Origin of the sequence: Agromyces sp. H66, from assembly GCF_004959775.1 — a bacterium.
GTDB lineage: Bacteria > Actinomycetota > Actinomycetes > Actinomycetales > Microbacteriaceae > Agromyces.
Map to the genome: position 1 here is coordinate 110,887 of NZ_SJZG01000004.1, position 55,862 is coordinate 166,748.

56 protein-coding genes and 1 riboswitch (2 of these 57 only partly in view) are annotated in these 55,862 nt (G+C 71.2%); of the genes, 32 read left to right on the forward strand and 24 right to left on the reverse strand.

Annotation, left to right across the window (positions count from 1 at the left end):
* The 3 genes in view from EZM51_RS08645 to EZM51_RS08655 are tightly spaced (each overlapping or abutting the next) and all read right to left on the reverse strand, a layout consistent with a single transcriptional unit that may run on beyond the window.
* On the reverse strand, positions 1–1,934 hold the 5' portion of the coding sequence (locus tag EZM51_RS08645) for a hypothetical protein (protein WP_136707861.1). It extends 1,843 nt beyond the left edge of the window; the window shows 1,934 of its 3,777 coding nt (coding positions 1–1,934); its start codon is at positions 1,932–1,934; its stop codon lies beyond the left edge, outside the window.
* Positions 1,931–2,179 carry a helix-turn-helix transcriptional regulator gene (locus EZM51_RS08650; protein ID WP_136707862.1) on the reverse strand — a complete coding sequence of 83 codons (249 nt, stop codon included), beginning with the start codon at positions 2,177–2,179 and terminating at the stop codon, positions 1,931–1,933. Before EZM51_RS08650 ends, EZM51_RS08645 begins: the two co-directional genes overlap by 4 nt.
* Complete coding sequence (locus EZM51_RS08655; protein WP_169053842.1) at positions 2,179–2,655, reverse strand: DUF2975 domain-containing protein; 477 nt, start codon at positions 2,653–2,655, stop codon at positions 2,179–2,181. Before EZM51_RS08655 ends, EZM51_RS08650 begins: the two co-directional genes overlap by 1 nt.
* Positions 2,656–2,814: 159 nt before the next feature.
* Between EZM51_RS08655 and EZM51_RS08660 the strand changes: the two genes are divergently transcribed.
* From EZM51_RS08660 to EZM51_RS08675, 4 genes are all read left to right on the forward strand, one after another.
* Entirely contained in the window at positions 2,815–3,039 is a 225-nt protein-coding gene (locus tag EZM51_RS08660) for a plasmid stabilization protein (RefSeq protein ID WP_136707864.1), read from the forward strand.
* Positions 3,036–3,458 (forward strand): type II toxin-antitoxin system VapC family toxin, encoded by a 423-nt coding sequence (locus EZM51_RS08665; protein WP_136707865.1) that lies wholly within the window; start codon positions 3,036–3,038, stop codon positions 3,456–3,458. Before EZM51_RS08660 ends, EZM51_RS08665 begins: the two co-directional genes overlap by 4 nt.
* A 92-nt stretch (positions 3,459–3,550) precedes the next feature.
* Positions 3,551–4,132, forward strand: a complete 582-nt coding sequence (locus EZM51_RS08670; protein WP_248305546.1) for a sigma-70 family RNA polymerase sigma factor — start codon at positions 3,551–3,553, stop codon at positions 4,130–4,132.
* Positions 4,133–4,208: 76 nt separating this feature from the next.
* Entirely contained in the window at positions 4,209–5,501 is a 1,293-nt protein-coding gene (locus EZM51_RS08675) for a hypothetical protein (RefSeq protein WP_136707866.1), read from the forward strand.
* 14 nt (positions 5,502–5,515) lie between these two features.
* Here the strand turns inward: EZM51_RS08675 and EZM51_RS08680 are convergent, their stop codons facing one another.
* Positions 5,516–6,103, reverse strand: a complete 588-nt coding sequence (locus EZM51_RS08680; protein ID WP_136707867.1) for a 1-acyl-sn-glycerol-3-phosphate acyltransferase — start codon at positions 6,101–6,103, stop codon at positions 5,516–5,518.
* Between the two features lie 81 nt (positions 6,104–6,184).
* Here EZM51_RS08680 and EZM51_RS08685 point away from each other — a divergent pair, with 81 nt between their 5' ends.
* Positions 6,185–7,117 carry a DNA-formamidopyrimidine glycosylase family protein gene (locus EZM51_RS08685; RefSeq protein WP_136707868.1) on the forward strand — a complete coding sequence of 311 codons (933 nt, stop codon included), beginning with the start codon at positions 6,185–6,187 and terminating at the stop codon, positions 7,115–7,117.
* A 29-nt stretch (positions 7,118–7,146) separates the two neighbouring features.
* On the opposite strand, the gene EZM51_RS08690 is transcribed toward EZM51_RS08685, so the two are convergent.
* Together EZM51_RS08690 and EZM51_RS08695 are read right to left on the reverse strand one after the other, a co-directional pair.
* On the reverse strand, positions 7,147–7,530 hold the full coding sequence (locus EZM51_RS08690) for a DUF4180 domain-containing protein (protein ID WP_136707869.1): 384 nt from the start codon (positions 7,528–7,530) through the stop codon (positions 7,147–7,149).
* 82 nt (positions 7,531–7,612) lie between these two features.
* Positions 7,613–8,113, reverse strand: a complete 501-nt coding sequence (locus tag EZM51_RS08695) for a MarR family transcriptional regulator (RefSeq protein WP_136707870.1) — start codon at positions 8,111–8,113, stop codon at positions 7,613–7,615.
* A 31-nt stretch (positions 8,114–8,144) separates the two neighbouring features.
* On the opposite strand from EZM51_RS08695, the gene EZM51_RS08700 reads away from it, so the two are divergent.
* A complete protein-coding gene (locus EZM51_RS08700; RefSeq protein ID WP_211195863.1) occupies positions 8,145–9,119 on the forward strand; it encodes an EamA family transporter in 975 nt (324 codons plus the stop codon).
* Between the two features lie 62 nt (positions 9,120–9,181).
* On the opposite strand, the gene EZM51_RS08705 is transcribed toward EZM51_RS08700, so the two are convergent.
* Positions 9,182–9,727: a GNAT family protein gene (locus EZM51_RS08705; RefSeq protein ID WP_248305547.1), complete on the reverse strand. Its 546-nt coding sequence runs from the start codon at positions 9,725–9,727 to the stop codon at positions 9,182–9,184.
* 58 nt (positions 9,728–9,785) lie between these two features.
* Here EZM51_RS08705 and EZM51_RS08710 point away from each other — a divergent pair, with 58 nt between their 5' ends.
* From EZM51_RS08710 to EZM51_RS08720, 3 genes are all read left to right on the forward strand, one after another.
* Positions 9,786–10,646, forward strand: coding sequence for a DNA-formamidopyrimidine glycosylase family protein (locus EZM51_RS08710; protein ID WP_136707871.1), 861 nt, complete (start codon positions 9,786–9,788; stop codon positions 10,644–10,646).
* Positions 10,647–10,718: 72 nt separating this feature from the next.
* Complete coding sequence (locus EZM51_RS08715) at positions 10,719–11,306, forward strand: GNAT family N-acetyltransferase (protein ID WP_169053843.1); 588 nt, start codon at positions 10,719–10,721, stop codon at positions 11,304–11,306.
* 21 nt (positions 11,307–11,327) lie between these two features.
* Positions 11,328–11,813 (forward strand): nucleoside deaminase, encoded by a 486-nt coding sequence (locus tag EZM51_RS08720; protein WP_136707873.1) that lies wholly within the window; start codon positions 11,328–11,330, stop codon positions 11,811–11,813.
* A 48-nt stretch (positions 11,814–11,861) separates the two neighbouring features.
* Here the strand turns inward: EZM51_RS08720 and EZM51_RS08725 are convergent, their stop codons facing one another.
* Both EZM51_RS08725 and EZM51_RS08730 read right to left on the reverse strand, forming a co-directional pair.
* Positions 11,862–12,380, reverse strand: coding sequence for a hypothetical protein (locus EZM51_RS08725; RefSeq protein WP_136707874.1), 519 nt, complete (start codon positions 12,378–12,380; stop codon positions 11,862–11,864).
* Positions 12,381–12,471: 91 nt separating this feature from the next.
* Positions 12,472–14,430: a chorismate-binding protein gene (locus EZM51_RS08730; RefSeq protein ID WP_136707875.1), complete on the reverse strand. Its 1,959-nt coding sequence runs from the start codon at positions 14,428–14,430 to the stop codon at positions 12,472–12,474.
* A 162-nt stretch (positions 14,431–14,592) separates the two neighbouring features.
* Here EZM51_RS08730 and EZM51_RS08735 point away from each other — a divergent pair, with 162 nt between their 5' ends.
* Positions 14,593–15,474 carry a putative protein N(5)-glutamine methyltransferase gene (locus EZM51_RS08735; protein ID WP_136707876.1) on the forward strand — a complete coding sequence of 294 codons (882 nt, stop codon included), beginning with the start codon at positions 14,593–14,595 and terminating at the stop codon, positions 15,472–15,474.
* Positions 15,475–15,494: 20 nt separating this feature from the next.
* On the opposite strand, the gene EZM51_RS08740 is transcribed toward EZM51_RS08735, so the two are convergent.
* The gene (locus tag EZM51_RS08740) at positions 15,495–16,157 is read right to left on the reverse strand and encodes a phosphoribosyltransferase (RefSeq protein ID WP_136707877.1); all 663 of its coding nucleotides are present in this window, start codon (positions 16,155–16,157) and stop codon (positions 15,495–15,497) included.
* Between the two features lie 53 nt (positions 16,158–16,210).
* Positions 16,211–16,780, reverse strand: coding sequence for a carboxymuconolactone decarboxylase family protein (locus EZM51_RS08745; RefSeq protein WP_136707878.1), 570 nt, complete (start codon positions 16,778–16,780; stop codon positions 16,211–16,213).
* 522 nt (positions 16,781–17,302) lie between these two features.
* Here EZM51_RS08745 and EZM51_RS08750 point away from each other — a divergent pair.
* Positions 17,303–19,012: a VWA domain-containing protein gene (locus EZM51_RS08750; RefSeq protein ID WP_136707879.1), complete on the forward strand. Its 1,710-nt coding sequence runs from the start codon at positions 17,303–17,305 to the stop codon at positions 19,010–19,012.
* 134 nt (positions 19,013–19,146) lie between these two features.
* On the opposite strand, the gene EZM51_RS08755 is transcribed toward EZM51_RS08750, so the two are convergent.
* From EZM51_RS08755 to EZM51_RS08780, 6 genes are all read right to left on the reverse strand, one after another.
* Positions 19,147–20,610, reverse strand: coding sequence for a DHA2 family efflux MFS transporter permease subunit (locus tag EZM51_RS08755; RefSeq protein ID WP_248305568.1), 1,464 nt, complete (start codon positions 20,608–20,610; stop codon positions 19,147–19,149).
* 302 nt (positions 20,611–20,912) lie between these two features.
* Positions 20,913–22,058 (reverse strand): cysteine desulfurase family protein, encoded by a 1,146-nt coding sequence (locus tag EZM51_RS08760; protein ID WP_136707881.1) that lies wholly within the window; start codon positions 22,056–22,058, stop codon positions 20,913–20,915.
* Positions 22,055–22,939 carry a carboxylating nicotinate-nucleotide diphosphorylase gene (gene nadC, locus EZM51_RS08765; protein ID WP_136707882.1) on the reverse strand — a complete coding sequence of 295 codons (885 nt, stop codon included), beginning with the start codon at positions 22,937–22,939 and terminating at the stop codon, positions 22,055–22,057. Before nadC ends, EZM51_RS08760 begins: the two co-directional genes overlap by 4 nt.
* The gene (gene nadB, locus EZM51_RS08770; protein ID WP_136707883.1) at positions 22,939–24,576 is read right to left on the reverse strand and encodes an L-aspartate oxidase; all 1,638 of its coding nucleotides are present in this window, start codon (positions 24,574–24,576) and stop codon (positions 22,939–22,941) included. Before nadB ends, nadC begins: the two co-directional genes overlap by 1 nt.
* Position 24,577: 1 nt before the next feature.
* On the reverse strand, positions 24,578–25,954 hold the full coding sequence (nadA, locus tag EZM51_RS08775) for a quinolinate synthase NadA (protein ID WP_136707884.1): 1,377 nt from the start codon (positions 25,952–25,954) through the stop codon (positions 24,578–24,580).
* Positions 25,951–26,655: an NUDIX domain-containing protein gene (locus tag EZM51_RS08780; protein ID WP_136707885.1), complete on the reverse strand. Its 705-nt coding sequence runs from the start codon at positions 26,653–26,655 to the stop codon at positions 25,951–25,953. Before EZM51_RS08780 ends, nadA begins: the two co-directional genes overlap by 4 nt.
* Positions 26,656–26,945: 290 nt before the next feature.
* A riboswitch (glycine riboswitch) is annotated at positions 26,946–27,052 on the forward strand.
* 146 nt (positions 27,053–27,198) lie between these two features.
* Here EZM51_RS08780 and gcvT point away from each other — a divergent pair.
* From gcvT to EZM51_RS08805, 5 genes are all read left to right on the forward strand, one after another.
* Entirely contained in the window at positions 27,199–28,386 is a 1,188-nt protein-coding gene (gene gcvT / locus EZM51_RS08785; protein ID WP_136707886.1) for a glycine cleavage system aminomethyltransferase GcvT, read from the forward strand.
* Between the two features lie 14 nt (positions 28,387–28,400).
* Entirely contained in the window at positions 28,401–28,772 is a 372-nt protein-coding gene (gene gcvH, locus EZM51_RS08790) for a glycine cleavage system protein GcvH (protein ID WP_136707887.1), read from the forward strand.
* 15 nt (positions 28,773–28,787) lie between these two features.
* Positions 28,788–31,679 (forward strand): aminomethyl-transferring glycine dehydrogenase, encoded by a 2,892-nt coding sequence (gene gcvP, locus EZM51_RS08795; protein ID WP_136707888.1) that lies wholly within the window; start codon positions 28,788–28,790, stop codon positions 31,677–31,679.
* A gap of 119 nt (positions 31,680–31,798) precedes the next feature.
* Positions 31,799–32,305, forward strand: a complete 507-nt coding sequence (locus tag EZM51_RS08800; RefSeq protein WP_136707889.1) for a sigma-70 family RNA polymerase sigma factor — start codon at positions 31,799–31,801, stop codon at positions 32,303–32,305.
* Positions 32,302–33,006, forward strand: coding sequence for a zf-HC2 domain-containing protein (locus EZM51_RS08805; protein ID WP_136707890.1), 705 nt, complete (start codon positions 32,302–32,304; stop codon positions 33,004–33,006). The genes EZM51_RS08800 and EZM51_RS08805 overlap by 4 nt, the downstream gene beginning before the upstream one ends.
* Before the next feature lie 31 nt (positions 33,007–33,037).
* Here EZM51_RS08805 and EZM51_RS08810 read toward each other — a convergent pair whose 3' ends face one another.
* Positions 33,038–33,235: a hypothetical protein gene (locus EZM51_RS08810; RefSeq protein ID WP_136707891.1), complete on the reverse strand. Its 198-nt coding sequence runs from the start codon at positions 33,233–33,235 to the stop codon at positions 33,038–33,040.
* A gap of 141 nt (positions 33,236–33,376) precedes the next feature.
* Between EZM51_RS08810 and EZM51_RS08815 the strand changes: the two genes are divergently transcribed.
* Positions 33,377–33,823 carry a hypothetical protein gene (locus EZM51_RS08815; protein WP_136707892.1) on the forward strand — a complete coding sequence of 149 codons (447 nt, stop codon included), beginning with the start codon at positions 33,377–33,379 and terminating at the stop codon, positions 33,821–33,823.
* Here EZM51_RS08815 and EZM51_RS08820 read toward each other — a convergent pair.
* Complete coding sequence (locus EZM51_RS08820; RefSeq protein WP_136707893.1) at positions 33,769–34,533, reverse strand: CPBP family intramembrane glutamic endopeptidase; 765 nt, start codon at positions 34,531–34,533, stop codon at positions 33,769–33,771. The two genes, EZM51_RS08815 and EZM51_RS08820, sit on opposite strands and share 55 nt — an antisense overlap.
* Before the next feature lie 205 nt (positions 34,534–34,738).
* Here EZM51_RS08820 and EZM51_RS08825 point away from each other — a divergent pair, with 205 nt between their 5' ends.
* From EZM51_RS08825 to EZM51_RS08850, 6 genes are all read left to right on the forward strand, one after another.
* On the forward strand, positions 34,739–36,358 hold the full coding sequence (locus EZM51_RS08825) for an ABC transporter substrate-binding protein (protein WP_136707894.1): 1,620 nt from the start codon (positions 34,739–34,741) through the stop codon (positions 36,356–36,358).
* Positions 36,359–36,544: 186 nt separating this feature from the next.
* A complete protein-coding gene (locus EZM51_RS08830) occupies positions 36,545–37,474 on the forward strand; it encodes an ABC transporter permease (RefSeq protein ID WP_136707895.1) in 930 nt (309 codons plus the stop codon).
* The gene (locus tag EZM51_RS08835; protein WP_136707896.1) at positions 37,464–38,423 is read left to right on the forward strand and encodes an ABC transporter permease; all 960 of its coding nucleotides are present in this window, start codon (positions 37,464–37,466) and stop codon (positions 38,421–38,423) included. The genes EZM51_RS08830 and EZM51_RS08835 overlap by 11 nt, the downstream gene beginning before the upstream one ends.
* Entirely contained in the window at positions 38,420–40,189 is a 1,770-nt protein-coding gene (locus EZM51_RS08840; RefSeq protein ID WP_136707897.1) for an ABC transporter ATP-binding protein, read from the forward strand. The genes EZM51_RS08835 and EZM51_RS08840 overlap by 4 nt, the downstream gene beginning before the upstream one ends.
* Before the next feature lie 229 nt (positions 40,190–40,418).
* A complete protein-coding gene (gene typA / locus EZM51_RS08845) occupies positions 40,419–42,341 on the forward strand; it encodes a translational GTPase TypA (protein ID WP_136707898.1) in 1,923 nt (640 codons plus the stop codon).
* Between the two features lie 440 nt (positions 42,342–42,781).
* Positions 42,782–43,462: a M23 family metallopeptidase gene (locus EZM51_RS08850; RefSeq protein WP_169053844.1), complete on the forward strand. Its 681-nt coding sequence runs from the start codon at positions 42,782–42,784 to the stop codon at positions 43,460–43,462.
* A gap of 8 nt (positions 43,463–43,470) precedes the next feature.
* On the opposite strand, the gene EZM51_RS08855 is transcribed toward EZM51_RS08850, so the two are convergent.
* Positions 43,471–44,280 carry an enoyl-CoA hydratase-related protein gene (locus EZM51_RS08855; protein ID WP_136707900.1) on the reverse strand — a complete coding sequence of 270 codons (810 nt, stop codon included), beginning with the start codon at positions 44,278–44,280 and terminating at the stop codon, positions 43,471–43,473.
* Positions 44,281–44,424: 144 nt separating this feature from the next.
* On the opposite strand from EZM51_RS08855, the gene EZM51_RS08860 reads away from it, so the two are divergent.
* From EZM51_RS08860 to EZM51_RS08880, 5 genes are all read left to right on the forward strand, one after another.
* On the forward strand, positions 44,425–44,883 hold the full coding sequence (locus EZM51_RS08860; protein ID WP_136707901.1) for a hypothetical protein: 459 nt from the start codon (positions 44,425–44,427) through the stop codon (positions 44,881–44,883).
* Complete coding sequence (locus tag EZM51_RS08865) at positions 44,880–45,290, forward strand: hypothetical protein (RefSeq protein ID WP_136707902.1); 411 nt, start codon at positions 44,880–44,882, stop codon at positions 45,288–45,290. The genes EZM51_RS08860 and EZM51_RS08865 overlap by 4 nt, the downstream gene beginning before the upstream one ends.
* Positions 45,291–45,328: 38 nt before the next feature.
* A complete protein-coding gene (gene fdxA, locus EZM51_RS08870; RefSeq protein WP_136707903.1) occupies positions 45,329–45,649 on the forward strand; it encodes a ferredoxin in 321 nt (106 codons plus the stop codon).
* Between the two features lie 2 nt (positions 45,650–45,651).
* Positions 45,652–46,767 (forward strand): succinyldiaminopimelate transaminase, encoded by a 1,116-nt coding sequence (gene dapC / locus EZM51_RS08875; protein WP_136707904.1) that lies wholly within the window; start codon positions 45,652–45,654, stop codon positions 46,765–46,767.
* Between the two features lie 156 nt (positions 46,768–46,923).
* On the forward strand, positions 46,924–48,234 hold the full coding sequence (locus EZM51_RS08880) for a citrate synthase (RefSeq protein ID WP_248305548.1): 1,311 nt from the start codon (positions 46,924–46,926) through the stop codon (positions 48,232–48,234).
* Between the two features lie 53 nt (positions 48,235–48,287).
* Here EZM51_RS08880 and EZM51_RS08885 read toward each other — a convergent pair whose 3' ends face one another.
* The gene (locus EZM51_RS08885; RefSeq protein WP_136707906.1) at positions 48,288–50,900 is read right to left on the reverse strand and encodes a penicillin acylase family protein; all 2,613 of its coding nucleotides are present in this window, start codon (positions 50,898–50,900) and stop codon (positions 48,288–48,290) included.
* Between the two features lie 85 nt (positions 50,901–50,985).
* Positions 50,986–51,960, reverse strand: coding sequence for a 2,3,4,5-tetrahydropyridine-2,6-dicarboxylate N-succinyltransferase (gene dapD, locus EZM51_RS08890; RefSeq protein WP_136707907.1), 975 nt, complete (start codon positions 51,958–51,960; stop codon positions 50,986–50,988).
* A gap of 82 nt (positions 51,961–52,042) precedes the next feature.
* Between dapD and dapE the strand changes: the two genes are divergently transcribed.
* The 3 genes from dapE to EZM51_RS08905 all read left to right on the forward strand — a co-directional run bounded on the left by dapE (position 52,043) and on the right by EZM51_RS08905 (position 54,706).
* Positions 52,043–53,143: a succinyl-diaminopimelate desuccinylase gene (dapE, locus tag EZM51_RS08895; RefSeq protein ID WP_136707908.1), complete on the forward strand. Its 1,101-nt coding sequence runs from the start codon at positions 52,043–52,045 to the stop codon at positions 53,141–53,143.
* 23 nt (positions 53,144–53,166) lie between these two features.
* Positions 53,167–54,390, forward strand: a complete 1,224-nt coding sequence (locus tag EZM51_RS08900; RefSeq protein WP_248305549.1) for a hypothetical protein — start codon at positions 53,167–53,169, stop codon at positions 54,388–54,390.
* A 142-nt stretch (positions 54,391–54,532) separates the two neighbouring features.
* Positions 54,533–54,706 carry a DUF3117 domain-containing protein gene (locus EZM51_RS08905; RefSeq protein ID WP_067875042.1) on the forward strand — a complete coding sequence of 58 codons (174 nt, stop codon included), beginning with the start codon at positions 54,533–54,535 and terminating at the stop codon, positions 54,704–54,706.
* An 8-nt stretch (positions 54,707–54,714) separates the two neighbouring features.
* Here the strand turns inward: EZM51_RS08905 and EZM51_RS08910 are convergent, their stop codons facing one another.
* A complete protein-coding gene (locus tag EZM51_RS08910; RefSeq protein ID WP_136707909.1) occupies positions 54,715–55,347 on the reverse strand; it encodes a class I SAM-dependent methyltransferase in 633 nt (210 codons plus the stop codon).
* A gap of 93 nt (positions 55,348–55,440) precedes the next feature.
* Between EZM51_RS08910 and EZM51_RS08915 the strand changes: the two genes are divergently transcribed.
* Positions 55,441–55,830, forward strand: coding sequence for a sec-independent translocase (locus EZM51_RS08915; protein WP_136707910.1), 390 nt, complete (start codon positions 55,441–55,443; stop codon positions 55,828–55,830).
* A gap of 12 nt (positions 55,831–55,842) precedes the next feature.
* On the opposite strand, the gene EZM51_RS08920 is transcribed toward EZM51_RS08915, so the two are convergent.
* On the reverse strand, positions 55,843–55,862 hold the 3' portion of the coding sequence (locus tag EZM51_RS08920; protein WP_136707911.1) for a succinic semialdehyde dehydrogenase. 1,531 nt of this gene lie beyond the right edge of the window; 20 of the gene's 1,551 nt are visible here — the last part of the coding sequence; its start codon lies beyond the right edge, outside the window; it ends in the stop codon at positions 55,843–55,845.

The following is a 55,862-nucleotide window of genomic DNA, read 5'->3' on the forward strand; positions in this document are numbered from 1 at the left end:
ACGCACCACTGCGCGATGCCCTCGAGCGCGGTGGTGCCGAGCACGGTCGCGACGACGGACAACGCGTACGCGAAGCCTGCGCCCACGTAGAGGAATCGGACGGTCGTCGGCATCGCGCGAGCGATCGCGGCGAGCGCGATGAGCACCGCGATCCCCGCCCACGGCTGCATGCGCGGGTCGCTGCTGGCGAGCATGGCCGCGACGACGACCGCTCCGTGCGCCCCGCCTGCGAAGGAACCCCGCACCAGGCTCGACGCGCGGGCAGCGGGCACCAGCGCGGAGGACGCCGCGGCGACCAGCGCGAGTCCGAGTGCGATCGCGATCTGCGCGGCGAGTGGCAGCCCGGGTGCGCAGGCGACCACGATCCAGGCCAGCATGCCGAGCCACGCGGCCGTGGTGCCGAGCGCGACCGCGGGAGACACCCGGGCCGGCGCCCCCGGCGCGGCGATCGGAGCCGCGGGTGCGGCGGCGTCGGGCACAGCCCGCGCGGACGAACGTCGCGATATCGCCGCGACGGCCGCGAACCCGATGGTGGCGGCAGCGAGGCCGGTTGCGATCGCGACGGCGTCGCCGGTGTCGGCCAGGATGCCTCCGACCGCGCTCGTGACGGCCGTACCGACGATCGTGCGGAGAAGCAGATCGGCCGCGATGAACGCGAGCACCGCCGTGGGCACCGAGGCCGCCGCGAGGGCGCCGCCCGTGAACGCCCGAACGGCGATCCCGGGCAGTCTCGGAGCGACGGCCCACATCGCGGCGAGGCCGGCTGCCGCGGCGCCGGTGCAGACCGCGGTCGCCCAGAACAGGGTCACGACGTCGCCGATTCCGGTGAGCGGCAGCACCGCGATCGCGACGATTCCGGTGGACCCGGCGAGTGCGCTCCAGAATCGTCCCGCAGGGTGGCGGGCCGACAGCGTGCCGAGCACCGCAATCGCCGCGAACACCCCAGCGACCGTGAGCCAGAAACCGGTGCTCGAGCCGGCATCGAGCAGCGGCAGCGGCACGATCGCGGAGAAGACCGCGATGAGCTGGATCGCCGTGAGCGTGCCCTGCTCTGCGACCAGGCGACCATCGAACCGACGCGAGACCCACCGTGCGAACCCGACGAGGGCGGAGGCGGCGCCCGCTGCGCCGAGGTATCCGACGACGGCAGTCGCGACGGTGCCTCCGGCGGCGCCGAGCATCGCGGGCACCGTCGCGAGGGCGACGAGGGACCCCCAGAGCCAGATGCGGACGCGGGCCGCGAGCGCGAGACCCGCCATACCGGTGCCGCCGACGAACGTCGCGACGGCCGCCGTCAGCCATGCGTTCGCAAGACCTGCCGAGGAGTCGATAATGGCGGACACGTCGAGCGCACCGAACACGAGTCCGAGCCCCCCGACGGCCTCGGCGGAGAATGCCAGCCCATGCCGGGAAAGCCACCACGCCCCGGCCAGGAACACGACCGTGATGCCCGCGACGATCGTGCTGCGAACGGCATGATCGGTGAGATCGGGGTTGAAGTACGTGAAGACCACCGCCGCGACCGCCAGCAGTCCAGCGCCCGTGACCGCGAGCACCGACTGCACGGTCGCGTTCGAGCCGGCAGAGCTCGACGCGGGTACGGTCCGCGGTGACGGTTGCGGCGGTCGCGACGACGGGGGTGCACCGGGAGGGGATGTCTCGGGCGCCGGCTTCGCGGGCACGGATGCCTCGTCGAGTGCCGCCGTCGGCACCCGGTCGATCATCTCCTGGCGCCGGCGGATGGCCGACGCGGCCCGCTCGGAAGCGGCCAGCAGCGCCGATCCGAGATCGGCGTCGATGTGCGCGCCGCAGGTCGGGCAGCGTCCATCACGGATGCGGTCGCGTCCGCAGACCGGGCACGCGGTCGCGTCGAGCAGGTACGCGACGGCGGCTTCGCTCCAACCGCGGGAGACCGGAGCTGTCGGGAGCGTCATCGCGTCGCCTCCGTCGTGTCGAGCGCTGCGCCATCCGTTTCGTCGGGCACCCAGCGCAGGATGTCACCGGGCTGGCATTCGAGCACGCGGCAGATCGCGTCGAGCGTGGAGAAGCGGATGGCCTTCGCCCTGCCGTTCTTCAGCACCGAGACGTTCACGGGCGTGATCTCGATCGCCGCCGCGAACTCGGCGACCGACATCCTGCGCTTGGCGAGTTCCACGTCGAGGTCGATGACGATCGGCATCAGACCACCTCGGAGAGGTCCTGCTGGAGCTGTGCCGCGTTCCTCAGCAGTCCGCGCAGCACGATGACGAGGAAGGAGAGCCCCGAGCCGACCACGACGCCGAGCGACCCGAGCAGCATGATCGACGGGTTGCCGACGCCGGCGGACGCGAGGATCGCGAACGCGACGACGATCAGCAGGGTCGCGACGACGATCGAACCGAGGATCACGTCGACCCACCTGAATGCGTCGGTGCTGAAGATGTTCTGCTCGCCGACCATCGACAGCAGTCGCCACACGCAGACGTTGACCACCTGGATGCACAGCAGGAAGAGGTCGGCGATCACGATGCCGGGCACGACGAGGTCGGCGAACTCGGGGTAGGTGCGCGCCATGCCCTGGGCCGTCGGCGGCACGAGGAAGAGCTGGCATGCGAGGATCAGCAGGATCATCGCGGCGAGGAGCGTCTTCAGGATCAGGATGGTCGGCCGTTGCATGCGCGTCCTATCGATAGTCGGTAGACATCTATCGAGAAACGATACACACCTCGCGGTGGACTGCGAAAGTGTCCACGGATGTCCCGGAGGAGTCGTGAGCATCCTCAAACGCCCCTGCTAGCATTGCTAGCATGCATGCTGGCACACACAGGGAGAGCAATGGGCACGATCACGGTGCGGAACCTCGACGACGCCGTGCAGCAGCGCCTTCGTGAGCGCGCCGCCGCGCACGGGCGCTCGATGGAGGCGGAGGTGCGCGAGATCCTGACGAGCGCCGTCGGCCGGGTCGACTTCGTGCGCGATTGGCTGGAGATCGCGGTGGAGTACCGAGGGCTCGAGCTTCCCGAGCCGTCGCGAAGCCTGCCGCGGCGGGTCGACCTGTGATCGTGCTCGACACGAACGTGCTGTCGGAGCCGATGCGCAGCTCACCCGACGCCGGAGTCCTCGAGTGGCTGCGACGGCTCGATGAGCCCACCATGATCACCGCGATCACCGTCGGCGAACTCCTCGACGGAGCATCCAGGCTGGATCCGGGTCGACGTCGAGATGGGCTCATCATGGCGATCGAGCAGGTCATCGAGGCGCACCGCGGCAGCGTGCTCTCGTACGACGATCGCGCGGCCCGCGTGTACGCCCGGTTGCAGGCGAAGCGACGCGCGGCGGGCCGCCCGCTCAGTGTCGAGGATGGCATGATCGCGGCGATCTGCGTCGTCGTCGGTGCCCGCCTCGCGACCCGGAACACCCGTGATTTCGATGGCCTGGGGGTCGAACTGGTCGACCCATGGAGGACCGGCGACGATTGAGGACGGCTCGGCCCTTCGGGGTCGGGCACGTGGCATCCATGAATCCGGTGGAACACCTGCAAGACTCGCCCACGTCGCGACACAAACAGGTCGTGACGACCGCCAGCACCGACGCCGCAGACTTCGACACGACCAAGGAGCCGCCGATGCCCGAGGCCGCCGACGCGGCATCCGATCGCCGCGACGACGACCTCGCGTGGTTCACCATTGTCGTGCGCGAGCACTCGACCGCGCTCGTGCGGTATTTCGCGCGGCGAGGGCCGCGGCAGGACGCCGAGGATCTCGCTGCCGACGTGTTCGCCACCGCGTGGCGACGTCGCGTCGACGTGCCGCGCGAGGCCGTGCTGCCGTGGCTGTACCGCACGGCCGGATTCACCCTCGCCAACCATCGGCGCAAGCTCGTCGACCTGCCCGTCGACGAGGTGCCCGAGCAGGGCGAGCGGCGCGTCGCCGAGGATCCCGAGCTGAGCGCGCTGTTCGACGACGAGCTGCGCGGCGCACTCATGAGCGTCGGCGAACGCGACCGGCGCATCCTGCTCCTGCACGCGTGGGAGGGCCTCGACGGCGAGGCGCTCGCCGAGGCGCTCGGCATCTCGAGGTCGGGTGCGGATGCCGCGCTCTCGCGTGCCCGCAAGCGCCTGCGTGAGGCGTGGGGCGAGCGGATGTCGTTCTGATCCACGCCGACTGCAAGGTTCCGCGCTCGTGGCACACATGCATGGGTGAGACCGGATGTCACGGAGGGTGATCGACATGAACGACGAGCAGCACGACCCAGTTGAGCGCTTGCGTGCCGCCGACCCCGCGGCCGACATCGAGCCACGCGACGGATTCGCCGACGAAGTCGTGGCGCGAGCGGCTGCCGACGCCGTCCGAGGCAGCGGCGGTTCGCCGGTGACCGATCTGGGCACCGAACGCGCCCGTCGGCGCCCCGGCTGGCTGCAGGTCGCGGCGGTCGCCGCCTCGCTCGTGGTCGTCGGTGCGGCCGGCTACGGCATCGGCTCGGCGAACGGGTCGTCGACGAACGTCGCCGACGGCGCGGCGCCGCCCATCTCGCTGCAGAGCGGTGCGGACGCCGGAATCGCCGAGCAGGGCGTGATGCCCGAGCCGGCGACGGGGGACGCGAAGCTGTCGGCACCCGACGGGCGAAGCATGTTCGCGCCCTACGGTGGGGGCCGCAACCACTTCAGCGCGTCGGGTCTCTCGACCTCGGACACCGCGGCGGCGGCCTACGGGTTCGATGCGCGTGCGGCATCCGGTACCGACGCCATCGCGGCGCTCGCCGCGGCGCTCGGCGTCGAAGGGACGCCGCAACTGTCGTTCGGAACATGGACCGTCGGACCGCAGGACGGCACCGGCCCGTCGCTCGGCGTATCGATCGACGGCATGTCGGGATTCTGGTACTCGGATCCGCGGATCAACCCGTGGCAGTGCGCCGATGCCGCGGAGAGCTGCGAGCCGACCGGCACGCCGCCGAGCGAGGATGTCGCGATCGACGCCCTGCGGTCGCTCATCTCGTCGACCGGCCGAGACCCGGGGGCGTACGAGTTCACATCGGAGATGTGGGAGGGATCGCCGACGCGGATGGCGCAGGCATGGCTCGTGGTCGACGGCCAGCGCATCGACCAGGCGTGGACCGCCGAAGTCTCCGACGCCGGGCTGTTCAGCGTCTCAGGCGCGCTCGCAGAGATCGTGCCGCTCGGCGACTACCCGGTCGTGAGCGAGCAGGAGGCGTTCGAGCGGCTCTCCGACCCGCGATTCAGCGCGCAGATGACGACGCTGCCCATCGCGATGCGGGACATGCCCGTCGCGACGGAGGAGTGGACGCCGCCGACCGAGCCGCCCGCCGCACCGACTGCCGGTACCGCAGTCTCGTGGCCGGTGAACGAGGTCGAGATCGTCGACGCGCGACTCGGGCTTGCCAGCCAATGGCAGCCCGACGGCAGTGTGCTGGTCGTGCCGGCGTACGAGTTCACCGACGCCGAGGGCGGCACCTGGTCGGTCATCGCGGTCGCCGAATCGAAGCTCGACTTCGCGACGGAGTAGACCCTGAGTGAGCGTCAGTCGCTCGGCGCGCCGCCGGCGTGCTCGTCGCGCAGGCGAGGCTCGACGCGCCGCTCGGGTCGCAAGCCGGCCTTGTCGGCGTAGAACGCGCGGATGCGGTCCATGTCCGCGGCGACGTCGCCGGTGAGCTCGAACGTCGGGCCGAGGCCCGTGGTCATCGTGGTTCGATCCACGAAACCGAGCGTGACCGGCATGCCCGTCTCGCGGGCGATGCGGTAGAAGCCCGACTTCCAGTACTCGTGCGGCCCTCTCGTGCCGTCGGGCGTCACGACGAGGCCGAACACCTCGCCGGCCTTCACGCGCTCGACGACCTCGCCGACGACGCGGCCCGGGTCGGAGCGATCCACGGGGATGCCGCCGAGCCGACGCATGATGGATTCGCGCCATCCGGCGAACAGGCTCTTCTTGCCGAGCCAGCGCACGTCGATGCCGAGCCGCCAGGCGATGGCGAGCATGATCACGAAGTCCCAGTTCGAGGTGTGCGGCGCGCCGATGATCACCGTCGGGCGGTTGGGCGCCGGCTCGCCGACGAGGCGCCAGCGACTGCACGCCCAGAAGACACGGGACATGAGTCGTCGGAGCATGTCGCCACCGTACGCCACGGTGCTGCATGCAGCATGGGATCGACGGGATCGCGTGTCGGTCGTGTGTGCCATGCTGGCGTCATGCCGGAATCGCCTGAGGTGCAGGCGCTCGCCGACGAACTCGGCGAGCGGCTCCGCGGCCGTGCGATCACCGAGGTCGACGTCGTCGAGTTCCGCACGACCAAGACGCGAGCGCGACCGCCTGCCGGCCTGGTCGGCGAGCAGGTGACGGAGGTCGCGCGCCGGGGCAAGCTCCTCGACGTCGCCGTGGGTGCATCCCAGCACCTCGTCGTGTCCCTCGGCCGGCACGGCTGGGCGCGATGGCGTGACGAGGGTGCCGGAGGCGAGGGCGTCCGAGACGCGGATGCCCCGAGCGACGCGGATGCCGCGGAGCCCGCCGGGCACGAGACATCCGCCGAACCGCCGCCGCCGACGCTCGTGGCGTTCGGCTTCGATGACGGCAGCACCCTCGAACTGACCGACAAGGGGAGTTGGGTGTCGCTCGGCTGCTGGGTGGTCGACGATCCCGCCGAGGTGCCGGCCGTCGCCAAGCTCGGGCCCGATCCCGCCGACCCGGCGTTCTCGAGGGCGGACCTCGATCGGGTCGTCGTCGGCCGCCGCAAGCAGCTGAAGGCGGTGCTGCAAGACCAGGCGTCGCTCGCCGGTATCGGCAACGCGTACTCCGACGAGATCCTGCATGCGGCGCGGCTGTCGCCGGTGGTGCACGCGTCGGCGCTGAGCGACGCCGAGCGCGAACGCCTGTTCGAGGCGACGGTCGGCGTCATCTCCGCGGCGATCGCGGCACGGCATGGCGTTCCGATCGATCGGCTCAAGGAGGCCAAGGTCGCCGCGATGCGCGTGCACGGGCGCGTGGGGGAACCGTGTCCTCGTTGCGGCGACACCATCCGCGACTTCGCGTTCGCGAGCACGACCGCGCAGTACTGCCCGACGTGTCAGACCGGCGGCGAACTCCTTCCGGAGCCATCCGACGGGTCACCGTCGCGCGGCGAGTGAGCCGGAGTCGCGGACGCGGCGAACGAGCCTCAGCGCGCGGTGGCCCGAGCCGCCCGACGGGCGAGCTTGTCCTCGAGTTCGAGCTCGTCGTCGAGGAACCAGACGTGATCGCCCGCGTTCGATTCGCGCACCCAGTCGCGCAGCGCGCCGCTCTTCTCGAGCTGGTCGCCGATGTCGCCGAGCACCGCGAGCTGCAGGCGGTAGTTCACGAGCTTCTGGGTGATCTCGCCGGCGACGCCCGAGCGCAGGTTGAAGAACTTGGGATCGAGGCGCTCGGCGGGGACGGCGAGCAGGGACGCTCGGTGCGACCAGGCGCTGCCGACCAGGTCGGCGGCGTCGTCGGGGGTCGAGATCTGGTCGCCCTCAGTGCTGAGGAAGAGGACGCGGATGCCACTGAGTTCGTCGGTGCGCATGGCTCGACCCTAACGCGGTCTCGGCCCTCGTGACGCCGTTCTTCCACAGCGTGACGCTCGTCTTCGGTCGTGCGACGATCGTTCAGGACTCGTAGTGCGCGAGCCAGGTCGTGAGCAGGCGCTCGAGCGCGGCGGCATCCGACGGCGTGAGTGCCTCGTCGAGGAGGCGACGCTCGTTCGCGAGGTGCGCCGTGAACGCCTCGTCGATCAGCTCGCACCCCCGCGCGGTGAGGGCGATGACCCGGCCGCGTCCGTCGACGTCGCTCTGGCGGCGACTCACGAGCCCGCGGGCCTCGAGGCGGTCGAGGCGCTTGGTCATGGCGCCCGTGGTCACCATCGTGGAGGCGGCGAGTTCGCTCGGCGTGCGCTCGAACGGTTCACCGGCCCGACGCAGCGTCGCGAGCACGTCGAATTCGCCCTCGGCGAGACCGAAGGTGCGGTACACCGCGACGAGGTCGTCGGTGAGGTGGTTCGCGAGGCGGTGCAGGCGGCCGATCACCCTCTGCGGCGCGAGGTCGAGGTCGGGGCGTTCGCGCGACCACTCGGCCATGATGCGGGCGACGCGATCGGTGGGAGCATCCATGACCTTGATACTAGCTTCCAAGGAAGCTAATATGTCTTCTGTGGAAGCTACTTTGCGTTGGAGCCTCGTCGTGGCCATCGCTCCGATCGCGTGGGGCAGCACGTACTTCGTCACGCGCGAGTTCCTGCCGGCCGAGATCCCCCTCTGGGGAGCGGTGCTGCGCGCGCTGCCCGCGGGGCTCCTGCTGCTCGCGATCCGGCGTCAGCGGCCACGCGGCGCCTGGTGGTGGCGGTCGATCGTGCTCGGCGCACTCAACATGGGCGCCTTCTTCGCGCTCGTGTACGTCGCGGCGCAGCTGCTGCCGACGAGCATCGCCTCGACGATCATGGCCACCTCGCCCATCGTCATGATGGCCTTCGCGTGGCTTCTCGTCTCGGAACGGCTCCGCGCGCTGCCGCTCGTCGGCGCGGTCGTCGGACTGGCGGGCGTGGTGCTCATGCTCGTCACGGGCGCGGCATCCGTCGACCCGTGGGGCGTCGTCGCGTCGGTCGCGGCGATGTCGATGTCGTCGCTCGGCTACATCCTCGCGAAGCGGTGGGGCGGCGGTGTCGACGTGCTCTCGCTCACGTCGTGGCAGCTCATCGCGGGCGGCATCATGCTCGTGCCGGCGGCGCTCGCGTGGGAGGGCGTACCGCCCGCGCTCGACGCGCCGGCGCTCGCGGCGTTCGGCTACGTCAGCATCGTGGCGACGGCGCTCGCGTTCGTGGCCTGGTTCAGCGGGCTGCGCCACCTGGATGCCGGCACGGTGGGCCTGATCGGCCTGCTGAACCCCGTGACCGGGGTGCTGCTCGGCGTGTTCGTGGCGGGCGAGGCGCTCTCGGCACAACAGCTCGTCGGGCTTGCGCTCGTCTTCCTCGGCATCGTCATGGGGCAGCCGATCGTCGCGCGCGGCGTCGGGGCATGGCGTTCCCGATCGGATGCCGCGGGGCGGGCCGAACCGGCTCCGTCCGAGCTGACCACGACCGGCGCCACCGCTGCACAGGCGTCGAGCAGGCACGGAGGGTAGGCTCGGCGAGCCCCATCACGCCTCCCGGACGACGGCTCAGGACCCGGTGCGATCGGGTGCCGTCAGTCGTGCAGGATGCGCTGGAACAGCTCGTGGTCCTGCCATCGGCCGGCGATCTTCAGGTAGCTCGGGGCGAAGCCGATGTGCGCGAACCCGTTGCGCTCGAGCACCCGGCGGGAGCCGGCGTTGTGCGTGAGGGTCGCCGCCTGGATGCGGTGGAGCCCGAGTTCGTCGCGTGCGATGCCCACCATGGCGGCGACCGCCGCAGAGGCGAGCCCGTGGCCGGTGCGGGCGGCGTCGACCCAGTAGCCGAGGTTCGCACTCCGGAACGGCCCGCGCACGATGCCCGAGAGGGTGAACCGGCCGACGATCGTGCCGTCGTCGGCGGCGAGCACCGTCGGGAGCGACCCGCCACGGGCGGCGTCCTCGAGTTGCGCCTCGACCTCCGTGGCCTGCCGGGCGGTCGTGAAGAACGCCTCGTCCCGTTCAGGCTCCCACGCGGCGAGGTGTGCGCGATTCCTGGCGTAGGCCTCCGCGAGCGCGCCCGCGTCATCAGGATGGAGCTCGCGCAGCACGACGGCGTCGACGAGGGGGATGGGATCGATCACCTGACCGATCCTAGGATCTCGGGCGGCGGATGTCGGCGGCCGGTGAGACGATGGCAGGGTGCCCGAGCTGCCCGAGGTGGACGCGCTCGTCGGATTCCTCCGCAAGCGCGCCGTCGGGCATGCCGTGGTCGGGGCATCCGTCGCGGCGATCTCGGCGCTGAAGACCTTCGACCCGCCCCTGCAGGAGCTCACCGGTCGCACCATCGACGCGGCATCCCGGCACGGCAAGTTCGTCGACCTCGAGATCGGCGGACTGCACCTCGTGTTCCACCTCGCCCGGGCCGGCTGGCTGCGGTGGTACGACGAGCTGCCGAAGACCGTCATCAAGCCGGGCAAGTCGCCCATCGCGCTCCGGGTGCGGCTCGACGACGGCTCGGGATTCGACCTCACCGAGGCGGGCACCAAGAAGTCGCTCGCCGTCTACGTGGTGCACGACCCCGCCGAGGTGCCCGGCATCGCCCGGCTGGGTCCCGATCCCACGGCGCCCGACTTCACGCTCGACGACTTCGCGGCAATCCTCGCCGGCCGGCGCACGCAGGTGAAGGGCCTCCTGCGCGACCAGTCGGTGTTCGCCGGCGTGGGCAACGCCTACTCCGACGAGATCCTGCACAACGCCCGAATGTCGCCGTACGCGCTCGCCGCGAAGCTGAAGCCCGACGACGTCGAGCGGCTCTACCACGCCCTGCGCGACACCCTCGCCGACGCGATCGACGCGGCGGCGGGCCGGCGGCCCGACGAGCTGAAGGACTCCAAGCGCACGCGCATGCAGGTGCACGGCCGCACGGGTGAGCCGTGCCCGGTCTGCGGCGACACGGTGCGCGAGGTGATCTTCGCCGACTCGACGTTCCAGTACTGCCCGACCTGCCAGACCGGTGGCAAGCCGCTCGCCGACCGGGTGCTGTCGAGACTGCTCAAGTAGCGCCGTCAGGCACGTGCCGGCACGGTCTGGCACCGCGGACGATGTCGGATGCCGCTGCCAGACTGTTCGTCGATGATCGACGAACTCCGCACCGAACGCCTCCTCCTCCGGCCGCTCACCCTCGACCATGTCGACGACTACTTCCGCGTCTGCGGCGACCCGAGAACCTGGGAGCACGTGCCGAGCGGCCGGCATACGAGTCGCGGCGAATCGGCGCGCGCGATCGAGCATTCCATCGCGAGCCGGCGCCGTTACGGGTTCGGCCATTGTGCCGTGGTGCTCCGTCGGCCCGAAGCCGGGCTGGCCGCGGGCTCGTTCCTCGGCTCCGCCGGAGCGGCGATGCTCGGCTTCGACGCGTGGAACCTCGGCTACCGCTTCGCTCCCGAGGCGTGGGGGCGCGGCTTCGCGACCGAGGCGGCCGGCATCGCGCTCGCCGCCGCGCGGTCCGCCAGACCCGAGACGCCGGTCACCGCCCGCGTGCTCGCGAGCAATCCCGGCTCGGTCCGGGTACTCGAACGCCTCGATCTCGAGCTGGTCTGGCGGGGCACCTCGAGCGAGGCGCCCGCCGGCCCCGATGACACCACCCACCTCGAGCGCCTCGTCTTCGCCGACCGTCCCCTCAGCGACGAGACCCTCGACGCGGTCATCGCGCTCGATTGACGGCCGAGGCAGACTCGACTCATGGAGATCACCCGGACCGACCTCGTCCACCTCCGCCGCGCAGTGGAGCTCGCCCGGGAGGCCGCCGATTCGGGCGACAGCCCGTTCGGCTCGGTGCTCGTCGACGCGGCGGGCATCGAACGGTACGCCGCCCGCAACCGGGAGGCGAGCACCGGCGATCCGACGCGGCATCCCGAGTTCGAGATCGCGCACTGGGCGGCGGGCCATCTCACCCCCGCCGAGCGTGCTGCGGCCACCGTCTACACGTCGGGCGAGCACTGCGCGATGTGCGCCGCCGCGCATGCATGGGTCGGGCTCGGGCGCATCGTCTACGTCGCCTCGGCCGAACAGATCGCGTCGTGGCGCGCCGCAGCGGGCATGGCGTCGTCGCCCGTCGCGCCGCTCCCGATCGCCACGGTGGCGCCAGGCCTCCGCGTCGACGGCCCCGTCGCGGACCTGGTCGAGGAGGTGCGCGTGCTCATCGAGCACCACGCCACCCCGGCATGACGAGCGGGCGGCGGAGCAGGTGCCCGCCGCCCGCGTCGTCACGCTCCGTCAGATGCGACGGCCCGTCTCGGTGTCGCGCCGCGACGCGTCGTCGACGCGGCGATCCCGGTCGGCGTCGGCGGCCTCGGTAGTGTACGCCGTGTCGTGTTCCCGATGCGCCGCCTCGCGTTCGTCGCGCACGGTGCCGGCGGCCTCGGCGTCGCGACAGTCGACGTCGGGATCGACCGCATCGGCCTTCTGCAGCCGCTCCTCCGCCTCGCTGCGCAACTTCTCCGCGTCGGACTGGTGGCTCGTGCTCTCACGGGCGAGTCGCTCCGACTCGAGCCGGGCCTGAGCCGCGTCGGCCTCGGCCTGCTTCGCCGCCGCGGCCGCGCGAGCGGCTTCGGCCTCGCGCTCGCGCCGTGCGACATCCGTCTCGTGCGCGCTCTGTCGCAGCTCGGCGGCCTTCTGCCGCTCGGACTCGCGATGCGCCTCGCGACGCTGCCTGCTGGTCAGGAGCCAGACGACGGCGATCGCGATGATGACGACGATGCCGACGATGATCCAGACGATGGTGCTGGTTTCCACGGGAATCCGCCTCCTCGGGTCGGGTCGGCACCAGTGAACTCCGCCCGGACGAATTGCCGCAATGCCTTGCCAAATGCGGGGAGGTGCGGCATCATCCGCGGGCGCTCGCGACCGTCATGTCCCCGAGATTCAGCGTCTCATCAGCCAGAAGGCCGCCGACGAGACGTTCGAGGGTGGCCAGTCCGTCGGGCGAGGTGACCGATTCGAGGTGGCCCTGCACGGAGGCCACGCCCGCACCCCGCAGCGCGTGCACGACGCCGGTCGCAGCATCCGCCGCCACCTCGAGGCCGAGGGCAGGCGTCGTCGACCCGCTCGGCGCGATCGCGGAGAACGTGTTGTAGAAGGCGATGGCCGCGGATCGGCCGAACACCTCCACCTCGAGCTGCACCCCCTGCCGCGGCACGGGCAGCGGCGCGATCGGGAGTCCGGCGAGATCGGCGAGCACCTGGTGGCTGAGGCAGACCGCGAGCAACGGGCGGCCCGAGGCGAGCCGTGCCGTCATGAGCTCGCGGAGCCGCGCGATCCGCGGATCGGCCGCATTCCGCGGGTCGCCGGGGCCAGGACCGAACACCACGAGGTCTTCGGATGCCTCGAGCGGCGCCTCGTGCCACGGCACGACCCGCGCGGCCACACCGAGATGCCGCAGCTGGTGGGCGAGCATCGTCGTGAAGTCGTCGTTCGCGTCGATGACGAGCGCCTCGACTCCACGCGACGGGCGCTCCGCCTGCGGCGTGCGCCAGAAGGGCGCGAGGTGCTCGTTGCGCGAATCGAGCAACGCCCGGATGCGACCGGCGTCGTCGTGGTCGTCGCCGGCGCCGTGGGCCCCGACCCTGTCGTCGCCGGGGGCGGACGGGCGGGCGCCGAGGTGATGGACCGGCGCCGTGGTCCGGCGGGGGAGCGCCCCCAGCGCGGTGAGCACCCCGGCGGCCTTCGCACTCGTCTCGGCGACCTCGCCGACCGGGTCCGAGTGGCGCACGAGCGTCGCGCCCACGGGCACTCGCACCCTCCCGCCCGCTTCGAGGTACGCGGTGCGGATGAGGATCGGCGCGTCGAGGTCGTAGCCCCCGGTTCGGGGCGTGCACCGGGCCAGAACCCCCGCGTAGTACCCCCGCGGCGTGGTCTCATGGCGCGCGATGACCGCGCAGGCGTTGCCGAGCGGCGAGCCGGTCACGGTCGGCGCGAACATGGTGCGACGCAGCACCTCGCGGGGGTCGAGCTCCGACCGACCCTCGAGGTGGTACTCGGTGTGGGTGAGGCGCGACATCCGCTTGAGGAACGGGCCGCGGATGCGCCCGCCGTCGGGGCAGACGGCGCTCATCATCTTGAGCTCCTCGTCGACGACCATCACGAGTTCCTCCCGCTCCTTGACGTCGTGCAGGAAGGCGAGCAGCCGATCGGCCTCGGCACGGTGCTCGTCGTGCTCGTCGTGCTCGTCGTGCCGGAACGTGCCGCTGATCGGGTTCATCGACACCGTCCCCCCGATCGACGACACGTGCCGCTCGGGCGTCGCACCTGCGGCCGCCAGGCCCGGCGTGTGCAGTGCGAACGTCCAGTACGCACCCGACTCGTGTTCGAGCAGCGCCCGCAGCCAGCCGAGCACCGCCGCCGCCGGCGCGGCATCCGTCGTTCCGCTGAATTCGCGGCGGATGACGAAGTTCGCGCCCTCGCCGCGGCCGATCTCCTCGTCGATGACGCGTCGCACGGTCGCCGCGTAGTCGGCATCGCTCACGTCGACGTCGAGATCGCCCACGACCACCGGATGCCGCGGCAACAGGTCGATCGCGTCTGCGAGCGGCACCGACTCGCGCTCGCGCACGATGAGGCAACGGACGGGCGCACCGTCGTCGTGCGCATCGAAGCCGCGCTCGCGCACCTGGCGGAACGGCACGAGGGCGAGCACCTCGGCGCCGTCGAGCGGGATGTCGGCGAGGAGACGCACGTCGACGACGTCGCCGACGAGCACGTCGAGCGTCGGTTCGTGCTCGCGATGGATCACCGCGAAGTGCGGTGCCTCGGTCGCGGCGAGGATCGAACTGAGCAGGCGGGTCATGTCGGCCTCCGGTCGGGCCCTCGGCCGGAGCATCCCGCTGCAACGCGAAACGACCGCCCTCGGGCGGTCGTCGTACGTCGAAACGCGTGGAGTCCGCCTAGGAGGCGGGCCACCAGGTGCGGATCGACGCGGTCATGCGTTGCACTCTAGCATTGGCGGCACATGTCTCCCACAACCACTCCCTCGACTCCGGCGACTCCGTCGACTCCATCCACTTCCTCGACTCCGGCGACACCGCCGAGTTCCGCGGCGCCCGACCCGCGGATCGTCGCACGGCTCCGCGCCGCCGGATGCGTCTTCGCCGAAGACGAGGCCGCGCTGCTCGTCCAAGCCGCCGCGGAGCATCCCGATGACCCGGCCGAACTCGAGCGACTCGTCGCGCGGCGCGTGGCCGGCGAACCGCTCGAGCAGGTGCTCGGCTGGGCGGAGTTCGCGGGCCTGCGCATCCTGCTCGAGCCGGGCGTGTTCGTGCCGCGCCGCCGCACCGAATTCCTCGCCGCGGAGGCCGCCCGGCTCGCCCGCGACGCCGCGAGCGCGGAACACGAACCCGTGGTCGTCGACCTCTGTTGCGGTGCGGGCGCGATCGGCGCCGCGGTCGCGCACTCGGCGGCTCCGACGAGGCTGGTGGCGGCCGATCTCGACCCCGCGGCCGTGCGCGCGGCACGCCGGAACCTCGAGCCGATCGGGGCCACGGTCGTCGAGGGCGACCTCTTCGACCCCCTCCCCGCAGAACTCCGCGGGCGCGTCGACGTGCTCGCCGTCAACGCGCCCTACGTGCCGACCGACGAGATCGGCATGATGCCGCCCGAGGCGCGCGATCACGAGGCGCACATGGCGCTCGACGGCGGCGACGACGGTCTCGACGTGCACCGTCGTGTCGCGGCATCCGCTCGCGAGTGGCTCGCCCCGGGCGGTCACGTCCTCATCGAGACGAGCCGTCGCCAGGCCGAGACGACGGCCGCACTGGTGATCGCGGGCGGACTCGACGCCCGCATCCTGCGCGACGACGAGATCGCGGCGACCGTCGTCGTCGGGCGACGCTGAGCCCAGCCGCGAGCCGGCGCTCAGGTCGGCGAACCGCCGCCGGAATGCGCCTCGGCGAGGATCGCCTGCACCTCGTCATCCGTCGTCTGCGAGAAGTCGAGGTAATGCATGCCGACCGCCATGAATCCCCGCGGCGTCGAGAGGCAGACGACCTCGTCGACCTCGGGCATCGCGGCGATCTCGGCGATGCTGTCGGGTGCGCCGACCGGCGTCGCGAGGATCACGGATGCCGCGCCGAGTTCCCGCGCGACCGTGCAGGCCACGCGCGCCGTCGCCCCGGTTGCCACGCCGTCGTCCACGATGACGGCCGTGCGCCCGGTGAGGTCCACGGTCGGCGCGCCTCCGCGGAACCGCGCGACCCTCGCCTCGAGCTCCGCGCGCTCCCGGCGCTCGACGGCGGCGAGTTGGTCGTCCGAGACGCCGCCGGAGCGCAGCACGTCGTCGTTCAGCACCCGGGCGCCGTGCTCGCCGATGGCCCCCATCGCGACCTCGGGCTGACGCGGCAGTCCGAGCTTGCGCACCACGAGCACGTCGAGCGGCGCGCCGAGCGCGCGCGCGAGTTCCGCGGCGACGGGCACGCCACCGCGTGGCAGTCCGAGCACGACGGGCCGCTCGAGTTCGCGGCCCTCGAACGCCTGGGCCAGCCTCCGCCCCGCATCCCGTCGATCCGAGAAGTAGTCCATGTCGTCCTCCCTCGTGCCTGCGGATGCCGGGCAGGCCGGCGGGGCTTCCGTTCCTAGAGGCCGTCGACGAGCGCGGCGCGGAGCGGCTCGCTGAGCATCGGCGGCGTGTCGACGTCGACGGCGAGGCCCTGCAGTGCACTGGCGAAGTACACGCGGGCCGACGCCGCGATCGTGATGTCGACGATCTCCTGATCGCTGAAGCCGGCGTCGCGCAGTCGCTGCGAGTCCCTCTCGGTCATCGACGAGGCATCCCGGCCGACCTGCTCGGCGAACCGCATCATCTCGACCTCGGCGCCCGAGAGCCCGGCATCGTTGTAGTCGCGGGCGATGCGCTCGAGCTGATCCGCATCGAACAGCCGGAGCGACTTCGCGCCGTGTGCGAGCCGGCAGTGCCGAGACCTCGTGCCTCGCGCCGCGGCCAGCGTCACGAGTTCGTACCGCCGCAGGCCGAGCGGCTTCGCGACCGATCGAATGAGCGCCTCGAACGCCCGGTACGCGGCCGGGTTCATCGCCATCGCCTTGGTGTGGGGCGGCACGTACCCGAGCGTCTCGACATCGTCGGCGTAGAGCGCGGCGACCTCGACGTCGGCCTCGTCTTCGGGGATGGTTCGGATGATCGTCATGCAGCAGGGCCTCGGTCTCGTGATGTCGCGTGCGTCTCATGCTGGCACGTCGAAACGGGTCGCCGCCAGCGCTCCCGGGCGGCTCGAGGCGTCTGCGTCACTTCATTCTTTAGCGGCCGGCTCTCGCATCGTCAACCCCTTTCGTCGTGCCGGACGGCGACCTACCGTGGAAACATCGGACGGCACGACGCATCGGGTCGGGGGGAACAACCGGGCGTCCTGCCGGACGGAGAATTCAAGACGCCTGCGCGACGACTGAGGGGTCGACGCACAGGGCGGGGGAGCGGGTCGGATGACTGGGGGTCATCCGACCCGCATTTTGTGCGCGGGTGCGGGTGAGGCGAGCGAAGTTCGCGTTCACAGACTGGTCGCTTACACTGAGGAAATCCTTCCCCCGGGACGGGGGAACCCGTTCCGACAGGGAATCGGCGAGGCCACGGCGTCGTCGGGCTTGGAGTATCCGTGGGGCGTCATAGCATCAAGGCCCCGGCGAAGAGGCCGGGCCGTGCGCTCATCCTGTCCGTGATCGCCGCACTCGCCGTCGTCGGCGTCGTCGCCACCGGCGTCTTCCTCTGGGTCGGCGGACACCTGAATCCGCTCTTCGCCGCGGCGGAGGCGGGCTGCGTCGAGAACGATCAGCTCGTCGTCGTCGCGGACACCTCGATCGCGCCGGCCCTCACCGAGATCGCGGCGGATTTCGACGCCGCATCCGAGGCGTGCGTCGAGACCATCGTGAAGTCGCAGGATTCCGCCGACACCTCCGCGGTGCTCGCCTCGGGCAGTCTCGTCGCCGACGCCTGGGTGCCCGAGTCGAGCGTCTGGCTCGATCGGACGGTCGCGACCGCGGCGTCGCTCGGCCAGAGCGCGCCTGACACGCAGGTCGGCGAGCCCGTCGCGACGACTCCCGTCGTCTTCGCGGCGCCGGCGACCAGGGCGGCCGAGATCGCGACCGAACCCGTGACGTGGGCGCGCGTGCTGACCGGAACGTTGCCGACGATCCTCCCCAACCCCGAGGCGTCGTCGGCGAGCCTCGCCGGGCTCCTCGCCCTGCGCGGCCACTCCTCACCCGACGATCCTCGGCAGTTCGCCGGGGCGATGATCGAGCTCGGCAAGTCCATCCCCGCATCCACGAGCGCGGCCTTCGGGTCGCTCGCCACCGCACCGCAGCCGAGCGTCGTCGTCACCACCGAGGCGCAGGTGGCCGCGTACAACCTCGATGAACCGGCCGAGACGCTCGTGGCCGCATACCCCGCCGACGGCACCGTCCTCCTCGACTACCCGTTCGTGCGCCTGCCCGCGTCCAACAACGCGGAGGACGACGCCGACGAAGATGCCGCGGGCGCCGCGGATGCCGCGGGCGCCGCGGATGCCGCGAGCGCCGCGGATGCCGCGGGCGACGGCGCCGCCCCGTCGCACGCCGACCTCGTGGACGCCTTCGAGGCGGCCGTCCGCGACGCGACCGATCAGTTCGCGGCAGCGGGATTCCGCGCCTCGGACGGCGCCGGCACGCTCGACGTGCCCGGTCTCGCCGCGGAGGCGCCCCCGGCGGCGGAGGCGAAGCTCGACGCCGCGGCGCAGCTCGAGATCCTTCGGGCGTGGGGCGTGCTGACGCTGCGCTCGCGCATGCTCGCGGTGATCGACGTCTCGGGATCGATGGAGGAGCCTGCCGAGAACGGCCTGCGCCGCATCGACATCTTCCAGCAGGCGGCCGTCGGCGCCATGGAGAAGTTCTCGGGAGAGGTCGAGCTCGGGGTCTGGCTCTTCTCGACCGCGCGCAACGGCGACCTCGACTACGAGGACGTCTCGCCGATCGCGCCGCTCGCCGACCTCGCCCACAAGCAGCAGATCGCCGGCATCATCCAGTCGCTGCCGGGTCGGCTCGGCGGCGCGACGGGACTCTACGACACGACGCTCGCTGCGGTGCAGCGCGTGCGCGAGTCGTACGACCCCGAGAAGGTCAACACGGTCCTCGTCATCACGGACGGCAAGAACGAGGACGAGAACGGCATCGACCTCGACACGCTGCTCGCGGAGCTCGCCAAGATCGACGATCCCACGAAGCCCGTCGCGGTGATCATGATCGGCTTCGGTCCCGACACCGACCTCGCGGCGATGCAGCGCATCGCCCAGGCGACGAAGGGCGCGGCCTACTCCGCCTCGAAACCCGAGGATCTCGGCATCGTGCTGGTCGACGCGTTGTCGCAGCGCACCTGCCGCCCGAACTGCGGCTGACGCGCGCCAGCCCACGGTGGCGTGGCCCGCGCGCTGAGCGGGTGCCCGCGCGCTGAACGGCGAACGGGCCCGGCGCGGTGCCGGGCCCGTTCGATCAGGCGGGGGATGGTGCCGGGCCGAAGCCCGACCGACCGTCACACGGTGTCGACCTCGGCGACCTCGGCCTCGTGCTCCGCGTGCGCACCCGGCATCATGTCGGCGGGCTTGCGCACGAAGAACGCGCCGACGATGGCGAGCAGCGACAGGATCGCGCCCACGAGGAACGCGGCGCGGATGCCGGCCGACGCCGCCACCTCGGCACTGGCGCCGCTCGTCGCCACGTTCGTGGCGCGTGAGGTCATCACGGTGATGAACAGCGCCGTGCCCGCAGCACCGGCGACCTGCTGGATGGTGCCGACGGTCGCCGAACCGTGCGAGTAGAAGCGCGGTTCGATCGAGCCCAGCGCCGACGTGAACAGCGGGGTGAACATGAACGCGAGACCGGTGGACAGCGCGATGTGGGCGGCGAGCAGCATCCAGGGCGACGTCTGCTCGGTCACGAGGGTCAGCGACCACAGCACGCCGCTCACCACGATCGACCCCGGCACGAGCAGCGGGGTCGGACCGAACCGGTCGTAGAGTCGGCCGACGCGCGGGCCGAGCAGACCCATGATCAGACCGCCGGGGAGGAGCAGCAGGCCGGTGAAGACGGGCTCGAGGTGCAGCACGTCCTGCAGGTACACCGGCAACAGGATGATGGTGCCGAAGAGGGCGGCCATCATCACGGTCATGAGTCCGACCGAGATCGCGAAGTTGCGGGTGAGGAACGTGCGCAGGTCGAGCAGGGCCCGATCGCGCCGTTGCAGGAAGAGCTGGCGCACGATGAACGCCGCGACGCCCACCGCCCCGACGGCGAGCGCGATCCACATCTGCGGTGCGGACGCGACATCCGTTCCGCTCACCACGCCGCCGACGAGGCTGAGGCCGTAGACCACGCCGCCGAAGCCGAACGCCGAGAGCACGATGGAGAACACGTCGATCGGCACGACGCGCGTCTCGCTCACGTTCTCGACGCGGCGGTAGCCGATGACGAGCATGACGAGCGCGATGGGCAGCACGAGCCAGAACATGAACCGCCACGACAGGAAGTTCAGGATCAGGCCCGAGATGGTCGGCCCGATGGCGGGCGCGACCGACATCACGATCGAGACGCGGCCCATGATGCGTCCTCGGTCGCTCGGCAGCACGAGCGTCATGAGCGTCGTCATGAGCAGCGGCATCATGATCGCCGTGCCCGTCGCCTGCACCACGCGGGCGAGCAGCAGCACCTCGAAGCCGGGCGCGAGCGCCGCGATCAGCGTTCCCGTCGAGAACAGGCTCATCGCGGTGATGAACATCGGGCGGGTCGCGAACCGCTGCAGCAGGAAGCCGGTGATCGGGATCACCACGGCCATCGTGAGCATGAACGCGGTCGTCAGCCACTGCGCGGCCGACAGGGTGATGTCGAGGTCGTCGACGAGGTGCGGGATGGCCACGCCCATGATCGTCTCGTTCAGGAAGACGACGAACGTGGCGGCGAGGAGCAGCCAGATGACCCGGTTGTTCCGGGCTCCGTGCAGCGCCTCGGCGTCGGAGTGTTCGTGGAAGTCGTCGTCGTGGTCCGGCACGACGACGTCATCGAGTTGGGAAGTGTTGCGTTCGGTCAAGGAGGAGCATCCAATCGAGATCGGCGCAGGAGGCGCCGGAGAAGAGCGTCGAACAATCGAACAAGGGGGACAACCGGGCGCGGACGACGTGCTATTCCCAGATCGGCGGATGAATCGGAACGTATGGAAATGCGTCGTGGCCGGGAGCCGGTGTCGCGGACGAGGCTACGGAGCGGCGATCGGCTCGTCGTCGGCCGGAATGGCGGTGAAAACGGTCATGGTGCGACGATATCCCGCACCACTGACACGGCACGGGCCACGGATGCCGCGGCCTCGTCGATCTCGTCGGCCGTCGTCCCGGCGCCGAGGGTGAACCGCACGGCCGTCTGCGCGATCTCGCCGGAGATCCCGATGGCGGTGAGCACGTGCGACGGCTCGTCGCTGCCCGCCGCGCACGCGGATCCGCTCGAGCAGACGACGCCCTGCCGTTCGAGCTCGAGCAGCACGGCTTCGCCGCTCGTGCCGGGGAAGACGAAGGAGACGGTGCCGGGCAGCCGCCGCACCGGGTCTCCCGTGAGCCGGGCCCAGGGCACGTCGGCGGTGACGCGCGCCACGAGCTCGGCGGCGAGGGCGGCGACGCGAGCCGCGGCATCGGGTCGCTCGGCCTCGGCGAGGCGCAGGGCCGTCGCGAACGCGACCGCACCGGCGACGTTCTCGGTGCCCGATCGGCGGCCGCGCTCCTGGCCGCCGCCGTGCAGCACCGGCTCGAGCGCGATGCGGCCGCGCACGATGAGCGCGCCCGTGCCCTTCGGTGCGCCGACCTTGTGGCCGGCGAGCGACATCGCGTCGGCCCCGAGCGCGTCGAGCGAGAGCGGGAGCCAGCCCGCCGCCTGCACGGCGTCGGTGTGCATCGCTGCACCCGACGCGTGGGCGATCGCCGCGAGCTCGGGGATGGGCTGCACGGTGCCGATCTCGTTGTTGGCGAGCTGCACCGACACGAGCGTCGTGTCGGGACGGATGACCCGGGCGAGCGCCTCCGGGAGCACGAGCCCGTGCTCGTCGACGTCGACGAACGAGACCTCGAATCCGTGCACGCGCGCCAGGTGATCGGCCGACTCGAGCACGGCCTCGTGCTCGATCGGCGAGACCACGACGTGCCGTCCGCGCGGGTTCGCGAGCGCGATCCCCTTGATCGCGAGGTTGTCGGCCTCGGTGCCGCCGCTCGTGAACACCACGTCTCCGGGGCGGCATCCGATGACCGCGGCCACTTCAGCGCGGGCCCCGGCGAGCGCGCGCGCCGCCTCGTCGCCGAGCCCGTGGTGGCTCGACGGGTTGCCGAACGCATTCGTGAGGAACGGCCACATCGCCTCGAGCGCCTCCCGTCGCACGGGAGTCGTCGCGGCGTGGTCGAGGAAGATCACCCGCCGACCTCCGCGTGCGACGTCGGCGCCTCGATCACCACGTCGAGGCCCAGGTCGAGCGCTCGGGCGGAGTGGGTGAGCGCACCGACCGAGATCACGTCGACGCCGGTGGCGGCGATCGCGCCGACCGTCTCGAGCGAGACGCCGCCGGATGCCTCCACCACCGCCCGTCCGGCGATCTGCGAGACCCCCGCCCGCAGGTCGTCGAGGCTGAAGTTGTCGAGCATGATCGTGTCCGCTCCGCCGGCCAGCACGGCGTCGAGCTGGTCGAGCCGGTCGACCTCGACCTCGAGGTGGGCGGTATGCGGCATCCGTTCGCGTGCCTCGCGGAGCGCCGTCGCGAGGTCGCGACCGCCCGCGGTGAGCACGGCGAGGTGGTTGTCCTTCGCCATGATCGCGTCGGAGAGCGATCGGCGGTGGTTGCGGCCGCCGCCGTCGCGCACGGCCTGGCGCTCGAGGCTGCGCAGGCCGGGCGTCGTCTTGCGGGTGTCGACGATGCGTGCGCCCGTGCCCGCGACCGCGTCGACGTAGCGCGCGGTGAGGGTCGCGATGCCCGACATGCGCTGCAGCAGGTTGAGCGCGACGCGCTCGGCGGTGAGGATGCCGCGGGCCGGCCCCTGCACGCGGGCGAGCACGTCGCCCGCCGCGAACCGGTCGCCGTCGGCGGCGAGCCGTTGCACCTGGGTGCGCGGGTCGACGATGCGGAACGCGGCGGCGAACACCTCGAGGCCGCTCACGACGCCAGGCTCGCGCGCGACGAGCTCGGCGGTCGCCGTCGCGGCCTCCGGGATGAGCGTCTCGCTCGTGAGGTCGCCCCAGGGGGCGTCCTCGTCGAGGGCGGCGCCGACGATGCGGTCGATCTCGCGGGTCGGGGTGGTCATCAGGCGGCCTCCTTCGTCGCGCCGGGAGCCACGAACTCGAGCGCGGCGTCGGGCGTCGGGTCGTCGGTGCGGAAGTGGGCGCCGCGGCTCTCGGTGCGCGCGAGCGCGGCCGCCACCGTGAGGTGGGCGAGGTCGAGCAGGTTCCGGTCCTCCGCGCTGCGGCGGTCGCGCACCTCGGGCGCGCGCCAGGTCGCGAGCCGAGCGGATGCCGCGGCGAGGCCCTCCGCGTCGCGCTCGAGCCCGACGTGCTCCCACATGAGCCGCTGCAGCCGGCCGCGGTCGACGACCGTGGGTCGAGGATGGCGCGCAGCGCCGGTCTCGATACCGGCTCCCGAGCCCGTGCCCGCGCCCGTGCCCGTGCCCGTGCCCGTGCTGCTCGATTCTGCGGATATACGATCCGACACCCCGCGGATCCGGCCTCCCGCACCGGCGCGCCCGATCGTATATCCGCCATTTCGTGCGCGAGCCGGCGCCGGGGATGCCAGCGCACGCGCCGCCCGGTCGGCGAACACCGCCGCCTCGAGCAGCGAGTTCGATGCAAGCCGGTTCGCGCCGTGCACGCCGGTGCGGGCCGTCTCACCGACCGCGAAGAGCCCGGGCAGCGTCGTGCGTCCGTCGAGGTCGGTGACCACGCCGCCCATCGTGTAGTGCGCCGCGGGCGTGATCGGCACGGGCTCGGCCGACCAGTCGAATCCTGCCTCGCGGACCGCCGCGTCGAGGCTCGGGAAGCGCTGCGCCAGGAACTCGGCCCCGAGCGCGGTCGCGTCGAGGAACACCGGCTCGCCGCCCTGCTCGGCCATCCGCCGCCAGACGGCGCGTGCCACGACGTCGCGCGGCGCGAGCTCACCGCGCGGATCCACCTCGAGCATGAAGCGCTCCCCGTCGCGGTCGACGAGCAGGGCGCCCTCGCCGCGCACCGCCTCCGAGATGAGCGGCGTGCCGGGCGCATCCAGCGCAGTCGGGTGGAACTGCACGAACTCGAGGTCCGCCACGGCCGCACCCGCGCGCCACGCGGCCGCGACGCCGTCGCCGGTCGCGACGTCGGGATTCGTCGTGTGCCGGTAGAGGCGTCCGCTGCCGCCGGTCGCGAGCACGACGGCGTCGGCGTGTCGCTCGGTGACGGCTCCGGATGCCGTGAGCAGGCGTACTCCGACGACGCATCCCCCCTCGACCACGAGGTCGGCGAGCATCGTCTCCTCGTCGATACGCACGGCGCGGCGTCGCACGGTGGCCACGAGCGCGGCTTCGATCGCGGCGCCCGTCGCATCGCCGCCCGCGTGCAGGATGCGTGCGCGCGAGTGCGCCGCCTCGAGCCCGCGCTCGAGCCCGGACTCGTCGCGGTCGAACTCCACGCCGAACCGGATGAGGTCGCGCACGCGAGCGGGGCCCTCGTCGACGAGCACCCGCACGGCCTCGGGGTCGGCGAGCCCGGCCCCTGCGGCGATGGTGTCGTCGTAGTGCCGCTCGACGGAGTCGTCGGGGAAGAGCGCCGCGGCGATGCCGCCCTGCGCGTGCCGCGTGTTGCCGTCGGCGAGCACCGTCTTCGTGACGAGCTCGACCGTGTGCCCGGCGTCGGCGGCCTTCACCGCCGTCCAGAGCCCGGCGATCCCGCCGCCGACGACGAGGACGTGCGCCATGTCAGGCCGCCTTGGTCGAGCCCGCCGCAGCGGGCGCGGCCGGCGCGGCGGGCGCGGCCGGCACGGCGGCCGGCGGCCTCGCCGCGAGCATCCGCTCGAGAGCGAGGCGCGCCGGGTCGGCCACCTCGTCGGCCACGGTGATGCGGTTCACGACGCGACCGGCGACGAGCTCCTCGAGCACCCACGCGAGGTATCCGGGGTGGATCCGGTACATCGTCGAGCACGGGCACACCACCGGGTCGAGGCAGAAGATCGTGTGCTCGGGGTGCTCGGCGGCGAGGCGCTGCACGAGGTTGATCTCGGTGCCGATCGCGAAGGTCGAGCCCGCGGGGGCCGCCTGGATGGCCTTCACGATGAAATCGGTCGAGCCCGAGGCATCCGCTGCGTCGACGACCGGCATGGGGCACTCGGGGTGCACGATCACCTGCACGTCGGGGTGCTGCGCACGCGCGGCCGCGATCTGGTCGACCGTGAAGCGCTTGTGCACCGAGCAGAAGCCGTGCCACAGGATGACCCGGGCGTCGGCGAGCTCGTCGATCGTGTTGCCGCCGAGGGGCTTGCGCGGATTCCACATCGGCATCTGCTCGAGCGGCACGCCCATGGCCTTCGCGGTGTTGCGGCCGAGGTGCTGGTCGGGGAAGAACAGCACGCGCTCGCCGCGCTCGAACGCCCACTCGAGCACGGTCTTCGCGTTCGACGACGTGCAGACGATGCCGCCGTGGCGGCCGACGAAGCCCTTGAGGGCGGCCGACGAGTTCATGTACGTGACCGGGATCACCGGAACGCGGCCGTCGGGGCCGGGCGCCGACAGGTCGCCGTAGACCTCCTCGAGCTGTTCCCATGCCTCCTCGACGCTCGACTCGTCGGCCATGTCGGCCATCGAGCAGCCCGCGGCGAGGTTCGGCAGGATCACGGCCTGCTCGGGACGCGACAGCAGGTCGGCGGTCTCGGCCATGAAGTGCACGCCGCAGAACACGATGGCCTCGGCATCGGGTCGCCCCTTCGCGGCGTTCGCGAGCTGGAACGAGTCGCCAGTGAAGTCGGCGTGCTCGATGACCTCGTCGCGCTGGTAGAAGTGGCCGAGCACGACGACCCGGTCGCCGAGCGTCGCCTTCGCGGCGCGGATGCGCGCGTGCAGTTCCTCATCGGTCGCGGTGCGGTACTCCTCGGGCAGTGCGCCCTGTCGCGGCGACCCCGTGGGGATCACGTCGCCCATCGAGGAACCCGGTCCGTAGCCCGCGGGCCCCGCGTCGAACTCCCACGGACCCTTCGCGAGGTCGGGCGAGCAGGTGCTGCCGCCCGCGGCGCCCGCGGTGATCAGCTGGATGGTGCGATCGACGGATGCCGCGGCGCGGGTCGGGATCGTGGGGGTGCTCATGACGCTGGCCTCTCTCTCATGAACGGTTCGCGGGACTCGGCCGTCACGGCGGAGGTGTCGTAGCGGTAGAGCTTGGGGGGCCGGTGGGGTGCCCCGGCGAGGCGCTCGCCGGTCTCGCGCAGGCGACCCGACGCGATCATCTGGCGCCGGAAGTTCGCCGGGTCGAGGGCGCGCTGCAGCACCGCCTCGTACACCTCGCGGAGCTCGGCGAGCGTGAACGTCTCGCCGAGGAACGCGTGCGCGATCTCGGCGTACTCCACCTTGTTGCGCAGCCGCCACAGGGCGTACTCGACGATGCGGTTGTGGTCGAACGCGAGCGCGGGCAGCGTGTCGGCGGGCACCCAGCGCACGTTGGGTCCCGCGGTCGCGCGGGCGGCCTCGTCGCTCTGCACGAGCGCCCAGTACACGACCGAGACGACCCGCGCGCCGGGGGAGCGGTCGACCTGGCCGAACGTGTAGAGCTGCTCGAGGTACTTCGGCGCGAGCCCGGTGGTGGATCGCAGCGTGCGGGCGGCGGCGACCTCGAGCTCTTCGTTCGGCGGCAGCCAGCCGCCGGGGAGCGCCCAGGATCCGCGCTGCGGCTCGCGGGTGCGGCGCACGAGCGGCGTCCAGAGCACCGGGCGGCCCGTGTGGTCGGGGCGGAGGGCGAAGATCACGGTGGACACGGCGAGGCGCGTCGGGAGGTCGCTGGGCTGCGGCATCCGATCTCACCTCCGGTGCGTGCTGGGCGATCCGCTTAGAGTCAGGATGACTCGAAGTGTGCTGGGCTCAGCTTACAGTCGCGGTGACCAGAACACCAAAACGCGTGACGCGCTGCGGCTGCGGTCGCCGGATGTCGCGGCCGCACGTTCGAAGACGTCGCAGTCGTGCACCCGCCTTCCGTCGAGGGCGGATGCCACGGCGGCAGAACGCGGATTGCAGGCCGGCTGCATTGCACGCGCCGGCACCCCGGGTCGGCTAGGATCGGCCCTACAACCTCACACCGGGCCATCGACGCGTCGCGGGAGAGCCGGGAGTACTGCTCACGCAGCACGAGCCGGCACCGAAGGAGCAAGCCTCCCCGCCAATCTCTCAGGTCAACTACACCGCGATGACGAGGCCGCTCTGGAAAGCGGATCGGGCATTCCCGCCCACATCCCGCCGACGGTGAAAGCGCGAGCGATCGCGTGAATCTCTCAGGCCCACGACAGAGGGGGAGTTCCCAGCGGCATCCGCCGACCGCCCACGCGACTCTGGAGAACTCCGTGACCGATTCCGGCACCACCGCCCCCGGCACCGCCGAACCCGCCACCGAGCGGCGCAGCCCGCTCGACGCCGTGCATCGCGCCGCGGGCGCGAGCTTCACCGACTTCGCCGGGTGGCAGATGCCGGTCCGCTACTCGAGCGACCTCGCCGAGCACCACGCAGTGCGCACGCACTCCGGCATCTTCGACCTCTCGCACATGGGCGAGATCGTGCTGCTCGGTCCGGGTTCGGCGGCCGCACTCGACCACGCGCTCGCCGGACGCCTCTCGGCCATCGCGATCGGGCAGGCGAAGTACTCGCTGCTCCTCGCGGAGGACGGCGGCATCATCGACGACCTCGTCGTCTACCGCACGGGCGAGGACCGCTTCATGGTGGTCGCGAACGCCGCGAACGCGGGGATGGTCGCCGAGGAGCTCCGCGCCCGTGCCGCCGGGTTCGACACGTTCGTCTCCGACGAGAGCGACGACATCGCGCTGATCGCGCTCCAGGGCCCCGACGCACGCGCGGTCATCCTCGAGACGCCGGGCTTCGGCGTCGACGGGCCCGGCAACGACGCCGAGGACTTCGACGCGAGCCTCGACGCCCTCAAGTACTACCGCGCGTTCCCCGCCACGTTCGAGGGCGAGCCCGTGCTCGTCGCGCGCACCGGGTACACGGGGGAGGACGGCTTCGAGCTCTACCTCGCCCCCGACCGCGCCCCCCGACTCTGGGAGGCGCTCCGCGAGACCGGCGGCCCGCGCGTCACGCCCTGCGGGCTCGCGAGCCGCGACACGCTGCGCCTCGAGGCGGGCATGCCGCTCTACGGCCACGAGCTCAGCCGCGACATCCTGCCCGTGCAGGCCGGACTCGGCCGCGTCGTCGCCCTCGACAAGGTGGGCGACTTCGTCGGTCGCGCCGCCGTCGAACGAGGACCGGCGGCGGATGCCCCGGTGCTGGTCGGCCTCACCGCCGAGGGCCGGCGCGCACCACGCGCCGGCTACGCGGTGTTCGACGGCGAGGGCGACGACGCCCGCGAGGTCGGCGAGATCACGAGCGGCGCGCTCTCGCCGACGCTCGGCCACCCCGTGGCGATGGCGTTCGTCGCCCCGGATGCCGCGGAGCCCGGCCGCGGGCTGTACGTCGACGTCCGCGGCACGCGCGTCGCGGCATCCGTCGTCACGCCACCGTTCTACCAGCGCACCAAGTGACCAAGGAGAGAAGCATGACCGACCAGACCGCCCTGCAGTACACCGAGGAACACGAGTGGGTGCGCCAGGACGGTGACACCGTCACCGTCGGCATCACCGACTACGCCGCCGAGAAGCTCGGCGACGTCGTCTACGTGGACCTGCCCGCCGCCGGTACCGCGATCACCGCGGGCAGCGTCGTCGGCGAGATCGAGTCGACGAAGTCGGTCGGCGAGCTCTTCGCGCCCGTCGACGGCGAGGTCGTCGAGGCGAACCAGGCCGTGATCGACTCGCCCGAGCTCGTGAACAGCGACCCGTTCGGCGAGGGCTGGCTCATCAAGGTGACCGCCGCCTCGCTGCCGAAGCTCCTCAGCCACGACGAGTACCGCGCCCTCACCGGCGAATAAGGAAGCCGCACGCACATGACCAGCACCTCCCCGGCCTTCGACGTCGACGCCTTCGGGCGTCGTCACATCGGCACGACCCCGCGCGACCACGAGTGGATGCTCGCGGCGCTCGGCTACGACTCGCTCGACGCCCTCCTGAAGGCAGCCGTGCCGACGGCGATCCGCATGGGCGAGGTCTTCGACTCGGCGATCCCGGCCGCGGCGACCGAGCGCGAGGCGCTCGCCGAGCTGCGCGCGCTCGCCGACGCGAACACCGTGCGCACGTCGATGATCGGCCTGGGATACTCGGGCACGATCACGCCCGCGGTGATCCAGCGGAACGTGCTCGAGAACCCGAGCTGGTACACGGCGTACACGCCGTACCAGCCCGAGATCTCGCAGGGCCGGCTCGAAGCGCTCATCAACTTCCAGACGATGGTCGCCGACCTCACGGGCCTCGACACGGCGAACTCGTCGATGCTCGACGAGGGCACCGCGGTCGTCGAGGGGATGCTCCTTGCCCGCCGTGCCTCGAAGTCGCCGTCGAACCGCTTCGTGGTCGACGCCGACGCGCTGCCGCAGACGCTCGCGCTCCTCGAGTCGCGCGCGCACGCGGTGGGCATCGAGCTCGTGGTCGCCGGACTCGACGAGACGACGGATGTCACCGCCCTCGGCGAGCACTTCGGCCTCTTCGTGCAGTACCCGGGTGCATCGGGCCGCGTGTGGAACCCGGCATCCGTCATCGCCGCGTCGAAGGAGCAGGGCGCGCTCGCGGTCGTCGCGGCCGACCTGCTCGCGATGGCGCTCATCACGAGTCCGGGGGAGCTGGGGGCGGATGTCGCGGTCGGCACGTCGCAGCGATTCGGCGTGCCGATGGGCTTCGGCGGCCCGCACGCGGGCTACATGGCCGTGCGCAAGGGCCTCGAGCGTCAGCTCCCCGGCCGCCTCGTCGGCGTGTCGCAGGATGCCGCGGGCCATCCCGCGTACCGGCTCAGCCTGCAGGCGCGCGAGCAGCACATCCGGCGCGAACGGGCGACCTCGAACATCTGCACCGCGCAGGTGCTGCTGGCCGTCATGGCGTCGATGTACGCGGTGTATCACGGGCCCCGGGGCATCCGTCACATCGCCGTGACCACCGCGGCGAAGGCGAAGGCGCTCGCCGGATGGCTCGCCGAGATCGGGCGGGAGCTCGCGCACGACGCGTACTTCGACACCATCCGCCTGCGCGTGCCGGGTGGCGCCGCCGACGTCGTGGCCCGCGCGCGGGAGCTCGGCGTGAACCTGTGGCAGGTCGACGCGGCGACGGTGCAGGTCGCGGTCGACGAGACGACGACGTGGGAGGACCTGCAGGCGGTGGTCCGCGCGTTCGGCGGCGACGACGCGCCGTTCCGCGCGCGCAGCGGGTCGATGCCGAACGCCCTCCCCGACGCCCTGCGGCGCACGAGCGCGTACCTCGAGCACCCCGTGTTCAACACGCACCAGTCCGAGACCCAGATGATGCGCTACCTCAAGCAGCTGGCCGACCGCGACTACGCGCTCGACCGCGGCATGATCCCGCTCGGCTCGTGCACCATGAAGCTCAACGCCGTGACCGAGATGCAGTCGGTGACCTGGCCCGAGTTCGCGAACCTGCATCCGTTCGCGCCCGAGGCCGACGTGGTGGGCACGCTCGGGCTCATCGAGCAGCTCGAGACCTGGCTCGCCGAGGTCACGGGCTACGACACCGTCTCGCTGCAGCCGAACGCCGGCAGCCAGGGCGAGCTCGCGGGCCTCCTCGCGATCCGCGGCTACCATCGCGCGAACGGCGAGGCCGAGCGCAACGTGTGCCTCATCCCGTCGAGCGCGCACGGCACCAACGCGGCATCCGCGGTGCTCGCCGGCATGCGCGTCGTGGTGGTCGCGACCGACGAACTCGGCAACGTCGACCTCGACGACCTGCGCGCGAAGATCGCCGAGCACGCCGACGACCTCGCCGCGCTCATGATCACCTACCCCTCGACGCACGGCGTCTACGAGCACGAGGTGAAGCAGATCACCCAGGCCGTGCACGACGCGGGCGGGCAGGTGTACATCGACGGCGCGAACCTCAACGCGCTGCTCGGGTACGCGCGGTTCGGCGACTTCGGCGGCGACGTGTCGCACCTCAACCTGCACAAGACGTTCTGCATCCCGCACGGCGGTGGCGGCCCGGGCGTCGGCCCGGTGGCGGCGAAGGCGCACCTCGCGCCGTTCCTGCCCGGCCACCCGATGGCGCAGCGCACCGGACATGCCGGCGCCGTGACGCACGATGGCGGCCCCGTGTCGGCGGCGCCGTACGGCAGCCCGTCGATCCTGCCGATCTCGTGGGCGTACGTGCGCATGATGGGCGCCGAGGGGCTCAAGCAGGCCACGGCCGCCGCCGTGCTCGCGGCGAACTACGTCGCGGCGCGCCTGCGCGACCACTTCGCGGTGCTCTACACGGGCGAGAACGGACTCGTGGCGCACGAGTGCATCCTCGACCTGCGCCCGCTCACTGCCGAGACCGGTGTCACGGTCGATGATGTGGCCAAGCGCCTCATCGACTACGGCTTCCACGCGCCGACGATGTCGTTCCCGGTCGCGGGCACGCTCATGGTCGAGCCGACCGAGTCGGAGGACCTCGCCGAGCTCGACCGGTTCGTCGAGGCGATGATCCAGATCAAGGCCGAGGCGGATGCCGTGGGCCGCGGCGAGTGGCCCGCCGACGACAACCCGCTGCGGAACGCCCCGCACACGGCCGAGTCGGTCGTGGCGGGGGAGTGGACCCACCCGTACACGCGGGAGCAGGCGGTGTACCCCGTGCACTCGCTCGTGCGCGACAAGTACTGGGCGCCGGTACGACGCATCGACCAGGCCTACGGCGATCGCAACCTCGTGTGCGCCTGCCCGCCGATCGAGGCCTTCGCCTAGCGGCGAGGCGCGCGAGTGGGCGCGGCCACGGCGTGCACAGCGGCGGAGGCGGGCCCGCGATCGCGACCGTCGGTGAACCGGATGCCCGGCCGTCTCGTTGTGAAGGCAGGAGGTGACGGATGCCGCCGGATGACGACCGCCGACTGGTCGCGCTCTACGACGCCCACGCGCCGAGCGTGTGGCGCTACGTCGTGCACCTCACGGGAGACCCTTCGGGAGCCGACGACATCGTGCAGGAGACGCTGCTGCGCGCGTGGCGGAGCCCGCGCATCCTCGCCCAGGAGCCGGAGTCGACCAGGGCGTGGATGTTCACCGTGGCGCGGAATCTCGTGATCGACGAAGCGCGCAGCGCCAAGCGCCGCCACGAGATCGGCGTCGCGGAGACGCCCGATCGGGTCACCGCCGACGGCACCGATGCCCTCTTCGAGAGCCTGCTCGTCGAGGAGGCGCTCGCCGGGCTCGACGTCGAGCATCGCGCGGTGATCGTGCACGCGTACTACGGCGGACGCAGCATCGCGGAGGTCGCCCGCCGGCTCGGCATCCCCGAGGGCACGGTGAAGTCCCGGCTGCACTACGGACTGCGAGCGCTGCGGCTCGCCCTGCAGGAGAAAGGGGTGACCCGATGAACGCCGACCACGAACGCTTCGCCGACTGGGACTCGGCGTACGTGCTGGGCGCCCTCTCGCCCGCCGAGCGTCGTGAGTACGAGGGTCACCTGGAGACGTGCGAACGCTGCCGCCGGGCGGTGGAGGAGCTCGCACCGATGCCGGGCCTCCTCGCCCGGCTCACGCCCGCGCGCGCCGAGGCCCTCCTCGACGACGGCGACGGCGGGTCCGCGGCGCCGGCGCCGCGCCCGGAACTGCTCGCGGCGGTCCGGCACGAGGCACGGCGTCGTCGCACCCGTCGCACACGCATGCGGATGGCGGTGGCCGCCGCGGCCGGAGCGGTCGCGCTCACGGCGGTCGCCGTGCCGATCGGGCTCTCGCGCACGCCCCCGGGTCTGGAGGTCGTCGCGTTCGAGACGGTCGCCGAGGTGCCGGTCACGGCCACGGCGGAGCTGGTCCCCGTCGCCTGGGGTACGCGCATCGACCTCGACTGCACCTATGAGTCCGACGGCCCTGCCGACGCGCCCGTCGACGGCTGGCCGTACGCCCTCTACGTCGTCGACCGCGATGGGACGAGCCGAGAGCTCTCGAGCTGGCGCGCGAGTCCCGGAACGACCGCACGGCTCGAGGCGGGCACCGCCGTCGACCTCGACGACATCGCCTCGCTCGAGATCCGGGCGCTCGCGAGCGGCGATGTGCTCCTGGTCGGAACCCCCGACTGAATCCTGCTCTCGCCGACTGATTCCGGGCCGCTCAGGCGCGTGCCGGGGGCGGTGCCGAATGCCGTCCGCGGCCCGGGTACTCGCGGGGTGCGGAGGCCGTGGTCATCGCAGCGCGGCGCGCGGCCACGCGCTGCTCCGCTTCGCGGATCTCGGTCTCGGTGGTCGTGAAGCGACGCTCCGTCGTGCGCGCCGCGAGACCGCCCGCCATGATGGCATGTGCCAGGTCCATGGTTCCGTTCCCCCCTGACCGCGGTGCGGATCGACCGAGGTCGAGTCCATGTTCGCGAGCGCGGCGGCGCGGCGCATCGGGGAGATCCCGCCGAAGCGCTTCGGGAGTACACTGAGATTCTCTCGACTCAGGGGGTGCGGGGTGTCCGTCGATCTCATCGCAACGCTCGCGACCGTCGCGTTCGTGGGGCTCTTCGTGGGCACCTCGGTGCTCGCCACGCGGGGTCTCGGGCTCGAACAGCGCGCGGGTCTCCTCGAACGCCGGGACCCCGGTACCGCGGCCGCACTGCGCCGTGCGGGCTCGGTCGCCGATCTCGCGAGCGGGTCGGTCTTCGGCAGTGAGGGCTTCTCGGCCGTGTGCACGCCGAGCCGCCGCAGCTGGCACGAGATGGCGCGCGTGCGGGCGACCGACTCCGACCTTCGAGTCGAGCCGCCCGAGGAGGCCCTGCCCGCGATGCCCGCGACGGTCGTCGCGCTCGGAAGCAGCGAGCACGTGCCGCCGGCGGGTCGGCCGAGGCATCCGCGTCGCGTCCCTCAGTCGGCGGGCGGCACGAAGAGCTCGGGCCACCAGCCGACGGCCAGCGGGTAGCCCACGAACGACACGACGTCGAGCACGAAGTGCGCGATGACCAGCGGCATCGTGCGCCCCCAGCGCTGGTAGCACCAGCCGAACACGACCCCCATCGCGGCGTTGCCGACGAACGGGCCGAAGCCCTGGTACAGGTGATAGGTGCCACGCAGCAGCGCGCTCGAGACGATGGTCGGCCACGGCCCGACGCCGAGCTCCCGGAGCCTCGTGAAGAGGTAGCCCACGGCGATGACCTCCTCGGTGAGCGCCGCCTCGAGGGCGCGGAACACGAGGATGGGCACCGTCCACCAGAACCAGTCCGCCGGAGACGTCTGCACCGCCACCGTGACGCCGAGTGCCCGGCCGATCGCGTAGAGCGCGAGCCCCGGCAGCCCGATGACGGCGACGAGCAGGAGGCCGGATGCCGCGTCCCGACCCGGTCGCGAGAGGTCGAGGCCGATGCGGCGGAACGGGTCGACGCCAGGCCGCCAGAGCAGGTAGACCACGAGCGCGACGGCGAACAGGCCGAAGAACGGGTCGAGGAACTGGTACGTGAAGTCGAGCCACTCCCGCGTGGACCGCGACGGATTCAGGGCCACCGACTGGTCGCCGAGCGCGCGCTCCTCGGTGAGCTTCGCGATGAGCGAGACCACGGCGTAGACGGCGGATGCCCCGAGCGAGAGTCCGAGGACGATCGCGACCTCGACCCTCAGGCGTCGCGCAGTCGACATGCGGATATCCTCGCACGCCGCCCGAGAACGCAAGAATCGTGCGCCGGGAAGACGGAATCCGCGGGACGGCTACCTCCTAGATTGCGCGTCGGTAACGGTTTCCCGGAGCGTTTGCGCCACAGGTGCCCGCTCCATAGTCTCGATCTACCAGCGCTCCAGTGCGGCCAGAAGCCGTGCTGTCGACGCACATCTCACAGGAGGAACATTGAAGATCAGGAGAATTGGCGTTGCCGCCATTGCTCTTGCGGCCGCGGGGGCGCTCACGCTCTCTGGCTGCACCAGCGGCGACGCCGGGTCGACCGGTGAGGCCGGCGACTCGACGGCGGTCATCACCACCAACGGCAGCGAGCCGCAGAACCCGCTGGTCCCGACCAACACCAACGAGGTCGGCGGCGGCAAGATCCTCGACTCGATCTTCGCGGGTCTCATCTTCTACGACGCCGAAGGCGCCCCCGTCAACGACATGGCGGAGTCGATCGAGACCGACGACGCGCAGCACTACACCATCAAGATCAAGCCCGACCAGAAGTTCACGAACGGCGAGCCCGTCGACGCGAACTCGTTCGTCGACGCCTGGAACTACGGCGCGCTCCTCTCGAACGAGCAGCTCTCGAGCTACTTCTTCGAGTCGATCGAGGGCTTCAGCTACGACGAGGACTCGGAGCTCACGGGCCTCGAGGTCGTCGACGACCTGACCTTCGAGGTCACGCTGAAGCAGCCCGAGTCGGACTTCCCGCTGCGGCTCGGCTACTCGGCGTTCTACCCGCTGCCCGCGTCGGCGTTCGACGACATGGCCGCATTCGGCGAGAACCCTGTCGGCAACGGCCCGTACATGCTCGACGGCGAAGGCGCGTGGAAGCACAACGAGCGCATCGACCTGGTCGTGAACCCCGACTACCAGGGTCCGCGCCAGCCCGCGAACGGTGGTCTCTCGATCATCTTCTACGCCACGCAGGAAGCGGCGTACGCCGACCTCCAGGGCGGCAACCTCGACGTGCTCGATGCCATCCCCGACAGCGCGCTCGGCACCTATGAGGACGAGTTCGGCGACCGTGCGGTCAACCAGGGCGCGGCGATCTTCCAGTCGTTCACGATCCCCGAGCGTCTCCCGCACTTCGCCGGCGACGAGGGCAAGCTGCGTCGCGCCGCCATCTCGATGGCGATCGACCGCCAGGAGGTCACCGACGTGATCTTCTCCGGCACCCGCACCCCGGCGCACGACTTCACGTCGCCGGTCATCGCCGGGTACTCCGAGGACATCCCCGGTTCCGAGGTCCTGGAATTCAACCCCGATGAGGCGAAGAAGCTCTGGGCCGAGGCCGACGCCATCTCGCCGTGGACGGGCACGTTCCAGATCGCGTACAACGCCGACGGCGGCCACCAGGGCTGGGTCGACGCGGTCATGAACCAGCTGAAGAACAACCTCGGCATCGACGCGGAGGGTGCCCCGTACCCGACGTTCGCCGAGGTGCGGACGGCGGTCACCGACCGCACGATCCAGACCGCGTTCCGCACCGGTTGGCAGGCGGACTACCCCGCTCTGTTCAACTTCCTCGGGCCGCTCTACGGCACGGGCGCCGGTTCGAACGACGGCGACTACTCGAGTGCCGAGTTCGACGCCCTCATGAAGGAAGGTCTCGCCGAGACCGACCTCGACGCGGCGAACGAGAAGTTCCAGCAGGCGCAGGAGATCCTCTTCGAGGACCTCCCCGCGATCCCGCTGTGGTATGCCACGGTCAACGGCGCGTGGAGCCAGTCGGTCGAGAACGTCGAGTTCGGCTGGAACTCGGTGCCCCTGTACTACCAGGTCACCAAGAGCGAGTAATTCTCGATCAGGACGGCTCGGGGTTTAGACTCTGAGGCGCCCGTGGGGCGGCAGCCGGCTGGCTGCCGCCCCACTCCCACGTATTCCCCGGTGCGAACCCGATCGGCGTAGCATCGTGGGGACGAACTCGCACAACGGTGAGGTTTCTTCAATATGTCAACATTCACGAATCGCGAGGCCTGATCCATGGCCGGCTATATCGTGCGCCGATTGCTGCAGGCGATCCCTGTGCTGCTCGGCACCACATTCCTGATCTACTTCATGGTCTTCGCAATGCCCGGAGACCCGATCGTCGCCCTCTTCGGCGACAAGACGCCGCCCCCGCAGGTGATCGAACAGCTGCGTGCGCGGTACCACCTGGACCAGCCGTTCATCGTCCAGTACTTCATCTTCCTCGGCAACATCTTCAGGGGCGACCTCGGCGTCTCGTTCTCGGGTCAGCCGGTGTCGGAGATCCTCGCAGCGACGTTCCCCGTGACCCTGCGCCTCGCAGCGCTCGCGGTGTTCTTCGAGATGGTCGCGGGCGTCACGATCGGCCTCATCTCGGGGCTGCGCAAGGGCGGCATCTTCGACGCGAGCGCCCTCGTCGTGAGCCTCATCCTGATCTCGCTGCCGATCTTCGTCGTCGCCTTCGTCGCGCAGTTCGTGCTCGGCATCCAGCTCGGATGGTTCCGGACCACCGTCGGTCAGGGAGCGCCGATCCAGGATCTGATCATGCCGGCGATCGTGCTCGCGACCATCAGCTTCGCCCAGATCGTTCGACTGACGAGGGCGTCGGTCATCGACACGGAGGGCCAGGACTTCGTTCGCACCGCCGCGAGCAAGGGCCTGCCCCGCACCCGGATCGTGCCCGTGCACATCCTGCGCAACTCGCTCATCCCGGTGGTCACCTACCTCGCGGTCGACTTCGGGACGCTCATGGTCGGCGCCACCGTCACGGAGGGCATCTTCAACGTCCCCGGTGTGGGACGCACCCTCTACCAGGCCATCATCCGCGGAGAGGGACCCACCGTCGTCTCCTTCGTGACCGTCATGGTGCTGATCTACCTCGTGGTGAACCTGCTGGTGGATCTGCTGTACGCCGTTCTCGACCCGAGGATCCGCTATGCCAAGTAACACGAACACCAGACCCGATCAGCAGCACTACGTCGCGCCGATCGAGGAGACGCCGCTCGTCGCCATCGACTCGGTGAAGGCCGAGGGCAAGCCCACGAATCTCTGGATCGATGCCTGGAACGACGTGCGCAAGCGCCCGATGTTCTGGATCTCCTCGGTGTTGATCCTCCTCGTGGTCATCGTGGCGCTCTTCCCCGGCTGGTTCACGCAGACGCCGCCGAACAACGAGTGCTATCTCGCCAACAGCAATGCCGGTCCGACCGAGGGGCATCCGCTCGGCTACACCAGGCAGGGCTGCGACATCTACTCGCGGATCATCCACGGCACGTCGACCTCGCTTTCGGTCGGCATCATCGTGACGTCGCTGGTCGCCGTGCTCGGCATCCTCTTCGGCGCCTTCGCCGGCTTCTACGGGGGCTGGCTCGACGCGGTGCTGTCGCGCCTCGGCGACATCTTCTTCTCGATCCCCTACATCCTCGCGGCCGTGGTCATCATGTCGGTGTTCTCGCAGTACGCGAACGTGTGGGTGATCTCGCTCGCCATCGGCATCTTCGCGTGGCCGGCCACGGCACGTGTGCTGAGAGCCGAGATCCTCAGGGTGAAGAACTCGGACTTCGTGATGGCGTCGACCGCCCTCGGCGTCTCGCGGTTCCGGATCCTGCTCCGCCACGTGCTCCCCAACTCGATCGCACCGGTCATCGTCATCACGACGATCTCGCTGGCGTCGGCGATCGTGGCCGAGGCGACGCTGTCGTTCCTCGGCGTCGGTCTCCCTTCGAGCACCATGTCATGGGGCAATGACATCAGCCAGGCGCAGACCGACCTCCGGACGGCGCCGCAGACGCTGATCCTCCCCTCGATCGCGCTGTCGGTCACCGTGCTGAGCTTCATCATGCTCGGCGAGGTCGTCCGCGACGCCCTCGACCCGAAGGCGAGGGCCCAGCGATGACCGAGACCGTGAACGGAACCGACGTGCAGCAGACCGCCTTCGACCGCGGCGAGCGTCCGCTGCTCGAGATCAAGGACCTCCAGGTGGGGTTCAACACGCAGGACGGACTCGTCAAGGCCGTCGACGGGGTGAACATCACCCTCTACCGGGGGCAGAGCCTCGCGATCGTGGGCGAGTCGGGGTCCGGCAAGTCGACGACCGCGCACGCGATCATCAACCTGCTCCCCGGCACCGGGCACATCTCGGGCGGCCAGATCCTCCTCGACGGCCAGGACCTCACCACGGCGTCGAAGAAGGACATGGAGGCGATCCGCGGTCGCAAGATCGGCTTCGTGCCCCAGGACCCGATGTCGAACCTGAACCCCGTGTGGTCGATCGGCTTCCAGGTCGAGGAGGCCATCAAGGCCAACGGCATCGCGACCGGCCGGCGGGAGGTCAAGAAGCGAGCCATCGAGGTGCTGAAGCAGGCGGGGCTCCAGGACGCCGACCGGCGGCTCAAGCAGTTCCCGCACCAGTTCTCGGGCGGCATGCGCCAGCGCGTGCTCATCGGCATGGGCCTCGCGGCCGACCCGCAGCTGCTCATCGCCGACGAGCCCACCTCGGCGCTCGACGTCACCGTGCAGCGGGTCATCCTCGACCACCTCGAGTCGCTCACCCGCGAGCTCGGCACGACCCTGCTCTTCATCACGCACGACCTCGGTCTCGCTGCGGAGCGTGCCGAGCAGCTCGTCGTGATGTACAAGGGCAAGGTCGTCGAGTCGGGGCCGTCGGTCGAGATCCTGCAGAATCCGCAGCACCCGTACACGCAGCGGCTCGTGGCCGCGGCGCCGAGCCTCGCCTCGCGCCGCATCCAGGCCACGGGCAGCGTGCACGCCGCGGAGGCCGCCATCTCCGAGGATGCAACCGTGGTGGCGGGCGACGAGATCGACCTCATCGCCACGGCCGAGGCACGCGCCGAGGCGCTCGAGGCCGCGGCATCCGCCCCGCCCGCGATCGTCGTCGAGCACCTCACCAAGGTGTTCAAGATCCGCGGCTCCGGCGACTTCACGGCCGTCGACGACGTCTCGTTCCAGATCCCCAAGGGCACCACGACCGCCCTCGTGGGCGAATCGGGTTCGGGCAAGTCGACCGTCGCGAAGATGCTGCTCAAGCTCGAAGACGCCACGAGCGGCAAGATCGTGGTGGGCGGCAAGGATCTCGCGTCCACGACCGGCCAGGAGCTGTTCCACCTCCGGAGCCGCATGCAGCCGGTCTTCCAGGACCCGTACGGCTCACTGAACCCGCTGCGCAACATCGGCAACACGATCGCGGAGCCGCTGCACACGCACAAGGTCGGCACGAAGGCATCCCGCCGCGAGCGCGTGTTCGAGCTGCTCGACCAGGTGTCGCTGCCGAAGTCGCTCGTGAGCCGGTATCCCAACGAGCTCTCGGGCGGGCAGCGCCAACGCATCGCCATCGCGCGCGCGCTGGCACTGAAGCCCGAGATCGTCGTGCTCGACGAGGCGGTCTCCGCCCTCGACGTGCTCGTGCAGGCGCAGATCCTGCGCCTGCTCGCCGACCTGCAGGCCGAGCTCGGGCTCACCTACCTCTTCATCACCCACGACCTCGCGGTCGTGCGCGTCATCGCCGACCACGTCTGCGTGATGCAGAAGGGGCGCATCGTCGAGGCGGCGACCACCGACGAGGTGTTCGACAACCCGCGCGAGCAGTACACCCGCGACCTGCTCGCAGCCATTCCGGGGGCGGGAATCGAACTCGGCGCGTAGCCGACCGCACCCGCGCGAACGCCCGGCATCCGCTCACCCGGATGCCGGGCGTTCGCCGTTCCCAGCCGGAGCCGTGCCGTGCACGGTAGGCTTGCAGGGCGCGCGCCGTGCACCGGCTTCGTGCGATCCCACCGACCTTCACACCAGCGCTTCCGCGCTGCCGCCGTGTCGCCCGCACCGGGCCGCATCGGTGCCACGTGACGACACGCATCCCTGAGGACCCACCACCATGGCCAACGCCACCCGCAACGACCTGCGCAACGTCGCGATCGTCGCCCACGTCGATCACGGCAAGACGACGCTCGTCGACGCCATGCTCAAGCAGACCCACTCGTTCGCCGAGCACGCCCACGTCGACGAGCGGGCGATGGACTCGAACGAGCTCGAGCGCGAGAAGGGCATCACGATCCTCGCGAAGAACACCGCCATCGAGTACGACGGCGTGCACGCGACATCCGGCCCCGTCACCATCAACGTCATCGACACCCCCGGCCACGCCGATTTCGGCGGCGAGGTCGAGCGCGGCCTGTCGATGGTCGACGGCGTCGTGCTCCTCGTCGACGCGAGCGAAGGCCCCCTGCCGCAGACGCGGTTCGTGCTGCGCAAGGCGCTCGAGGCCCGCCTGCCCGTCATCCTGCTCGTGAACAAGACCGACCGTCCCGACGCCCGCATCGACGAGGTCGTCGCCGAGAGCCAGGACCTGCTGCTCGGCCTCGCGTCGGACCTCGCCGACGACGCCGTGTCGGCCGGCACCGACGGCGAGCTCGACCTGGACGCCGTGCTCGACGTGCCCGTCGTGTACGCCTCCGGCAAGGCCGGACGCGCCTCGACGACGAAGCCCGAGAACGGCAGCCTCCCCGACAGCGACGACCTCGAGCCGCTCTTCGAGGCGATCCTGACGCACATCCCGGCGCCGACCTACGACGACGAGGCGCCGCTGCAGGCGTGGGTCACCAACCTCGACGCGTCGCCGTTCCTCGGCCGTCTCGCTCTGCTGCGCGTCTTCAACGGCACGATCCGCAAGGGCCAGACGGTGGCCTGGGTGCGCCACGACGGCTCGCACTCGAACGTGCGCATCACCGAGCTCCTGAAGACGAAGGCGCTCGACCGCTTCCCTGCCGAGGAGGCCGGGCCCGGCGACATCATCGCGGTCGCCGGCATCGAGGACATCACGATCGGCGAGACGCTCGCCGACCCCGAGGACGTGCGGCCGCTGCCCGCGATCCACGTCGACGACCCCGCGATCTCGATGACGATCGGCACCAACACCTCGCCCCTCGTCGGCAAGGTGAAGGGTCACAAGCTCACCGCCCGCATGGTGAAGGACCGCCTCGACCGGGAGCTCGTCGGCAACGTGTCGCTCAAGGTGCTCGACATCGGGCGCCCCGATGCGTGGGAGGTGCAGGGCCGCGGCGAGCTGGCCCTCGCGATCCTCGTCGAGCAGATGCGCCGCGAGGGCTTCGAGCTCACCGTCGGCAAGCCGCAGGTGGTCACCAAGACCATCGACGGCAAGGTGCACGAGCCGTACGAGCACCTCACGATCGACGCGCCCGAGGAGTACCTCGGCGCCATCACGCAGCTGCTCGCCGCCCGCAAGGGCCGCATGGACAACATGGCGAACCACGGCACCGGCTGGGTGCGCATGGAGTTCATCGTGCCGAGCCGCGGGCTCATCGGCTTCCGGACCGAGTTCCTCACCATCACGCGCGGCACGGGCATCGCCAACGCGATCTCGCACGGCTACGACGAGTGGGCCGGCACCATCACGACGCGCAGCAACGGTTCGATCGTCGCCGACCGTGCCGGCGTGGTGACGCCGTTCGCGATCATCGCCCTGCAGGAGCGCATGACCTTCTTCGTGAACCCGACCGAGGAGGTCTACGAGGGCATGGTCATCGGCGAGAACTCGCGCAACGACGACATGGACGTGAACATCACGAAGGAGAAGAAGCTCACGAACATGCGTTCGTCGACCGCCGACACCTTCGAGTCGATGACGCCGTCGCGCCAGCTCACCCTCGAGGAGTGCCTGGAGTTCGCGCGCGAGGACGAGTGCGTCGAGGTCACGCCCGAGAAGGTGCGCATCCGCAAGGTCGAGCTCGACCAGACGGCCCGTGCGCGCGCCGCGTCGCGCCTCAAGAAGCAGGGCTGAGCCCCTCAGCTCGTGAAAGGGGGATGGGCGCCAGCCCTGCCCGTGCAGCGGTCTCGCCGCAGTTCTCCTGCACGAGCTGAGGGTGGGAATTTCTGGCATCGGATGTCAGATCACGGTTGCATAACGGAGGAACCTCCCAGACTCGGTGCGTAGGTTGAGTCGAGCTTGTCTCGATTCCCCCGCCCGAGCTCGTCTCGGATCCCCCCGACCCGGATACGCAACACACCCGAATGAATCCCCCCAAGAAGCACGGCCGCCGTGCGGCCGCCCCCAGCCCTGTCCGTCTCCAGCCCCGCGCCCGTCGATCCGGCCCGATCCGAGCCGCGCATGCGACGCCGCGTCCCGAACCACGGACGCATCGCGGCTCCGAGCCGCGGGCGCACCACGCAACGCGACGCGCCGCCTCCGGCGGCCTGCGCTCCGCGGTCTCGGCCGTCGCCATGACCTTCGCGGGCGGCATGATGATCGCCACGAGCGTTCCCGCCCTGGCCGTCACGGCGACCGACGTCGAACACCGGGCCTCCGTCTACGCGCCGGCCGAGGACTCGCTCTCGCTCGCGGCGCCGCAACCTGGCATCCACGTCGCCAGCGAGGCCGAACTCGCGCCGCACGCGGACGAGGGATACGCCGTCGAGGCCGCGCCGCCGCCCATCGTCTCCCAGGTCGCAGGCCTCGGTAGTGTCGCGGTGATCGAGTCCGACCTCATCGTCTGGCCCGTGATCAATCCCGAGAACCGCGCGTCGGGCTTCGGCCCGCGCGAGGCGCCGTGCTCCGGCTGCTCCACCTATCACGACGGCGTCGACTTCAACCCCGGCAACGGCACGCCCGTCATGTCCATCGCCGACGGCGTGGTCGTGCTCGCGACCGAGAACGGCGGCGGCCTCGGCGTGAACGTCGAGGTGCAGCACAACATCGGCGGCGAGCTCATCACGAGCTCGTACGCGCACATGCAGTACGGTTCGCTCGCCGTCACCGAGGGTCAGCACGTGAGCGCGGGCCAGCAACTCGGGCTCGTGGGCTCGACGGGGCAGTCGACCGGACCGCACCTGCATCTCGAGATGTTCGGGGTCGACGGCGTGCGATTCGACGGCTTCGCCTGGCTCAGCGCACGCGTCGGCTGACGCGGAGTTCAGCCTCCGAAGCGGGGCTCGCGCTTCTCGAGGAACGCCGAGACGCCCTCGTGCATGTCGTCGGTGCGGAATGCGTCCTCGAAGCCCTCGACTTCGAGCGCCGACGCCGCCTCGGTCGGGCGACCGGCTGCGGCGACCAGCACGCGCTTGGCGATCCCGACGGCGCTCGCCGAGTTCGCGGCGATCTGGGCGAGCGTCTCCCGGGCGCCGGCGAGCAGCGCGTCCCGGTCGGCGAAGCGGCGCGCCACGAGCCCGGCCTCCACGGCCTCGTCGATGCCGATGCGGCGTCCGGTGTAGATGAGCTCCTTCGCCCGGGCGAGGCCGACCGCACGCGGGAGTCGCACCGTGCCCCCGAACCCCGGGATGAGGCCGAGCCTCACCTCGGGCTGGCCGAAGCCCGAGGCATCCGTCGCATAGATGAGGTCGCAGGCGAGCGCGAGTTCGAGGCCGCCGCCGAGGGCGAAGCCGTCGACGCACGCGATGACCGGTGCCGGCAACGCCTCGATCGCCGCGGCAACGCGATGGCCGAGCCGCGCGACATCGGCCGCCGGCCCCGGGTCGAGCGAGGCCAGGCCGCGGATGTCGGCCCCGGCCACGAACGCGCGACCGCCGGCGCCGACCAACAGCACACCGCGCACGTCGTGCTCCCCGGCGAGCCGCTCGAACGCGGACTCGAGCTCCGTGAGCACCGACACCGAGAGGGCGTTGAGCGATGCCGGCCGATCGATCGTGACGACCGCGATGCCGCCGTCCCGCTCGACCCGCACGGCGGGCTCCTCCGATCGGCCTGCGGCTGCGGCATCCGTCATCGTCATCGATCCTCTCCGAGCGGCCCGCGCCGCGCCGACATCCACGCTACGCCATCGCCCGCCCGCACCTCCGGCCGATAGAATCCGACACGAGCGGATGCCGCGTGCGCCGCGTGCATCCCATCGCATCCACCGAGGAGCCCCATGCCGAACCTGCCTGCCACGACCCGTGCCGCGATCGCCGTCGCGATCGCCGGCGTCACCGCCACGCTCTTCACCGGCTGCTTCGCCAACCCCGTCGAGCAGCTCGTGAACCGCGGCGTGGAGGAGGCGATCGAAGGCGCCACGGGCGGCGACGTCAGCCTCTCGGGCGAGCTCCCCGCCGACTTCCCGGCGGAGGTCCCCGTGATCGACGGCAAGATCGGCGTCTCGGCGGGCGGGAGCGCGGGTTCGGTCGAGGGGTGGATGGTCGTGATCACGACCTCGTCGAGCGACGCGGTGGCCGACGCCGCCGCCGCACTCGAGGCGGCCGGCTTCACGCAGGATGCGAGCATCGCGGACGTCGACGCCGCGGGCCGGCTGTACACCAACGCCGAGTACGTGGTGGTGATCGGCGGCGAGGGCGGCACCGTCTCGTACACGGTGACGCCGATGACGCAGTGACCGGCGCAGAAGCCCCGACGACCCCGGCCGCACGCGCGGGCACGGTCGGGTTGGCGCTCGTCGTCGGGATCATCTACGGGTCCGTCGCGACGATCGGCCACCGCAACGAGCTGCGGCTCGGCGAGCTCGTCATCCCGTGGGGGCTCGTCGCGGCGATCGTCGGCGTGCTCGCGCTCCTCGTCGGGATCCGACTCGTGGCCGGCGGGCGGCTCGCGGCGATCGGGGCCGCGGTCGGCATCGTCGGCACCGTCGCCCTGCTGACGCTGCCGGGTCGCGGGGGCTCGGTGCTCATCACCGGTGACGTCATCGGAACGATCTGGGCGGTGGCGCCCGCCCTCGTCGCCGTGCTCGTGATCGCCTGGCCCAGGCTGCCAGCACGTCACCGGCCGGCATCCCGGGCCGCATAGACTGGAGTCCCAGCCTTCGGAGAGGACAGCGAGCCAACGTGACCTACGTCATCGCCCTGCCGTGCGTCGATGTGAAAGACCGCGCCTGCGTCGACGAATGCCCCGTCGACTGCATCTACGAGGGTGAACGCTCGCTCTACATCCATCCCGACGAGTGCGTCGACTGCGGCGCGTGCGAGCCGGTGTGCCCCGTCGAGGCGATCTACTACGAGGACGACCTGCCCGAGGAGTGGGCCGACTACTACAAGGCCAACGTCGAGTTCTTCGACGACATCGGTTCGCCCGGCGGCGCGGCCAAGGTGGGCGTGATCCCGAAGGACCACCCGCTCATCGCCGCACTGCCGCCGCAGGTGCACTGAGCATGGCGCGTGGCGAGCTGCCCGACTATCCGTGGGACCTCATGGGTCCGTATCGCGAACGGGCGGCCGCGCACCGCGACGGGCTCGTCGACCTGTCGATCGGGTCGCCGGTCGATCCGACGCCCACCGTCGTGCGGGACGCGCTCGCGGCGGCCACCGACGCGCACGCCTACCCGACGACCGTGGGCACGCCCGAGCTTCGTGCGGAGATCGTCGGCTGGTTCGAGCGTCGTCGCGGCGTGACCGGACTCACCGAGGCGAACGTGCTGCCGACCATCGGCTCGAAGGAGCTCGTCGCGCTGCTGCCGTTCCTGCTCGGGCTGGGCGAGGGCGATGTCGTGGTGCATCCGCGTGCCGCCTACCCGAGCTACGAGATGGGTGCGGTGCTCGCCGGCGCGACCGCCATGGCCTCCGACGATCCCGCGGACTGGCCGACGCAGACCCGCCTCGTGTGGCTGAACAGCCCGGCCAACCCCGACGGACGCGTGCTCACGATCGAGGAGCTCCGCGCAGCGCGGGCGCGCGCACGCGAACTCGGCGCCGTGATCGTCGGCGACGAATGCTACGCGGAGCTCGGCTGGGAGGGGCGCTGGGCCGACGAACCGGTGCCGAGCCTGCTCGACCCGGCCGTGACCGACGGCGACGTCCGCGACACGCTCGCGATCTACTCGCTCTCGAAGCAGTCGAACATGGCCGGATACCGCGCCGCATTCATCGCCGGATGCCGCACCGTGATCGCCCGGCTCACGAACGTGCGCAAGCACGCGGGCCTCATGCTGCCGGGGCCGCTGCAGCACGCGATGGCGGTCGCCCTGCGCGACCACGCCCACGTCGCGGAGCAGAAGGAGCGATACCGTGCCCGCCGCACGGCGCTGAAGTCGGCGCTCGAGGCGGCCGGCTTCCGCATCGACCGCAGCGAGGCGGGTCTCTACCTGTGGGCGACCGAGGGCCGCGACGCGTGGGACAGCCTCGGCCGGCTCGCGGACCTCGGCATCCTGGGCGGTCCGGGCCATTTCTACGGCGTGCACTATCCCGACCACGTGCGTCTCTCGCTCACCGCCACCGACGAGCGGATCTCCGCCGCGGCGGAGCGGTTGCGGGCCGCAGCCGGCGCCTGACAGGCCGCCTGTGGGGTGCGCCCAACGGATGCGGGCATCACTTGGCGGATGTCACAGTGTGCCCGGGGCCCGTCTAGGCTGTATTCGGGCCGCGGCCACCGACGGCCCCTGACCGGAGAGCAGGTGACCGCGCAAGTGACGATCACAGGAGGCGCCGTGAGCGACGTCGTGAACCAGGCGACCGGGCCGCATCCCGGCACCGCCACCCTCAGCTTCCCCGGCGGCACGGCCGAGTTCCCGATCCGCCAGGCGGTCGACGGCAACTCGAGCATCGACCTGTCGACCCTCACCCGGCAGACCGGCCTGACGGCGCTCGACTACGGGTTCGTCAACACGGCGTCGACGCAGTCGGAGATCACGTACATCGACGGCGAGCAGGGCATCCTCCGGTACCGCGGATACCCGATCGAGCAGCTCGCCCAGAACTCGACCTACCTCGAGGTGGCGTGGCTGCTGCTCTACGGCAGCCTGCCGACCGCCGACGAACTCGGTGAGTTCGACGAGAAGATCCGGCGCCACACGCTGCTGCACGAGGACCTGAAGCACTTCTTCTCGGCGCTGCCGCACACGGCGCACCCGATGTCGGTGCTGTCGAGCGCGGTGTCGGCGCTCTCCACCTATTACGAGGACTCGTCGGATCCGCACGACCTGCGCGACGTGGAGCTCACCATGATCCGGCTGCTCGCGAAGCTGCCGGTCATCGCGGCGTACGCGCACAAGAAGAGCACCGGGCAGGCCTTCCTCTATCCCGACAACTCGCTGAGCTTCGTCGACAACTTCCTGCGGCTGAACTTCGGCAACATGGCCGAGCCGTACGTCATCGACCCGGTGCTCTCCAAGGCGCTCGACCGACTCCTCATCCTCCATGAAGACCACGAGCAGAACGCGTCCACGTCGACCGTCCGGCTCGTCGGCTCCACGGGCGCGAACCTGTACGCGTCGATCTCGGCGGGCATCCAGGCCCTCTCCGGCCCCCTGCACGGCGGTGCGAACGAGGCGGTGCTGCAGATGCTCGCGCAGATCCGCGACTCGGGCGAGGGCGTCGCGAAGTTCGTCGAGCGCGTCAAGCGCAAGGAGGACGGCGTGAAGCTCATGGGCTTCGGCCACCGCGTCTACAAGAACTACGACCCGCGCGCGCGGCTCGTGAAGGAGTCCGCCGACGAGGTGCTCGCCGGTCTCGGCGTGAACGACCCGCTCCTCGACCTCGCGAAGGAGCTCGAGCAGATCGCCCTGGAGGACGACTACTTCAAGGAGCGCCGCCTCTACCCGAACGTGGACTTCTACACGGGCGTCATCTACAAGGCGATGGGCTTCCCGACGCGCATGTTCACGGTGCTCTTCGCGATCGGCCGGCTTCCCGGATGGATGGCGCACTGGCGGGAGATGAACCTCGACCCGCAGACCAAGATCGGTCGTCCGCAGCAGCTGTACGTCGGCGAGTCCGAGCGTCGCTACCCCGGCGCCTGACGCGCCGTCCCAACTGATCGCGGCCCGCCCTCACGGGGCGGGCCGCGATCGCGTCACTCGGCGCCGGCCGGTCGAAGGTGCAGGGTGTCCCGCGCGGCATCCTGCACGGCGTCGAGCGTGAACGGCCATGCGCGCGTCTCGCCACGCTGCCACAGGCGCGCCTGGTCGTCGTAGTGCGGGTGGAACGCGTGCCCCGACGCGCCCGTGAGGTTCACCCACCGCGAGGCGTCGAAGTCGCCGACGTCGACGATCATGCGCATCGAGGGAACCCAGTTGACCTCGTACCCCAGCCTGGCGTCCCAGCCGATGGCGTTCACGATGTCCGATCCGCCCCCGACCTCGTAGGGGCCGCGGTTGAAGAGCCACTCGATCGCGGCGATGCCCGACTCACCGAAGGTCTGGTTGGTGAGGGTCAGCGTGTGCAGCCGGCCCCACCGCCACGAGTCGGTCCGCGGTCCCATGCGGTCGGATGCCTCCTCCCACGCCGCGGCCAGGGCGTGCGCGATCACGGCGTCGCGGCCGGCCACCCCGTCGGCCTCGTTCGTCCACCAGCTCGCGTCGGGCTCGTCGAGGAGGTCGCCGACGACCGCGAACCAACGGTCGCCGCCCGACGGCCTGGTGGCCTCTGGCAGCGAACCGAACATGTCGTCGAGAAGGGTGCGCCAGAACACCGCGAAGTACGCCGCCTCGGCGCTGTCGGTGTCGCTGCGTCCGTCCCAGCCCTCGAGCAGGGCCGCGCCGCGGGCGGCGTCGCCATCGAGCTCGAGCTCGGCGATCACGGGGAGGAGGGTCGCGGCGTTCGAGTCGGACGTGTCGAGCTGGATCTCGGCGAGGTCGTCGGCCGTGAGCTTCACGCCCGCGGCGATGCGCTCGTCGAGCAGCCGCTCGATCGCGTCGGCGCGGTACCCGTGGTCCCAGTCCCTCGTGAGCATCGGGCCGTCCACGCTCACGGGGTTGTTGGCGGTGACGAGGTACCCGCGTTCGGGGTTGCGCACCGAGGGCAGCTGGTCGAACGGCACGGTTCCGGACCAGCCGTTCTCGCTCGTCCAGCCGGGCAGCGGCACCGTGCCGTCGCCCGCCTTCCGGACGGGGATCCGGCCCGGCGCCTGGTAGCCGATGTTGCCGTCCACGTCGGCGTAGACCAGGTTCTGCGCGGGCACGTCGAAGAGGGCGGCCGCGTCTCGGAACTCGTCCCAGTCGCGTGCGCGGTTCATGGCGAAGACGGCTTGGGCGGTGGTGCCCGGCGTGAGGGCGGTCCACTGCAGCGAGACGGCGTGCTCGCCGTCGGGCGCGCCGGTCACATCGGGGTATCCGTCGGCGATGGCGGCGTAGTCGCCGCCGACGTCGCTGACGATCGGCCCGCGCGCGGTGGAGCGGGCCGTCACGGTGACCGGGTCGCCGCCCGCGACGGTGATGACCTCCTCGCGCAGGGTGAGCGGCACCATCGCGCCGTCGAGCTCGTAGTTCTCGCCGTCGACGCGCTCGAGGTAGAGATCGGCGACATCGGGGCCGAGGTTGGTGAAACCCCACGCGATGCGCTCGTTGTGGCCGATGACGACGCCGGGCAGCCCCGAGAAGGTGTAGCCCGCGACATCGTAGGCGCAGTCGTCGCGGAGTTCGGCGCAATGCAGTCCCATCTGCGCCCAGATCGACGGCATGGCGGGACCGAGGTGGGGATCGTTCGCGAGCAGCGGCATGCCGGACTCGGTGTGGGCGCCCGAGACGACCCACGAGTTGGAGCCGAGGTCGCCGCCCTCGGGGCCGAGCAGGTGGGGGATGCCGTCGAGCACGCCGCGCAGCGAGACGAGCGGCTCGGCGTAGTCGGCGGCGTCAGCCGGGCCATCGACGGACGGGGCGGCGGCCGCGGCATCCGCCGTCGATCCGACGCCCGACGCGTCGCCTGACGCGGGGAGCGGGGCGATCTCGGCGGACGCCGGGCCGGCCGCGGCGCCGTCGACGATGGTCGGCCGCGCGCCCCACGCGAAGTCGGGGTGGAGGCGGGCGACCTCCTCGGGCGGCAGCGCGGTCGCGAGGATGGCGCGATCGATCTCGGCACCCAGGTTCGAGCGCAGGTCCCAGGCCATGGCCTTGAGCCACGCGATCGAGTCGACCGCCGACCACGGCTCGGGGGAGTAGGCGGGGTTCTGCAACCCGAGCACGGCGTACTCGAGCGAGAGGTCGGCGCCGCCCCGCTCGGCGAGGTAGGCGTTCACGCCGTCGGCGTAGGCCTCGTAGTGCGCGCGCGACGCGTCGTCGAGGAGGTCGAACTCCTGCTCGGCGATGCCTCGCCAGTCGAGCGTGCGGATGAACGCGTCGGTGGCGACCTGAGATTCCCCGAAGAGCTCGGCGAGGCGGCCCGCGGTGACGTGCCGGCGGAAGTCCATCTCCCAGAACCGGTCCTGGGCGTGCACGTACCCCTGCGCGAAGAAGAGGTCGTGGTCGGTCTCGGCGACGAGTTGCGGGATGCCGGCATCGTCGCGGTAGACCGTGACGGCGGCCGTGAGGCCCGGCGCCTCGATGCGGCCCGACGTCGTGGGGAAGGAGGGCTGCACCGTCCACCAGCCGAATCCGGCGGCCGCGACGGCGAGCACGAGCACGCTGACGAGCAGGACGGTCAGGAACCTGAGGCCCCGATGCCGGCGGGTTCGGGGTGCATCGGTACCCACGTCACTCCTTCGTGCTGCGCATGGCGAGGGCCGCCCGGCGGCGGCCTGGGCACACCACTGTAGTCGACGGCATCGGCAGGCGGAGTCAGGCGTGCAGCGCGGCGTTCAGGGTGACGCCCTCACCGGTGCGCGAGAGCACCTCGACCTGTCCGTTGAGCGAGTTGCGGCGGAAGAGCAGGTTCGGCACACCCGAGAGCTCCACCGCCTTCACCGTGCGGCCGGCTTCTCCGGAGCCGCCCAGCACGACGACCTTCGTGCCCGCGGTGACGTAGAGCCCGGCCTCGACGACCGAGTCGTCGCCGATGGAGATGCCGATGCCCGAGTTCGCGCCGAGCAGGGCGCGCTCGCCGATGGAGACCCGCTGCGTGCCCCCGCCCGAGAGGGTGCCCATGATCGACGCTCCGCCGCCGATGTCGCTGCCGTCGCCGACGACGACGCCCTGCGAGATGCGACCCTCGACCATCGAGGCGCCGAGGGTGCCGGCGTTGAAGTTCACGAAGCCCTCGTGCATCACGGTCGTTCCGGGCGCGAGGTGCGCGCCCAGCCGCACGCGCGACGCGTCGGCGATGCGCACGCGATCGGGCGTCACGTAGTCGAGCAGGCGCGGGAACTTGTCGAGCCCCGTGGCGTGGATGCCCGCGCGCTGCAGCCGCGGACGCAGCCGGTCGAAGTCGGCCGGATGCACCGGGCCCGCGTTCGTCCAGACCACGGCGGGCAGGTGCGCGAAGACGCCGTCGAGGTTCAGTTCGTTGGGACGCACGACCAGATGCGAGAGCAGGTGCAGGCGCAGGTAGGCGTCGGCGGTGCCGGCGGGCGGGGCGTCGAGGTCGATCGTCGTCGTGACCGGCCGGACCGTCACGGCTCGCCGCACGTCGGGCCCCGCGAACTCGTCGAGGTCCGCGGGCCCGTGGCGGTCGGCGTCGGGCGTCGCGGCGTCGGGCCTGCCGAGCGCGGGAGCGGGGTACCAGGCGTCGAGCACGGTGCCGTCGGCGGCGATGGTCTCGAGACCGTGGCCCCACGCGGAGCGGGCAGGGGAGGGGGCGGTGTCGATCGCGGGCATGCCTCCAGCGTATCCGGGCGCACGGCGCCCCGTTCCCGGATGACGACACGGCCGGGCCCCGCGGCATCCGTAGACTCGAGGCATGCCGACCTCCGCCTCGCCCCGGCCCCCGCTCGACCTCGCCGCCGACTCGGTCGCCATCACGCAGGCCATCTGCGACATCCCGAGCGTCTCGGGCGACGAGCAGGTGCTCGCCGACCTCATCGTCGCGGCGCTCGCCGACGCACCCCACCTCGAGGTGATCCGCGACGGCGACACGATCGTGGCGCGCACGAACCTCGGACGCGACCGCCGGGTGGTCATCGCCGGCCACCTCGACACCGTGCCGATCAACGGCAACGTGCCGACCCGCTTCGAGACCATCGACGGGCAGCGCTACCTGTGGGGCCGCGGCACCGTCGACATGAAGGCCGGCGTCGCCGTGCAGCTGAAGCTCGCGCTCGAGCTCACCGAGCCGATCGTCGACCTGACCTGGATGTGGTACGACCACGAGGAGGTCTCCGCCGAGCTCAACGGGCTGGGCCGGCTCGCACGACACCGGCCCGAGCTGTTCGCGGGCGACTTCGCCATCCTCGGCGAGCCCTCGAACGGGCAGGTGGAGGGCGGCTGCAACGGAAACCTCCGGGTCGAGCTCCGCGCCTACGGGTTGCGAGCCCACTCCGCGCGCAGCTGGGTGGGCGACAACGCGATCCACAAGCTCGCGCCCGCACTCGAGCGGCTGGCGCGCTACGAGCCCGCGACGGTCGAGGTCGACGGGCTCGAATACCGCGAGGGCCTCAATGCGGTGGGCATCACGGGCGGTATCGCCGGCAACATCATCCCCGACGAGGCCATGCTGCACGTCAACTACCGGTTCGCGCCCAGCCGCACCGTAGCCGAGGCGATCGAGCACGTCGCCGATCTCTTCCCCGAGTACGAACTCACCGTCGTCGACGAGGCCGAGGGGGCACGGCCCGGCCTCGACGCGCCGCTCGCGCAGCAGTTCGTGCGAGCCGTGGGCGCCGAGGCGAAGCCGAAGTACGGATGGACGGATGTCGCCCGCTTCAGCGCCCTCGGCATCCCGGCCGTGAACTTCGGGCCGGGCGACCCCCTGAAGGCGCACGCCGACGACGAGCGCGTGGCGTGCGACCAGATCCTGTCCTGCGAGCGGGCACTGCGGTCGTGGCTGACCGGCATCGCCTGAGCGGGAACGGGACGAGCGGAATCGTGGCGACCGCGCCGGTCGAGCGCGATCCGTACCGCGCGACGCGGTGGTCGCCGAGGGTGCGGTGGCGACTCGCCCCGTGGTGGGCGAAGGTGGTGCTCGTGTACCTCGCGGCACGCGCGGTCACGACCCTGTTCGTCCTCGTGCTGGCGAGCGTGCAGGAGGCCAACCCGTGGACGGGGGCGCATCCCGACCTCTTCGAGTTCTCCAACCTGTGGGACGCGCGCTGGTACCAGATCATCCTCTTCGGCGGGTACCCGGCCGACCTGCCGCTCACCGACGACGGGCACGTGGCCGAGAACGCGTGGGCGTTCCTGCCGGTCTACCCGGCGCTCGTCGGGGCGGTGATGCTCTTCGGGGCCTCGTGGAACGTGGCCGCGGTGCTCGTGTCGGCGACCGCGGGCCTGGGCGCGGCCCTCGTGTTCCACCGGCTCATGTCGCGGTTCCTCGAGCCGGATCGCGCGCTCTTCGCCGTCGTGCTCTTCTGCGTCGCTCCGGTCGCGCCCATCATGCAGTTCGGATACGCCGAGTCGCTCGGGTTCCTGTGGCTCGCCCTCGCCCTGCTGCTGCTCGTCGATCGGCGCTACGCGTGGCTGTTCCCGGTGATCGCCGTGTGGTCGTTCACGCGCCCCGGCGCGCTCGCGTTCGCCCTCGCCCTGGGGCTGCACTGGATGTGGCGATGGTTCCGGCGCGGCCGGGAGGCGTTCGGAGTGCGCGAACGCGTGTTCGCGGCATCCGTCACCGTCTTCGCCGGCGTGGCAGGCCTGGCGTGGCCCGCGATCGTGTGGGCGGCGACCGGGAACCTGCACGCCTACACCGAGACGGAGCTGGCCTGGCGCTCGGCGTACATCGGCTACCAGGAGCTGGTGCCGTTCACGGCGTGGTTCCAGTCCGGCGGCTGGTGGCTCGGGCAGCCCCTCGGCACGATCGCGGTGATCGCGCTCGTCATCGCGTTCGGGCTCGCGATGGCGTCGCCGGCGGTGCGCCGGCTCGGCGTGGACATCCGGTTCTGGAGCATCGGCTACGCGCTGTACCTGCTCGCGGTGTTCTTCCCGCAGTCCAGCACGTTCCGCATTCTCGCGCCGCTGTTCCCACTGCTCGGCGCGATCGCGCTCCCTCGCGCCCGGTGGTACCGCTGGGTCGTGGTCGCGCTCTCGCTCGTGCTCCAGGTGGGCTGGCTCCTGCTCTGCTGGGGCATCGACGGCCGCGACTGGACTCCGCCCTGATGAGGCGTCGAATCGGCGGGGCGGATGGCCCCTCGCGACCGGTCACGGGGGTGTAAGCGTTGTCCACAGGCGCGGCGGCGATTTCCCCGCGCCGCCCGGCATGGCCGATAATGGAGGGGTCAGCCACGAAAGGGGTAGCTCAATGGCGGCCATGAAGCCACGCACCGGAGACGGGCCTATGGAGGCTGTGAAGGAGGGTCGCCTCATCATCGTGCGGGTTCCGCTCGAGGGGGGCGGTCGCCTCGTCGTCTCGGTGAACGACGCTGAGGCCAAGGAGCTCTACGACGTCCTCGGGGGCGTCGTGAACCCCGCCTGAGTCGAGGGTCACGCACCCAACTTCACGATCTGCAACAGGCCGTCTCCCGCAGGGGAGACGGCCGTTGCCACTGCTGGGGAAGCCGACAACTCGGCGATGAGTTCGCGGAACGCCGTCGCGGCGGCGTCGCGTCGGGCCGGATCGGCGACGCGTCCCTTCCACAGCGCGCGCGCCACGAGCACGCAGCCGCCCGGTTTGGCCAGGCGCAGCCCGTGCTCGACGTACTCGATGACCGACGGGGCATCCGCGTCGATGAAGACGACGTCGTACGAGCTCTCGTTCATTCGCGGCAGCACCTCGCTCGCACGACCGGCGATGAGCCGCACGCGGGCCGGAGCGATGCCCGCGTCGGCGAAGTGCTCGCGCGCGTGCTGCTGGTACTCGTTCTCGGTGTCGATCGAGGTGAGCATGGCACCGCGCACCGCCTGGAGCATCCAGAGGCCCGACACGCCGACGCCCGTGCCGACCTCGATGATGGACTCGGCGCGCGCCGCGGCCGCGACGACCGCGAGTTGCGCGCCGACGGCGGGGGACACCGGTTCTATGCCGAGTTCGAGGGACTGCTGGCGGGCCTTCGCGACCGCGTCGGTCTCGACGACCGACTCGTCGACGTACTTCCAGTTCAGGTCTCTCTCGGACACGTGGCGACTCCCGGTGGCTGGCTCTCGACCCCATAGCCTACGGGCCCCGCGGACACGGCGTTCGCACGCCTCGCCGCCGACTATCCTGTAGAGGTGTTCGGTCTGACGTTCGAGAAACTCCTCATCATCGGGGTGATCGCCGTCTTCCTGCTCGGGCCCGATCGTCTGCCCCACTACGCGGCGCAACTCGGCCGACTCGTGCGCTCGCTGCGCGACATGGCGAACGGGGCGAAGTCCCGCATGAAGGAGGAGATGGGCCCCGAGTTCGACGATGTCGACTGGCGCAAGATGGATCCACGTCAGTACGACCCGCGTCGCATCATCCGCGAGGCACTCAGCGACGTCGACCCGTTCGCCGAGCCCGCGAAGCCCGTCGTCGCGAGGGCGGCCGTGAACGAGAACTCCGCCTACCTCCAGCGCAAGCGCAAGCTCGATGCGCTCGGCGCCGACGAGCCCGCGCCGTTCGACTCCGAGGCGACCTGACCGCCGCGTCGCTCAGCGGCGACGCACGGCAC

Coding starts and splice junctions, on each gene's coding strand:
- dapC (WP_136707904.1), top strand. CDS start 45,652: ATGGCGCGTGGCGAGCTGCCCGACTATCCGTGGGACCTCATGGGTCCG.
- EZM51_RS08715 (WP_169053843.1), top strand. CDS start 10,719: ATGATCGACGAACTCCGCACCGAACGCCTCCTCCTCCGGCCGCTCACC.
- EZM51_RS08720 (WP_136707873.1), top strand. CDS start 11,328: ATGGAGATCACCCGGACCGACCTCGTCCACCTCCGCCGCGCAGTGGAG.
- EZM51_RS08860 (WP_136707901.1), top strand. CDS start 44,425: ATGCCGAACCTGCCTGCCACGACCCGTGCCGCGATCGCCGTCGCGATC.
- nadC (WP_136707882.1), bottom strand. CDS start 22,939: ATGACCACCCCGACCCGCGAGATCGACCGCATCGTCGGCGCCGCCCTC.
- EZM51_RS08730 (WP_136707875.1), bottom strand. CDS start 14,430: ATGACCCGCCTGCTCAGTTCGATCCTCGCCGCGACCGAGGCACCGCAC.
- EZM51_RS08695 (WP_136707870.1), bottom strand. CDS start 8,113: ATGGATGCTCCCACCGATCGCGTCGCCCGCATCATGGCCGAGTGGTCG.
- EZM51_RS08740 (WP_136707877.1), bottom strand. CDS start 16,157: ATGGACTACTTCTCGGATCGACGGGATGCGGGGCGGAGGCTGGCCCAG.
- typA (WP_136707898.1), top strand. CDS start 40,419: ATGGCCAACGCCACCCGCAACGACCTGCGCAACGTCGCGATCGTCGCC.
- EZM51_RS08850 (WP_169053844.1), top strand. CDS start 42,782: ATGACCTTCGCGGGCGGCATGATGATCGCCACGAGCGTTCCCGCCCTG.
- EZM51_RS08780 (WP_136707885.1), bottom strand. CDS start 26,655: ATGCCGCAGCCCAGCGACCTCCCGACGCGCCTCGCCGTGTCCACCGTG.
- dapD (WP_136707907.1), bottom strand. CDS start 51,960: ATGCCCGCGATCGACACCGCCCCCTCCCCTGCCCGCTCCGCGTGGGGC.
- EZM51_RS08685 (WP_136707868.1), top strand. CDS start 6,185: ATGCCGGAATCGCCTGAGGTGCAGGCGCTCGCCGACGAACTCGGCGAG.
- EZM51_RS08830 (WP_136707895.1), top strand. CDS start 36,545: ATGGCCGGCTATATCGTGCGCCGATTGCTGCAGGCGATCCCTGTGCTG.
- EZM51_RS08905 (WP_067875042.1), top strand. CDS start 54,533: ATGGCGGCCATGAAGCCACGCACCGGAGACGGGCCTATGGAGGCTGTG.
- EZM51_RS08855 (WP_136707900.1), bottom strand. CDS start 44,280: ATGACGGATGCCGCAGCCGCAGGCCGATCGGAGGAGCCCGCCGTGCGG.
- dapE (WP_136707908.1), top strand. CDS start 52,043: ATGCCGACCTCCGCCTCGCCCCGGCCCCCGCTCGACCTCGCCGCCGAC.
- EZM51_RS08840 (WP_136707897.1), top strand. CDS start 38,420: ATGACCGAGACCGTGAACGGAACCGACGTGCAGCAGACCGCCTTCGAC.
- EZM51_RS08835 (WP_136707896.1), top strand. CDS start 37,464: ATGCCAAGTAACACGAACACCAGACCCGATCAGCAGCACTACGTCGCG.
- EZM51_RS08800 (WP_136707889.1), top strand. CDS start 31,799: ATGCCGCCGGATGACGACCGCCGACTGGTCGCGCTCTACGACGCCCAC.
- EZM51_RS08650 (WP_136707862.1), bottom strand. CDS start 2,179: ATGCCGATCGTCATCGACCTCGACGTGGAACTCGCCAAGCGCAGGATG.
- EZM51_RS08655 (WP_169053842.1), bottom strand. CDS start 2,655: ATGCAACGGCCGACCATCCTGATCCTGAAGACGCTCCTCGCCGCGATG.
- gcvH (WP_136707887.1), top strand. CDS start 28,401: ATGACCGACCAGACCGCCCTGCAGTACACCGAGGAACACGAGTGGGTG.
- EZM51_RS08745 (WP_136707878.1), bottom strand. CDS start 16,780: ATGACGATCATCCGAACCATCCCCGAAGACGAGGCCGACGTCGAGGTC.
- EZM51_RS08735 (WP_136707876.1), top strand. CDS start 14,593: ATGTCTCCCACAACCACTCCCTCGACTCCGGCGACTCCGTCGACTCCA.
- EZM51_RS08680 (WP_136707867.1), bottom strand. CDS start 6,103: ATGCTCCGACGACTCATGTCCCGTGTCTTCTGGGCGTGCAGTCGCTGG.
- EZM51_RS08700 (WP_211195863.1), top strand. CDS start 8,145: ATGTCTTCTGTGGAAGCTACTTTGCGTTGGAGCCTCGTCGTGGCCATC.
- EZM51_RS08660 (WP_136707864.1), top strand. CDS start 2,815: ATGGGCACGATCACGGTGCGGAACCTCGACGACGCCGTGCAGCAGCGC.
- EZM51_RS08675 (WP_136707866.1), top strand. CDS start 4,209: ATGAACGACGAGCAGCACGACCCAGTTGAGCGCTTGCGTGCCGCCGAC.
- EZM51_RS08810 (WP_136707891.1), bottom strand. CDS start 33,235: ATGGACCTGGCACATGCCATCATGGCGGGCGGTCTCGCGGCGCGCACG.
- EZM51_RS08805 (WP_136707890.1), top strand. CDS start 32,302: ATGAACGCCGACCACGAACGCTTCGCCGACTGGGACTCGGCGTACGTG.
- EZM51_RS08690 (WP_136707869.1), bottom strand. CDS start 7,530: ATGCGCACCGACGAACTCAGTGGCATCCGCGTCCTCTTCCTCAGCACT.
- gcvP (WP_136707888.1), top strand. CDS start 28,788: ATGACCAGCACCTCCCCGGCCTTCGACGTCGACGCCTTCGGGCGTCGT.
- nadB (WP_136707883.1), bottom strand. CDS start 24,576: ATGGCGCACGTCCTCGTCGTCGGCGGCGGGATCGCCGGGCTCTGGACG.
- nadA (WP_136707884.1), bottom strand. CDS start 25,954: ATGAGCACCCCCACGATCCCGACCCGCGCCGCGGCATCCGTCGATCGC.
- EZM51_RS08820 (WP_136707893.1), bottom strand. CDS start 34,533: ATGTCGACTGCGCGACGCCTGAGGGTCGAGGTCGCGATCGTCCTCGGA.